The organism is Roseivivax sediminis, from assembly GCF_900112685.1.
GTDB classification, from domain to species: domain Bacteria; phylum Pseudomonadota; class Alphaproteobacteria; order Rhodobacterales; family Rhodobacteraceae; genus Roseivivax; species Roseivivax sediminis.
Genome location: NZ_FOMS01000008.1, coordinates 113,597 through 168,493 on the forward strand (window position 1 = coordinate 113,597; position 54,897 = coordinate 168,493).

A 54,897-nucleotide genomic window follows, 5' to 3' on the forward strand; every position below is an offset into this window, starting at 1 on the left:
TGCCCTGCTTCGACAGGATCTTCTGGAACTGCTTCTGGACCTCGGCATCCATCGTCGGCGTGATCGTGTCGAGATATTCGAGCACCGTGACCTCCGCCCCGAGGCGGGCATAGACCGACCCCATCTCGAGCCCGATGACCCCGGCGCCGATCACGATCATCTTCTTGGGGATCTTGGCCAGCTCCAGCGCGCCGGTGGAGGACACGATCGTTTTCTCGTCGATCTCCACGCCCTTCAGCTGCGCGACATCGGAGCCGGTGGCGACGATGATGTTCTTCGCCTCGTGCGTCTCGTCCCCGACCTTGACCTTGCCGGCCTCGGGGATGGAGCCCCAGCCCTTGAGCCAGTCGATCTTGTTCTTCTTGAACAGGTACTCGATGCCCTTGGTGTTGGTTTCGATGGTCTCGGTCTTGTACTGGAGCATCTGTTTCCAGTCGACCGTGGGCGCCTTGCCCTTGAGGCCCATCTTGGCGAAGTTGTGCTCTGCCTCGTGAAGCTGGTGGGTGGCGTGCAGCAGCGCCTTCGACGGGATGCAGCCGACGTTGAGACAGGTGCCGCCCAGCGTCTCGCGCCCCTCCACGCAGGCGGTCTTGAGCCCCAGTTGCGCGGCCCGGATCGCGGCGACGTAGCCGCCGGGGCCGGAGCCGATCACGATGACGTCGTAGCTGGCCATGGAAGTGGTCCTTTCCTTTCGAGGGAGGGGGAGGGGCGCTGCCCCTCTTGCGCCTGCGGCGCAATTCACCCCGGAGTATTTGAGGCCCAAAGAAGCATCAGAAGAGGGCGGCGAGAAGCAGGATCAGCGTCGCGAAGAAGCCGATGGCCCAGATCAGCGAGCGCCAGGGGCGCAATCCGAAGTAATAGGCCGGGACATAGGCGACCCGCGCGGCGAGATAGATCCAGGCGGCGAGCATGGTGATCGCGTTGGACTTGTCGGCATAGGTGACGACGAAGACCGCTATGGAGAAGAGGATGAGCCCTTCGAAATGGTTGCCGAGGGCGCGCTGCAGCCGGGCGGTGCCTTCGGAGAGGGGCCGCGAGGGCGGGCGGTCGCGCGCCGAGGTGGTATAGCCGGGGCCGAGCTCGAGGTTCGCGGGGATCGCGAAGATGAGGTACTGCACCACTTGCAGGAGCGCGGCGAGCGTGAGGGCGATCAGTTCGGGGGTCATGCGAGCTCCGGCATTGGGGTGCGGCGGGGCGGGGTCATGCGGCCTCCAGCGCGCGGGCGATGCGGGCCGCGCGCGCGTCGAAATCGAGGCCGCGCGCCGAGGGATGGATGGTTTCGACATGCTCCACGCCGGCGGCGCGCAGCGCGCGCGCGGCGTCGGTGCCGGCGGCGACGGGGCGGCGGCCCATCAATTCGTGCCCGGTGACCGCGTCGAACGAGGCGCGCGCGGCGGCGGCCGGCAGCGGGTGGGAGCGGCGCGGCGGCAAAAGGCAGAAGACCGGGGCGATATAGATATCGCTGCGGGTCAGACCGAGGAGCGCCAGCACGCGGTCGATGACCCGGTTGAACGGCGTCTGCGGCAGGTAGCCGGTGGCGGCGAGCGCGGTGCGGAAGCGCCGGGCCGAGGGCGCGTCGAGCCAATCCTTGGACATCAGCATCGGGCCGGAGAGGTTGCCCGACGTCATCTGGATCGGCGAGACGTAGTCGCCGTCGAAGCCGGCCTCCGCGAGCGTGGTGTAGCCGGGCAGCCGGAAGGCGCGCCGGCGGGCGACCGCCGCGGCGTAGAGCGCGCGCCGGTCCCGGCGCGCGCCTGTGGACCGCGGCGCCGTCGTCATGCGGCCTCTTCTTCGTAGTCGTAGTCGACGTCCGCGAAGCGGTCGACCGGGAAGGTGAAGAACAGCGTCATGTCGTCGTCGGCGTCGAAGCCGTGGCGCTGCCCGGCGGGGATGAAGACCGTGTCGCCCGTCTTGATCTCCATCTCGCGGTCCTCGATCGAGATCTTGCCTGTGCCCTCGATGACATGGATCGTCTCGGTCACGTCGTGGCGATGCTTCGATTCGGTGTGTCCGCCGTAGAGGTAGAACAGGCCCTGGGCGAGGCCGCAGGAGGGCCCGTGATCGGAGTCGATCACGAGGCGGTACTTGAGCCCGCCGCGCTGCGCCTCCTGCATCACCTTCACCTCGGGTGTCTCGTAGGGAATGTGGATCGGCTTGGTCATGTCTCGTGCCTCCTTGGCTGCGGCGCCATGGGCGCCCTTGTCTGCCAAACGAGATTGCCGGGGCTTTCGGTCCGTCCTGTGCGCCCCGGCGGCGGAGCTGCGCCGCCGGGACGCGGGGCCGATCAGAGATCCATCAGCATGCGGCGCGGATCCTCGAGCGCCTCCTTGACGCGCACGAGGAAGGTCACCGCGCCCTTGCCGTCGACGATGCGGTGATCGTAGCTGAGCGCGAGATACATCATCGGACGGGCCTTGATCTCTCCGTCCACGACCATGGGCCGCTGCTGGATCTTGTGCATGCCGAGGATGCCCGATTGCGGCGGGTTGAGGATCGGCGAGGACATCAGCGAGCCGTAGACGCCGCCGTTGGAGATGGTGAAGGTGCCGCCCTGCATCTCGGCCATCGACAGCTTGCCGTCGCGGGCGCGCTTGCCCTTCTCGCCGATCGCCGCCTCGATCTCCGCGAAGGACAGCGAGTCGACGTCGCGGATCACCGGCACCACGAGGCCGTTCGGCGTGCCCGTGGCGATGCCCATGTGCACGAAGTTCTTGTAGACGACATCGGTGCCGTCGATCTCCGCGTTGACCTCGGGGACTTCCTTGAGGGCAAAGCAGCACGCCTTGGTGAAGAAGGACATGAAGCCGAGGCGCACGCCGTGCTTCTTCTCGAAGAGGTCCTTGTACTCCGAGCGCAGGGCCATGACCTCGGTCATGTCGACCTCGTTGTAGGTCGTCAGCATGGCCGCGGTGTTCTGCGCGTCCTTGAGGCGCCGCGCGATGGTCTGGCGCAGGCGCGTCATCTTCACGCGCTCTTCGCGGGCCTCGTCCTCGGCGGCCACCGGGGCGCGGGGCGCCTTCTGCGGCGCGGATTCGCCCTGCGGCGGCGCCTTGGCGGCGGAGAGCGCCTTGGCGACGTCCTCCTTCATCACGCGGCCGTCGCGGCCCGATCCCTGCACCTGGTCGCGCGAGACACCCTTTTCGGCCATCGCCTTCTTCGCCGAAGGCGCATCCTCGATGTCCGAGCGGCCGGGGCCGCCGTCGCCCGCGGGGGGCGAGTCGTATTGCGTCGCGCCCGGCGCCTTGGCGGGGGTATCGCCGCCGTCCTTGGTGCCGGCCTCGGGCTCGGCCTTGTCGGAGGCGCCGGCGCCGGCGGAGCCGGTGGCGATCACGGCGAGCTTGGCGTCGGCCTGCACGGTGGTGCCTTCCTCGGCGACGATCTCCGACAGGGTGCCGGAGGCGGGGGCGGGCACCTCGACGGAGACCTTGTCGGTCTCCAGCTCGCAGAGGGTTTCGTCCTGCTCGACGCTGTCGCCCGATTTCTTGAACCAGGTCGCGACGGTCGCCTCGGAGACGGATTCGCCCAGCGTCGGGACCATCACGTCGACCTTGGTGCCGGTCTGGTCGCCCTGCGATCCGCCGGCATCGGCGACTTCCTTCTTGGGCGCCTCCTCGGTCTCTTTCGAGGCCTCCTCGGACTTGCCGCCGCCCTTCTGGCTGCCGCCCCCCTTCTTGTCGCCGCCGCCGGAATCGCCTTCGGAGATGTTGGCCAGAAGGGCGTCGACGCCCACGGTCTCGCCTTCCTCCGCGACGATGTCGGACAGGGTGCCGGCGGCGGGCGAGGGCACCTCGACCGTCACCTTGTCGGTCTCCAGCTCGCAGAGCATCTCGTCGACCGCGACGCTGTCGCCCGGTTTCTTGAACCAGGTCGCGACGGTCGCCTCGGTCACGGACTCGCCCAGGGTGGGCACGCGCACTTCGGTCATGGGGTCACTTTCCTTCGATCGTCAGCGCTTCGTCGACGAGCGCCGCTTGCTGTGCCTTGTGGGTGGAGGCCAGGCCCGTTGCGGGCGAGGCGGAGGTGGCGCGGCCGACATAGCGCGGCCGCGGATGCGCCGCCTCGATCCGGCCGAGCACCCATTCGATGTTGGGCTCGATGAACGACCAGGCGCCCTGGTTCTTGGGTTCTTCCTGGCACCAGATCACTTCGGCCTGCTTGAAGCGCTCGAGCTCCTTCACCGCGGAGACGGCCGGGAAGGGATAGAACTGCTCGATCCGCATCAGGTAGACGTCGTCGAGCCCGCGGCTGTCGCGCTCTTCCAGGAGATCGTAATAGACCTTGCCGGAGCACATCACGACGCGCCGGATCTCGTTGTCGGGCTTCAGCTTGTGCTCTGCCTCGGCATGTTCGGCATCGTCCCACAGCACGCGGTGGAACGAGGAGCCGTCGAGGAACATCTCCGCATCCGACACGCAGAGCTTGTGCCGCAGGAGCGACTTCGGCGTCATCAGCATCAGCGGCTTGCGGAACGACCGGTGCAACTGACGCCGCAGGATGTGGAAGTAGTTCGCCGGGGTCGAGCAGTTCGCGACGATCCAGTTGTCCTGCCCGCAGAGCTGCAACCAGCGTTCGAGCCGCGCCGAGGAATGCTCCGGCCCCTGCCCTTCGTAGCCGTGCGGCAGCAGGCAGACGAGGCCCGACATCCGCAGCCACTTGGATTCGCCCGAGGAGATGAACTGGTCGAACATGATCTGCGCGCCGTTGGCGAAGTCGCCGAACTGCGCCTCCCACACGGTCAGCGCGTTCGGTTCGGCCAGCGAATAGCCGTATTCGAAGCCGAGGACCGCGTATTCAGACAGCGCCGAGTCGATCGGATCGAACTTCGCCTGCCCGTCGCGGATGTGGTTGAGCGGGTAGTACCGTTCCTCCGTGTCCTGGTCGATCAGGGCCGAATGGCGCTGCGAGAAGGTGCCGCGCGTCGAATCCTGGCCCGACAGGCGCACCGGGTAGCCCTCGGTCAGGAGCGATCCGAAGGCGAGCGCCTCGGCCGTGGCCCAGTCGAAGCCCTTGCCGGTCTCGAACATCTGCTTGCGGTTCTCGAGGAGCCGCCCGACCGTGCGGTGCAGCGGGAAGCCGTCGGGCGCATTGCTGATCGCGCGGCCGACCTCCTCCATCGTGTCTTTCTTGATGGAGGTCTTGCCGCGCTGGTACTTGCCCTCTTTCTGCTTGTCGAGATGCGACCAGCGCCCATCGAGCCAGTCGGCCTTGTTGGGCTTGTAGTTCTTGCCGGCCTCGAATTCCTCGTTCAGGTGCGACTGAAACGCGGCCTTCATGTCCTCGATCTCGCCCTCGGGGATCAGGCCGTCCTTCACCAGACGCTCCGTGTACAGGGTCAGGGTCGTCTTGTGGCCCTTGATCTGCTTGTACATCAAGGGGTTGGTGAACATGGGCTCGTCGCCCTCGTTGTGGCCGAAGCGGCGGTAGCAGAACATGTCGATGACGACGTCCTTGCCGAACTTCTGCCGGAACTCGGTGGCGACCTTTGCGGCGTGGACGACCGCCTCGGGATCGTCGCCGTTGACGTGGAAAATCGGCGCCTCGACCACCAGCGCGTTATCCGTCGGATAGGGCGAGGAGCGCGAGAAATGCGGTGCGGTGGTGAAGCCGATCTGGTTGTTCACCACGAGGTGGATCGTCCCGCCGGTGCGGTGCCCGCGCAGGCCCGACAGCGCGAAGCACTCGGCCACGACACCCTGGCCGGCAAAGGCGGCGTCGCCGTGCAGGAGGATCGGCAGCACCTTTGTGCGGGTCTCGTCCTTGAGCTGGTCCTGCTTGGCGCGCACCTTGCCGAGCACGACCGGGTTCACCGCCTCGAGGTGGGAGGGATTCGCGGTCAGCGACAGGTGCACGTTGTTGCCGTCGAAGTCGCGGTCGTGGCTGGCACCGAGGTGGTACTTCACGTCGCCCGACCCGTCGACATCCTCGGGCTTGAAGCTGCCGCCCTGGAATTCGTTGAAGATCGCGCGATAGGGCTTGCCCATCACGTTTGCCAGCACCGACAGACGGCCGCGGTGCGGCATGCCGATGACGATGTCCGACACGCCGAGCGCGCCGCCGCGCTTGATGATCTGCTCCATCGCCGGGACCGCGCTTTCGCCGCCGTCGAGGCCGAAGCGCTTGGTGCCGGTGTACTTGACGTGCAGGAACTTCTCGAAGCCCTCGGCCTCTACCATCTTGTTGAGGATCGCCTTGCGGCCCTCGCGGGTGAACTTCACCTCCTTGCCGTAGCCCTCGATCCGCTCCTTCAGCCAGGCCGATTGCTCGGGGTCGGAGATATGCATGTACTGCAGCGCGAAGGTGCCGCAATAGGTGCGCTGCAGCACACCCACGATCTCGCGCAGCGACGCGATCTCGAGGCCCAGCACGTTGTCGATAAAGATCGGCCGGTCCATGTCGGCCTCGGTGAAGCCGTAGGAGCGGGGGTCGAGCTCGGGGTGTTCCTGCCCCTCGTTGCGCATCCCAAGGGGATCGAGCTGCGCGGCGAGGTGGCCGCGGATCCGGTGCGCGCGGATGATCATCAGCGCGCGGATCGAATCCAGAACAGCCCGCTGGACCTGGTCGTCGGTGATCTCGATCCCGTGCGCTGCGGCTTTTGCCTCGATCTTCTCGGCGGCGCCCTTGGCCTCTTTGGGCATCATCGGCATCGGCCAGTCGCCGGTGAGCGCCTGCGTCACCTCGTCGTCCGGCTGCTGCGGCCAGTCGCGGCGCGCCCAGGACGGGCCGCCCGCCTCTTTCTTGACCGAGATCTCGTCGTCGCCGAGCCCCTCGAAGAAGGCGCGCCACGCCTCGTCCACGGCGCCGGGATCGTTGGCGTAGCGGGCATACATCTGTTCGAGGTAATCCGCATTCGCCCCCTGCATGAAGGAAGAGGCGTGGAAGAGGTCGTTCGGAGATTGGTCGGTCATGTTCAGGTCCTCGCACTGAGGGACGAAAGGGAAGCGCGCATCAACTCGCGGCCTCCGCCGGGACGGGGCCCCATTGGTTCTCACGTGGCTCGCTGGGGCGGGAGAGCCAGTAGAAGACGACGAGCGGCGACAGCGCGAGCGCGAAGAGCCCGATGCCGGCGAGGGCCGTGAACACGATCCCCGTCGACGCCCGTTCGAGCGCCGGGCCGGCGAGGTCGAGGAAGGCGGTCAGCCCGATCATCACGATGAACGGGTAGAGCAGGTAGAGGCCACGCCGCCCCGTGTCGTGCATGCGCCGCCAACCGACGGCGAGGAACGGCACGATCAGCGCAAGGCTGAAGATGGTCGATATCGGCCCCGAGGCGCCGCGAAGGACGAGGCTGGCGGCACCGTCCCCGGTGCGGGTCGTCGCGACATTGGTGCCGAAGAGCGTCGCATCGACGACCCCGAGCAGCAGCCCGCCGACAAGGAAGAACAGCGCGAACCACCAATATTCCGCGCGCACCGCGCGGCCCGAGAAGGTCGCGTAGTTGGAAAGCGCGCGGGTTATGGCGGTCTTCGGGGTCATCTCGGCGGTGCGTCTCAGCCCTTTTCGATCGCTTCGAGAACCGCCTCGCCCAGCGTGGCGGGGCTGTCGGCGACGACGATGCCGGCGGATTTCATCGCTTCGATCTTGTCCTCGGCGCCGCCCTTGCCGCCGGCGACGATGGCGCCCGCGTGGCCCATGCGGCGGCCCGGAGGCGCCGTGCGGCCGGCGATGAAGCCCGCGGTCGGCTTCCAGCGGCCCTTCTTCTTCTCATCGGCAAGGAACTGCGCGGCGTCTTCCTCGGCAGACCCGCCGATCTCGCCGATCATGATGATCGCCTCGGTCTCGTCGTCGGCGAGGAACCATTCCAGGACATCGAGATGCTCCGTCCCCTTGATCGGATCGCCCCCGATGCCGACGCAGGTCGACTGGCCGAGACCGACATCGGTCGTCTGTTTCACGGCCTCGTAGGTAAGCGTGCCGGAGCGGGATACAACGCCGACCTTGCCGCGCTTGTGGATGTGGCCGGGCATGATGCCGATCTTGCAGGCATCCGGCGTGATCACGCCGGGGCAGTTCGGACCCACGAGCACCGACTTCGACCCCTCAAGCGCGCGCTTGACCTTCATCATGTCCTGCACCGGGATGCCCTCGGTGATGCAGACGATCAGCTCCATCTCCGCGTCGATCGCTTCCATGATCGAATCGGCCGCGAACGGCGGCGGCACGTAGATCACGCTCGCATTCGCCTCGGTCCTGGCCTTGGCTTCGTGCACGGAATTGAAGATCGGCAGGTCGAGATGGCTCTGCCCACCTTTCCCGGGGGTGACGCCGCCGACCATGTTGGTGCCGTAGGCGATGGCCTGCTCGGTGTGGAATGTCCCCTGGCTACCGGTCAGGCCCTGGCAGATGACCTTGGTATGCTTGTCGACAAGAATTGCCATTGAGTGTCGTCCTTTGTCCCTCGGGGGGGCGGGCCGCCGGGGCCCGCCCGTCAGTCATGTCAGTATCGGGCGTCGTCGTCCGTCAGCTCGTCGAGCATCCGCACCGCGATGGTGGCGGCGCCCATGAGCACGAGCGAGCGCCCGAGCGTCTTTGTCAGGTTGCGCGGCGTGAACCGCGCGATGCCGTCACGCGTCGCGCGTACAGCGTCGCTGCCCGACCGCACGTCGCGGAAGTGCTGGGGCTTTCGCGCAGGTTCCGGCAGGCGCAGCACACTGGGTTCGGTGCGGCGCAGCAGCAGCCCCGCCCCGATCAGGGCGGCGCCGGCGATCAGCGAGGTGTAGGCGGCCAGCCCCTCGGGCATCTCGGGCAGGTCGATGTCCGAGACGCTGGGCAGGGTGGTGTTGGAACGCGAGAAGAGCGGCATGGGATGATCCTTCGTCAAAAGGGCGACCGTCTGGCCGGGACGACACGCCCGGCGCCGGTCCTCTGGGACAGGGCGACACGATCCGGCTGTACCGGACCGCACGAGGACAGAACCCCCGCGGCCCCATTCTGGTTCATCACTCGCGCCATCCGTCGCGCTCCCGGCCTCAGCCCTTCACCGCCTGCACGATCTTCTGGGCGCCGTCCTTGAGGTCGTCGGCCGCGATCACGTTGAGGCCGCTTTCGTTGATCAGCTTCTTGCCCTGCTCGACGTTGGTGCCTTCGAGCCGGACCACCAGCGGAACGGTCAGGCCGACATCCTTCACCGCGGCGATCACGCCCTCGGCGATCACGTCACAGCGCATGATGCCGCCGAAGATGTTGACGAGGATCCCCTTCACGTTCTTGTCGGACGTGATGATCTTGAACGCCTCGGTCACCTTCTCCGTGGTCGCGCCGCCGCCGACGTCGAGGAAGTTTGCCGGCTCCGCACCGTAGAGCTTGATGATGTCCATGGTCGCCATCGCGAGGCCCGCGCCGTTGACCATGCAGCCGATCTCACCGTCGAGCGCGATATAGTTGAGGTCGTATTTCGACGCCTGCAGTTCCTTGGGGTCTTCCTCGGTCTCGTCGCGCAGTTCGGCGATGTCGGACTGGCGGTAGAGCGCGTTGGAATCGAAGCCGAGCTTGGCGTCGAGCACCTTCAGATCGCCCTTGTCGGAGACGATCAGCGGGTTGATCTCCAGCATCTCCATGTCGCGTTCGATGAAGGCATTGTAGAGAATGCCCATCAGCTTCACGCATTGCTTGACCTGCGCGCCCTCGAGGCCGAGCGCGAAGGCGATGCGGCGGCCGTGGAACGGCTGGTAGCCCGTCGCGGGATCGACGGCGAAGCTGAGGATCTTCTCGGGGGTGGATGCCGCGACCTCCTCGATGTCCATGCCGCCCTCGGTCGAGCAGACGAAGGACACGCGCGAGGTCACGCGGTCGACCAGCAGCGCGAGATAGAGTTCGCGCTCGATGCCCGAGCCGTCCTCGATGTAGATGCGATTGACCTGCTTGCCCGCCGGGCCGGTCTGGTGGGTCACCAGCGTCTTGCCGAGCATCCGCTTGGCTTCCTGCTCGGCTTCCTCCACCGACTTGGCGATGCGCACGCCGCCCTTCTCGCCGGCGTCGGCTTCCTTGAACGAGCCCTTGCCGCGCCCGCCTGCGTGGATCTGAGCCTTCACCACCCAGATCGGCCCGTCGAGCGCGCCGGCGGCGGTCTTGGCTTCCTCCGCGCGGGTCACGGCGCGACCGTCGGACACGGGGGCGCCATAGCTGCGCAGGAGCGCCTTCGCCTGATACTCGTGGATGTTCATAGAAAACCTGTCCCCGGAATTGCTTCGCTTTGCCTCAGATAGGCATGCGTAGCGGGGCAGGATAAAGGGTTTGTTGCCGAAAACGCCCCTTGCGCGCGAATTTCCCCGCTTTGTGGTCACAGGCTACAAACGTGTGATCACAAACCGTGCCGCCGGCATCCGGCACCGGAGGCCGCGGCGCGTGGGGTCAGAATCGCGCGGGCCGAAACGCGAAAGGCGCCCGACATCGCGGGCGCCTTCCAGACATGTCTGATGACACGCCGGGTTCAGGCGAGGGTTTCGTCGATGCCCTTGCAGGCTTCCACGAGGCCCTTCACCGCGTCGACCGAATGGTCGAACATGGCGGCTTCGTCCTTGGTCATCTTGATGTCGAGGATGCGCTCGATCCCGCCGGCGCCGATCACGGTAGGCACGCCCACGTAGAGGCCCTTGAGGTTCAGAACGCCGTCGCACCAGGCCGCGCAGGGCAGCACGCGCTTCTGGTCCTTCAGATACGCCTCGGCCATCTCGATGGCGGAGGTCGCGGGCGCGTAGAAGGCAGAGCCGGATTTCAGCAGGCCGACGATCTCCGCGCCGCCGTCGCGGGTGCGCTGGACGATGGCGTCGATCTTGTCCTTGGTGGTCCAGCCCATGTCGACGAGATCGGGCAGCGGCACGCCGGCGACGGTGGAATAGCGCACCAGCGGCACCATCGTGTCGCCATGGCCGCCGAGGACGAAGGCGCTCACGTCCTTCATCGACACGCCGAATTCGAGGCTGAGGAAGTGGCGGAAGCGGGCGCTGTCGAGCACGCCGGCCATGCCGCAGACCTTCTCGTGCGGCAGGCCCGAGAATTCGCGCAGCGCCCACACCATCGCGTCGAGCGGGTTGGTGATGCAGATCACGAAGGCGTTCGGCGCGTTGGCGGCGATACCCTCGCCCACGGCCTTCATCACCTTGAGGTTGATGCCCAGAAGGTCGTCGCGGCTCATCCCCGGCTTGCGCGGCACGCCGGCGGTGACGATGCAGACGTCGGCGCCGGCGATGTCGGCATAATCCGACGTGCCCTTGAGCGCGGCGTCGAAGCCTTCGGCCGGGCCGGATTCGGCGATGTCGAGCGCCTTGCCCTCGGGGATGCCCTCGGCGATGTCGAACAGCACGACGTCGCCCAGTTCCTTCATCGCGGCGAGATGGGCAAGCGTGCCGCCGATCTGCCCCGCACCGATCAGCGCGATCTTGGGTCTGGCCATGGCTAAGGTCTCCGGTTTCCCTTGAATTCCGTTTGGGTCGTTTTTCCGCATGGCTATGCCGAAGCGCGGGTCCGCGCAAGTGTGCCGCGATGCGGCGAAACCGGGCGCGGGTCTGGGCATTGCCGGCTGTTGGCGCTAAAGCGCCGCGGGCGAAGCGGTTGGCGCGGGGGTGACCTTGGACATTCTGAGCTGGAGCGTCTACGCGGTCGCCGTGCCGGCGGTGATCTTCGCCGGCATCTCCAAGGCCGGATTCGGATCGGGCGCGGCCTTTGCCAGCGCCGCGATTCTCGCCCTGGTGCTGGAGCCGGGATCGGCGCTGGGGATCATGCTGCCGATCCTGATGCTGATCGACGTGACCTCCCTGCCCGCCTACTGGCGCCGCTGGAGCTGGCGCGACGCGCGGCTTCTGATCCTCAGCGGGCTGCCCGGCGTGATCCTCGGCGCCCTGTTCTACGACTGGGCCGACCCGGACGCGATCCGCTTCCTGATCGGCGTCGTCGCGGTGGGCTTCGTCGTCTGGCAGGCCGCGCTCAAAGCGGGATGGATCACGCTCGGTCAGCGCCCGATGGGGCCGGTGGCCGGCAGCGCCGCGGGCGTCACGCTGGGCTTCACCAGTTTCGTCAGCCATGCCGGCGGGCCGGCGGCGGCGGTATACCTGCTGGGTCGCAAGCTCGACAAGACGACGTTCCAGGCGACGACGGTGCTGACGTTCTGGGCGATCAACCTGTCGAAATCCGGCATCTACGCCGGCATGGGCATCTTCACGCGCGACACCCTGCTTCTGGACCTCGCGCTCGCACCTTTCGCGGTGCTGGGCACCTGGATCGGCATTCGTGTGCACACCCTGGTGCCCGAACGGGTGTTCTTCGGAATCACGTACGCGCTTCTGACCGTCACCGGGGTGAAGCTGATTTGGGACGCGCTGGTCTGAACGGCGGTACACCCGAGCATACATTTCCGCCGCGGCGCGGCATTTTTCGCTTGAATTTTTCGCAAAGGAATGGCGTCTATCGCGCAACTTTGTGTCTCGCGCAGCAGGTATCCGCCATGCAGGTCCAGCCGTTCCGCTCCGTCCTCTACATTCCCGGCTCCAAGCCGCGGGCGATCGCCAAGGCGCGGTCGCTGCCCGTGGACGCGGTGATCCTCGATCTGGAGGACGCGGTGTCGCCCGACGAGAAAGAGGCAGCGCGGACCACGCTGGCGGAGGCGCTCGCCGAAGGCGGCTTCGGCCACCGCATGCGGATCGTGCGGATCAACGGGCTGGACACCGACTGGGGCCGCGCGGACGCCAAAGCGGTCGCCGCCATGGAGTGCGATGCGGTCCTGCTGCCCAAGGTCGAATCGCCGGGCCAGATCGACGCGCAGGCCGAGATCACCGGCGACCTGCCAGTCTGGGCGATGATGGAAACGCCGCTCGGGATGCTGCAGGCCGCATCCGTCGCGGCACACCCGAAGCTCGGCGGCATGGTCATGGGCACCAACGACCTGATCAAGGATCTCGGTGCCCGCGCGACGCTGGACCGCGTGTCGGTGATGACGGGGCTCGGGCTTTGCCTTCTCGCGGCGAAGGCGCACGGCGTGGTCATCGTCGACGGGGTCTACAACGCCTTCAAGGACATGGAGGGGCTGGAGGCCGAATGCGTGCAGGGCCGCGACATGGGATTTGACGGCAAGACGCTGATCCACCCCGCGCAGATCGACATCGCAAATGCCTGTTTCGGCCCCTCAAAGGCGGAGATCGAGTTGGCCCGCCGCCAGATCGAGGCGTTCGAGGCAGCAAAGCGCGAGGGCCAGGGCATCGCGGTGGTCGACGGCCGGATCGTGGAGAACCTTCACGTGGACACCGCACGCAAGGTTCTGGCACAAGCCGAGGCGATTGAGCAGATCGCAGCGGAGTAAGCCATGATCCTTCTCGTCCTCGGCATCGCCCTCTGGGTGGCGGCGCATCTTTTCAAGCGCGTGGCGCCCGAGCGGCGGGCAGCGATGGGCGACAAGGGCAAGGGCGCGGTCGCCGTCGCGCTTCTGGTCGCGCTGGTGCTGATCGTCCTCGGCTACCGCGGCGCACCCTTCATCAATGTGTGGACGCCGCCGGCCTTCATGGTCCACATCAACAACCTGCTGATGCTGGTCGCGGTCTTCGTCTACGGGATGAGCGCCACGACCGGCCGGCTGCGCGGCAAGATGCGCCACCCGCAGTTGACTGCCGTGAAGATCTGGGCGGTCGCACACCTTCTGGTGAACGGAGATCTCGCGTCGATCATCCTCTTCGGGTCCATGCTGGCCTGGGCAGTGGCCGAGGTCATCGTCATCAACCGCTCCGAGGCATGGGTGCGGCCCGAACCCGGCCCGGCGAAGAAGGACATCCTGCTCGTAGTCATCACGCTGGTGATGTTCGCGGTCATAACCGGCATCCACGCCTGGCTCGGCGTGTGGCCCTTCCCGAGGTGAGGCAATGAAGCTCTACCGGTTCCTGTCGGCCGACGACACGTCGGCGTTCTGCCACAAGGTCTCCGAGGCGCTGTCGAAGGGGTGGGAGCTTCACGGCGATCCCACCTACGCCTTCGACGCGGCGAACGGCGTGATGCGCTGCGGCCAGGCGGTCACGAAGGAGGTCGAGGGCACCTATTCGCCCGATCTCAAGCTGGGAGAGCAATGATGCCGGGCGGCGGGGCCAAGACCGATTCCGGCCGGTTCTTCGAGGATTACCGCGTCGGTGAAGTGTTGCGTCACGCGGTGCCGCGCACGGTCGGCGGCGGAGAGCGGGCGCTTTACCACGCGCTCTACCCGGCGCGACACGCGATCCATTCCTCGGACGCCTTCGCGCAGGCCTGCGGACTGCCCGCCTCGCCGCTCGACGATCTCATCGGCTTCCACGTGGTGTTCGGCAAGACGGTGCCGGACGTGTCGCTGAACGCGCGCGCCAATCTGGGCTATGCCGAGGGGCGCTGGCTGCGGCCGGTCTGGCCGGGGGACACGCTGCGCTCCGAAAGCGAGGTGATCGGGCTCAAGCAGAACTCGAACGGCAGGACGGGTGTGGTCTGGGTTCGCACGCGCGGGCTCAATCAGCACGGCGAGACGGTGATCGAGTATGTCCGCTGGGTCATGGTCAAGAAGCGCGACGCCGAGGCGCCGGCGCCCGAAACGGTGGTGCCGGACCTGAAAACGGCGCTTGAGGCGGGCGACCTGGCGGTGCCCGAGGGGCTCGATTTCTCGAACTACGACACGGATCTGGCGGGGGAGCCGCATCGCCTGGGCGACTACGCGCCGGGCGAGGTGATCGACCACGTGGACGGCGTGACGATCGAGGAAGCCGAGCACATGATGGCCACCCGGCTGTGGCAGAACACGTCCAAGACCCATTTCGACGGCACCGCGCGCGAGGACGGCAAGCGGCTGATCTACGGCGGGCACGTGATCTCCATGGCGCGGGCGCTGTCCTTCAACGGGCTGGCGAACGCGCAGATGATCGTCGGGCTGAACGGCGGCGCGCACGCCAATCCATGCTTCGCCGGGGAGACTTTGCGCGCCTGGTCCGAGGTGCTGGACGTGGCCGAGACGGGCGCGCCGGGCGTCGGTGCGATCCGCCTGCGGCTGGTGGCGACGACGGATGGCAGCGTCGGGACGCTGAAGGACGCGGCCGGGAAATACCTGCCGGGGGTGTTGCTGGACCTCGACTACTGGGCGCTGATGCCGGTGTGAGCGGGGGGCAGATTGCCCTCCCTACAAACAGCCGCCTGACATCGCCGAGGGATGAGCCCGCGAGGGCCGGCCCGGAATCAAGCCGGAGGCGCCGAGCCAGCGCCCGCCCGTGGTGCGGCGCCTTCTGGCTGATGGTTGTGCCGTACGCACGGCAGGATACGCCTACACAGGTGCAGCCTTATGCTGCATCCGCAGAATCAAGAGCGGCGACGACGCGCCGCCATTGTGATCACAGCCGTCTCAAGCGTGATCACGACACCCTGAAAACCTGCGGATTGCGCCAAAAAACCGCCCTCCGCATGGGCCTCGTCTCGTGACACGCGGATGAAAAGCGTTACACCCGGGGGCAAGGGAAGCGAAAGGACGCAACCGATGGCAGACGTGAACCGCGGCAACCGGCCGCTCTCGCCCCACCTCCAGGTCTATCGCCCGCAACTGACGTCGATCACCTCGATCCTCACACGGATCACCGGCAACGCACTTCTTCTGTCGATGCTTATGATCGTGTGCTGGCTCATCGGCGCGGCCAGCGGCCCCGACGCCTTCGCCGCCGTCGACGGCATCGTGACGAGTTGGCTGGGCATATTGATCTTCGCGCTCTCGATCTGGGCGCTGTGGTATCACTTCCTCGCCGGGATCCGGCACCTGATCTGGGACAGCGGCGTGGGCCTCGACGTGCCGACGGCGGAAAAGCTGGGCTGGGCCTGCGTGATCGGCTCGGGCGTCCTCTGGGTCGTCACCCTGATCGCCCTGGCGCTGTTCTGAGAGGAGCCCCGACATGAGCTACATGACCGACCGCAAGCGCGCCGACCGCTGGGGCAGCGCCAAGTCCGGCACCCAGCATTTCTGGCGCGTGAAGGTGCAATCCGTCGCGCTGCTGGTGCTGATCCCGCTCTTCCTCATCGCGGTCGCGCCGATCATCGGCGCCGACTACGCCGCCGTCACCGACCATTTCGCCCGGCCGCTTCCCGCGCTCATCGCGGCGCTGACCATCACCGTCAGCTTCCTGCACTTCGCCGACGGCTTCCAGGTGCTGGTCGAGGACTACGTTCACGGGATCTGGGAAAAGGTCCTGATCATCGGCATGACCTGCCTGTGCTGGGGTGCCTCGGCCGTCGCGATCTTCGCCATCGCGCGCATGGCCCTCTGAAATCCGGAGCAACGACCAAATGGCAGCATACAACTACGAGACGCACAACTACGACGTCGTGGTGGTGGGCGCCGGGGGCTCGGGCCTTCGCGCGACGCTGGGCATGGCCGAACAGGGGCTCAAGACCGCCTGCGTGACCAAGGTGTTCCCGACCCGGTCGCACACCGTGGCGGCGCAGGGCGGCATCGCCGCATCCCTGTCGAACATGGGCCCCGACCACTGGCAGTGGCACATGTACGACACCGTGAAGGGCTCCGACTGGCTCGGCGATACCGACGCGATGGAATACCTCGCGCGGAACGCGCCGGCGGCGGTCTACGAGCTGGAACATTACGGCGTGCCGTTCTCGCGCACCGAGGAAGGCAAGATCTACCAGCGCCCCTTCGGCGGCCACACGACCGAGTTCGGCGAAGGCCCCCCGGTGCAGCGCACCTGCGCGGCGGCCGACCGCACCGGCCACGCCATCCTGCACACGCTCTATGGCCAGTCGCTCAAGCACAACGCCGAGTTCCACATCGAGTATTTCGCCATCGACCTGCTGATGGACGAGGACGGCACCTGCACCGGCGTCGTCTGCTGGAAGCTCGACGACGGCACGATCCACGTCTTCAACTCCAAGATGGTGGTGCTGGCGACGGGCGGATACGGCCGGGCCTACTTCTCCGCGACCTCGGCGCATACCTGCACCGGCGACGGCGGCGGCATGGTTGCGCGTGCCGGCCTGCCGCTTCAGGACATGGAGTTCGTGCAGTTCCACCCGACCGGGATCTACGGCGCCGGCTGCCTGATCACCGAGGGCGCGCGCGGCGAGGGCGGGTACCTCACGAACTCCGAGGGCGAGCGGTTCATGGAGCGCTACGCGCCCACCTACAAGGACCTCGCGCCGCGCGATTACGTCTCGCGCTCCATGACCATGGAGATCCGCGAGGGGCGCGGGGTGGGGCCGAACGGTGACCACATCCACCTCAACCTGTCGCACCTGCCGAAGGAGGCGCTGCACCTGCGCCTGCCCGGCATCTCGGAAAGTGCGAAGATCTTCGCCGGTGTCGACGTCACGAAAGAGCCGATCCCGGTCCTGCCGACGGTGCACTACAACATGGGCGGCATCCCGACGAACTATTGGGGCGAAGTGCTCGACCCGCGCGAGGGCGATCCGAACAAGGTCGTGCCCGGCCTCATGGCCGTGGGCGAGGCCGGCTGCGCGTCGGTCCACGGCGCCAACCGCCTCGGCTCCAACTCGCTGATCGACCTGGTGGTGTTCGGCCGCGCCGCGGCGATCCGCGCGGGCAAGACGGTGGACCGCGACGCCACGACCCGCACGGTGAACACCGCGCAGGTGGACAAGGCGCTCGACCGCTTCGACGGCATGCGTCATGCCAAGGGCACCGTGCCCACCGCCGAGCTGCGGCTGGAGATGCAGCGCACAATGCAGGAGGACGCCGCCGTCTTCCGCACCGCCGAGACGATGGCCCAGGGCGTGGAGAAGATGACCGCCATCGCCGGCAAGATGGACGACATCTCCGTGACCGACCGTTCGATGGTCTGGAACTCCGACCTGATGGAGACGCTGGAGCTCAGCAACCTGATGCCCAACGCGCTGGCCACGATCATCTCTGCCGAGGCACGCAAGGAAAGCCGCGGCGCCCATGCGCACGAGGATTTCGGAGACCGCGACGATGAGAACTGGCGCGTGCACACCATCGCCCGGGCCGAGGGCAACCGCGTGAACTCCATCCGCATGACGCTGAGCTACCGGCCCATCGTCACCGACCCGCTGACCGACGAGGCGCAGGGCGGGATCGAGCTCAAGCGCATCGCCCCCAAGGCGCGGACGTTCTGATGCGGTTCTGTGCAACCCTCCTGATCCTGGCGACCGTCGCGGCCTGCGCGCCGCAGACGCGGGATCAGGTCGCGCGGAACGCCGCGCGCTCGACCGTCAATCGCGTGGTGCTCGACCGCTACCCGAACCTGCCGCTGGAGGCCGCGATCGACTGCGTTATCGACAATGCCAGCGCCAACCAGATCTATTCGCTGGGGGCGGACACGCTCACCGGGCCGACGGCGTCGTCGGTGCAGATCGTGGCCGAGGTCGTGCAGCGGCCCGAGACGGTGCGCTGCCTCGCCACGCAATATGCCCGCGACGCGGGCGCGCTCTGATGGGCCCGGCGCATATCGACGCAGCGCGTTGCGCCGCGCCGGCGCATCCATATCTGACCGGTAGCCGAAGGGCTGCCGGCCCTTCTCTCAACGGGAGGCTGACATGGTCCAACTGACCCTGCCCAAGAATTCTCAGATGCGCACCGGCAAGACCTGGCCGAAGCCCGAGGGCGCGACCAACGTGCGCAAGTTCCAGATCTACCGCTGGTCGCCGGACGACGACGAGAACCCCCGCGTCGACACCTACTTCGTCGACATGGACACCTGCGGGCCGATGATCCTTGACGCTCTCATCAAGATCAAGAACGAGATCGACCCGACCCTGACCTTCCGCCGGTCCTGCCGCGAGGGGATCTGCGGATCCTGCGCGATGAACATCGACGGGATCAATACGCTCGCCTGCATCTACGGCATGGACGAGGTGAAGGGCGACGTGAAGATCTACCCGCTGCCGCACATGCCGGTGGTCAAGGACCTGATCCCGGACCTCACCCATTTCTACGCCCAGCACGCCTCGATCCATCCGTACCTGGAGACGTCGACGCCCGCCCCGGCGAAGGAATGGCGGCAATCCATCGAGGATCGCGAGAAACTCGACGGTCTTTACGAATGCGTGATGTGCGCCTGCTGCTCCACCGCCTGCCCGTCCTACTGGTGGAACGGCGACCGGTACCTCGGGCCCGCCGCGCTATTGCACGCTTACCGCTGGATCATCGACAGCCGCGACGAGGCGACGGGCGAGCGGCTGGACGATCTGGAGGATCCGTTCAAGCTTTATCGCTGCCACACGATCATGAACTGCGCGAAGACCTGCCCGAAGGGCCTGAACCCCGCCAAGGCCATCGCGCAGATCAAGAAGACCATGGTCGAGCGCTCGATCTGATCCCGCGCCGACCGCCGCGCGAGACGCCGCCCGGAGCCCTCCGCGCGGCGTCTTACATTCGGCATGCAGCAACGTCATCGCGCTTATGCACACGGTCCGGGGTGACAATGCCGCGCCGCAGCATCATATGGTCGGTCAGGGAGGGGCCAAGCCAACCGAGCTAGAGGCACCCAGATGACCGATCAAATCCGCACCGCCGCACCGACCCGTGCCGAACAGGCTCTCGCCGTCCTGGCCGAGCAACTGGCGTACTGGACCCCCGTCGCCATGCCCGCCCCGAAGGAAGAGGCACCGGGCGACGCGCTGGCCTATTACCGCGCAGCCTGAGCCTGCGCTTGCGCGCCACCTGTCCTGCCCTAGCTGAAAGCCCGGGCGGGGCAGACCGCCGGAAGGAGGGATCATGGTCGTCATCGTCGGGCTCATCGTCGCCTTCGTGCTGATCGCGATCTTCTCCAACCGGGCGACCCGCGCCTGCCGCTGGCGCGAATACCGCCACAGTGACACGGAAGCCACATGGAGCTGCGTTTTCTGCGGCGCCAAGACCACCGGAAAACCGGGTGAAACGCCGAAATCGTGTTTCAGGAACAACGCCTGAAGCGGTAACGGAAAAATCGAAAATCGTGCGAAAATCACACTTGAAGAGAATCGGGTGATCCCCGATATGCGCTCTACCGCAGACGCCAACGCACGCGCCTCTGTCCCATGGGTCCGCCCCACGGTTACGTAGCGACGGTAACGTCTCTGACAGCACTGGTCGGTCCAGGAATGGACCGGGTCCTATTGGAGATGGAACATGAACGCATACGTCACCGAGTTCTCGGCAACCGAAGTCATGCCCGCAACCCGCGGCGTCTCCGACCGGGTCGAGAGCTTCATCCGCAATACCTCTTTCGAACGTCCGACCCTGGTGATCGACACCGAGGCCGTCGCGCGCCAGTACCGCGCGCTGAAGGACGGCCTGGGCCGCGCCACGATCCACTACGCGGTGAAGGCCAACCCCGACCGCGCCGTGATCGAGACGCTGGTCCGTGAAGGCTCGAACTTCGACGCCGCCTCGCGCGGGGAGATCGAGCTTTGCCTCGCCATGGGCGCCCGGCCCGAGCAGATCTCCTTCGGCAACACGATCAAGCGGGCCTCGGACATCGCCTTCGCGCACCAGGCCGGCATCGCCACCTTCGCCGTCGACGCCGAAGAGGAGATGGACAAGATCGCCGCGCATGCGCCCGGCGCGAAGGTCTATGTCCGCCTCATCGTCGGCTCGACCGAGGCCGACTGGCCGCTGTCGCGCAAGTTCGGCTGCGCCATGGACAAGGCTGTGCCGCTGCTCGATCTCGCCGTGGCGAAGGGGCTGACGCCGGTCGGCCTGTCCTTCCACGTCGGATCGCAGACCAAGCGCGCGCTCGGCTGGGGCGAGACGCTCGACCAGGTGGCCTCCGTCTGGCACGCCGCGAAGGCGGCCGGGCACGATCTGACCACGCTCAACATCGGCGGCGGCTTCCCGGCCTTCTACACCGAGGAAATCGACGCGCCGAACGCCTATGCAGCCGCCGTCATGCGCCAGATCGAGGCGCGCTTCGGTGACGTGCCGCACATCATGGCAGAGCCCGGCCGCGGCCTCGTCGCCGAGGCCGGCGCCATCGCCGCCGAGGTGCTGCTGGTGTCCAAGAAGTCCGAGAACGACCTGCACCGCTGGGTCTATCTCGACATCGGCCGCTTCTCGGGTCTCGCGGAGACCGAGGGCGAGGCGATCCGCTACCGCTTCGTGACCACGCGCGATCACGAGCCCCACGGTCCTTGCGTCCTGGCCGGTCCGTCCTGCGACTCGGCCGACGTCCTGTACGAAAAGCGCCCGGTCGAGCTGCCGCTCGGTCTGAAAGCCGGGGATAAGATCATCATCCGCAGCTGCGGCGCCTACACGTCGACCTATTCCTCGGTCGGCTTCAATGGCTTCCCGCCGCTCGACGTCGTCGCGATCTGAAGCGCGCGTCACCTGTTATCTGTGAAGGCCGGGCCCTGTCCCGGCCTTTTCTTTTTGTCTAGGACCGGGGGGGGGGCAGGTTGCCCGCCCGACCGGGCGCCGCAAGGCGGGCCCCGTCGGGCAAGAACCGCATGGGACAGAAAGGCAGTGCGATGCAGACAGGATCAAAGAGCGGTGCGCCGAAGGATGCGGAGGCCCGGCGCGCGGTGCGGCCAGTGATCTGCTACCCGCCCGAAACGCTGCCCCGGGTGCCGATGGACGCCTACAAGGTGGCGCTGGCAGGTGCGGAGGTGACGGGCACGGCCCGGGTGCCGCCGCGGCAGGCGCGGTGCTTCCGCGTTCCGGCCGGGACATTCTTTCGCATCCGCTCACTTGAGGGGCCGCAGGTCGGAGACCTGAATCTCTGGGCCGCCTCGGACCTGTCGGAACGCTTCTATTCGGGCAAGACCCGCGCGCTGCACGGCACGCATGTCTCCACGGGCGACCGGCTGTGGTCGGCTTTTCCTTATATGCGGCCGATGGCGACGGTCGTGGCGGACGACCTCGACTGGTACGGGATCGACGGGGACGGCGGGTCTGTGCATGACGTGATCGGCACGCGCTGCGATCCCTACACCGCGCATCTGCTGTCGCGGACGCAATACCACCATTGCTGCCATTCCAACCTCACCCGCGCGTTGGCCGAAGAACTGGAGCTGCCGCTGGCGGAGGCGGAACGGCACGTGCATGACGTTCTGAACGTCTTCATGTGCACCGGCTTCACCCGCGACACCGGACAGTATTTCATGAAGGCCAGCCCGGTGCGGCCGGGCGACGCGATCACCTTCCTCGCGGAAATCGATCTTCTGGGCGCGCTCAGCGCTTGTCCCGGCGGCGATTGCGGATCGGCACATTCGAGCGACGCGGCGCGCTGTTTTCCCCTGGAGGTGGAAATCCTGCGGCCGGAAAACGGCGCCCCCGCAGGATGGGAGGCGCCGGCGGCGAGCGGCTACGACCGTTCGCACGGGCTCTAGGCAAAGGCAGCGGCGAGCGCGATTTCGACCATGTCGGCAAAGCCGCGTTCGCGGTCGGCGGAGGACAGTGCCTCACCGGTCATCAACTGGTCGCTGACTGTCAGGACCGCGAGCGCCCTGACCCCATGACGCGCGGCGAGCGTATAAAGTTCGGCCGCTTCCATTTCCACGCCGAGAATGCCGTGGCGGGTCATGATTTCCGAAAGATCGGGCCGTTCGTCATAGAACACGTCCGAGGAATAAATCCCGCCGACGTGATAGGTCGCGCCCCTGGCTTCGGCCGCATCGGCCGCACCGCGCAGCAGTTGCCAATTCGCCGCAGGAGCGAAATCGATCTCGCGCAAGATCCCCCGCGACGGCGTCGAGAGGGTGCTGGCCGCCATTGCGAGAATGATATCCCGCAACGCGACCTTGTCCTGCATCGCGCCGCAGGAGCCGACGCGAATGAGCGTCTTCGCCCCGTAATCCCGGATCAGCTCGTTGGCGTAGATCGACAATGAAGGCATGCCCATGCCGGAGCCGTGAACGGTCACCGCGTGACCGTTCCAGGTACCGGTATATCCCAGCATGCCGCGCACCTCGTTGACGAGGCGCGGTGCGGTGAGGAAGGTTTCGGCGATCCATTTCGCGCGATAAGGATCCCCGGGCAGAAGCACGGTCTCCGCGATTTCGCCCGCGGCGGCGCCGATATGGATCGTCATCCGTTCAGATCTTCAGATCGTCCAACGTCTTTCCGCTATCGAGCGCCGAAAGCACCCAGTTGGGCTTCCGGCCACGGCCCGTCCAGGTTTGCGAAGGATCGTCTGGATTCTTGTATTTCGGCAAGCCCTTGGAACCCTTTCCGGCTTCGGCCACGAGATCGTCGAGAGAAAAGCCGTATTCCTTCGCGGCGGTTTCGGCGGCGCGTTTCGCCTCCGCCTTGCGGCGTTGGTCGATCGTCTTCAAGGCGCGGTCCACATCCGTTTTCAGTCGCTTGAGCTCGTCCTTGGAGAGGTCTTCGAGGTTCATATTCATGGAGTGTCTCTTTCTTTCTGCCCGCTGGAAGCTCTATTACACGCTCCACTGTTTAACTGAAGTTAATTCTGTGGCAGCGGATTTGGAATAGCAATGGCAAAAAGAAAATGCCGCCCAGTCGGGCGGCATTTCTTGGAGCCGGGATCTGACGCTACTCAGCGGCAACGGCTTTGGGATCAACCAGGGCGACGATATCTCGCATGATGGAATTCAACTCAAAATCCTTTGGCGTATAGGTTTTGGCAACGCCCATCGCGGTCAATTTCCGAGCGTCTTCGTCGGGAATAATGCCGCCAACGATCACGGGAATATGACCGAGGTTCTCCTGACGTAAACGCTCCAGAGTCTCTTCAACCAGTGGCAGATGGCTGCCCGACAGGATCGACAATCCGATCACGTGCGGATCGGATTCGGATGCCGCCGCAACGATCTGGGCCGGCGTCAGGCGAATGCCCTCGTAGTCGATCTGCATGCCGCAATCGCGGGCTCGAAAGGCGATCTGCTCGGCCCCGTTGGAATGACCGTCGAGTCCCGGTTTGCCGACAAGGAAGGTCAGACGGCGGCCGAGCCGGCCGGACACCGCATCCACCGCCTCGCGAATATCGTCGAGACCCTCTGTGCGGTTGGAGACCGCTTTCGATACTCCCGTGGGCCCCCGGTATTCGCCGTGCGCCGCGCGCATCTCGGCGGCCCATTCGCCCGTCGTCACGCCGGCCTTGGCCGCCTCGATCGACGCAGGCATGACGTTGCGGCCCTCGCGCGCGGCGGCGCGCAGATCGGCAAGCGCGCGCTTCACGGCTTCATCGTCGCGCGCCTCGCGCCAGGCGGTAAGCCGTGCGATCTGGTCCTGCTCCACCGCGGGGTCGACGGTCATGATACCGCCATCCTCGCCGAGGAGCGGCGAGCGCTCCGTGTCCGTCCAGCGGTTGACGCCGACCACCACCGTCTCGCCCCGCTCCACTTTCGCGACGCGGTCGGCGTTGCTCTCGACGAGGCGGGACTTCATGTAATCGATCGCCTCGATCGCGCCGCCCATGGCGTCGAGCGTCGCCAGTTCCGCCCTTGCGCCGTCGCGCAGTTCGGCCACCTTGCGCTCCACAGCCGGGTTGTCGTCGAACAGATCGTCGAATTCCAGAAGGTCGGTCTCGTAGGCCATGATCTGCTGCATCCGCATGGACCATTGCTGGTCCCACGGACGCGGCAGGCCGAGCGCCTCGTTCCAGGCCGGCAATTGCACGGCGCGGGCGCGGGCCTTTTTCGACAGCGTCACGGCGAGCATCTCGATCAGGATGCGGTAGACGTTGTTTTCGGGTTGCTGTTCGGTCAGGCCCAGCGAATTGACCTGCACGCCGTAACGGAAGCGGCGGTACTTGGGATCGGTCACGCCGTAGCGCGACTCCAGTATTTCGTCCCAGAGATCGACGAAGGCGCGCATCTTGCACATCTCGGTCACGAACCGGATGCCGGCATTCACGAAGAAGGAAATGCGCCCACAGAGCATCGGGAAATCGGACGCAGGAACCCGTGGCTTCAATTCGTCGAGGACTGCGGTCGCGGTGGCGAGCGCGAAGGCAAGCTCCTGCTCGGGCGTCGCGCCGGCCTCTTGCAGGTGATAGGAACACACGTTCATCGGGTTCCATTTCGGCACGTGCTTGTAGCAATACTCGGCGACGTCCCCGATCATCTTCAGCGACGGTTTCGGCGGACAGATATAGGTGCCGCGGCTGAGGTATTCCTTGATCAGGTCGTTCTGCACGGTGCCGGTAAGCCTGGAGACATCCGCCCCCTGCCGCTCGGCCACCGCGATATAGAGCGCGAGCAGCCACGGCGCCGTGGCGTTGATCGTCATTGAGGTGTTCATCTGCTCAAGCGGAATTGCGTCGAACAGCGTCTCCATGTCACCGAGATGGCATATCGGCACGCCGACCTTTCCCACCTCGCCCTTCGACAGTTCGTGATCGCTGTCGTAGCCGGTCTGCGTCGGCAGATCGAACGCGACCGACAGACCGGTCTGGCCCTTGGCGAGGTTGCCGCGGTAAAGCGCGTTGGAAGCTGCGGCCGTCGAGTGACCCGCGTAGGTCCGGATGAGCCAGGGTGTGTCGCGAGGCGGCAGGGAAGGCGTGTCTGGCATGGCGGGCGTCACCTGAGCTGAAGATGCGTGGGTAATAAAGTTTCGCTTCGGACCGATTAATAGAAATATTGTGGCAATGTCAATTCGCCGCGCTGCGGCGAAACCGGAGCCGTGGCCCGACCGCCGAACCCGGCGGCACGGGCCGGAGCGAGGGGCGCCTGCCCCTCGCGCTCCCCGGGAGTATTTCAGGCCCAAAGAAGCAGGACGCGCCGGGCCGGGGCCCGGGTCCGGCGGCCAAGCGTCGACGTGGCGCAGGCATGCGGCTTGCCAGCGCCGCGGCGGGCTGCGACTTTGCCGCGATGACCGCTACCGTGACGCTTCCCGTCTGGCTTTTCGTCCTGATCCTGGCTTTCGCCGCGGTGACCTTCGCCTCGCATTTCCTGTTTCCGTCGGTGCGCTGGTTCCTGCGCCGGCGGCTGGAACGGGCGGTGGCGCGGCTCAATACGCGACTTGAGCGGCCGATCCAGCCGTTCAAGCTTGCCCGGCGCTACGACCTGATCCAGCGGCTGTGCTACGATCCGGAGGTGACGCGCGCCATCGTCGACCATGCGCGCGAGACCGGCGTGCGCGAGGACGTGGCCTTCGAGGAGGCCCGGCGCTACGCGCGCGAGATCGTTCCGTCCTTTTCCGCCGCGGCCTATTTCGGCGTCGCGATCCGGGCGGCGCGGGCGCTGTCGAACGCGCTGTACCGCGTGCGGATGGTGCGGCACGACACCGAGGCACTGTCGGCCATCGACCGGAACGCCACGGTGGTCTTCGTCATGAACCACCGCTCCAACATGGATTACGTGCTGGTCACCTATCTTGCCGCGGACCGCTCTGCGCTGAGCTACGCGGTCGGCGAATGGGCGCAGGTCTGGCCGCTGTCGCGGCTGATCCGCGCGATGGGGGCGTATTTCATCCGCCGGAAATCGCGCAACACGCTCTATCGGCGGGTGCTGCAGCGCTACGTGCAGTTGTCGACGGCCGGGGGCGTCACGCAGGCGATCTTTCCCGAGGGCGGACTCAGCCTCGACGGGGCGCTGGCCGCTCCGAAGGTCGGGCTGACCAAGTACATCACCGAGGGCGCCGACCTCTCGGCGCACGACGTGGTCTTCGTGCCGGTGGCGCTGAACTACGACCGCGTGCTCGAGGATCGCATCCTCGTCGCCGCGGGGCGCGCGGGCGGGCGCCGCTTCGAGGCGCGGATCGGGGTCGTCGCGGGCTTCGCCCTCAGGCAGGTGTGGCTTTGGCTGACGGGGCGCTACCGGCGCTTCGGCTATGCCGCTGTCAGCTTCGGCGATCCGGTGTCGCTGCGCGCGGCGCCAGAGCTGGCCCAGGCGCCGGAGGAGCTGGCGCAAACGCTGATCGACCGGATCGGCGCGGTCACGCCGGTTCTGCCCGTCCCATTGGTTGCGCATGTGCTGCTTCACGGCGGGCCGATGCGGCGTCCCGCGCTGCAAGACGCCTTCTCCGACGCGGCGCAGGGACTGAACCGGGGGCAGATGCACCTGCCGCGCGGCGACCGTGACTATGCCGTGGAGGTCGGGCTGCGGACGCTTCTGAAGCGCGGCATCGCCGCGGACACGCCCGAGGGTTACCGGATCACCGGGGAGGGCCGTGACCTCGCCGCCTTCTACGCCAATTCGATCCGCCACCTGATGCCGGAGCCCGAGGCGGATACGCAAGTTTCTGCAACTGCTCGGTCATAAAGTTTCAAACCCTACCTCCTTGGTGTTGAATTATTGCGCGATGGGCGGTATCTCCGTGAAAACGGGGTGACGATTCTGCGGCGCGGCAAGATGCACGGTCGGGGCCCCGACGGCACGTTCAGGAAGGAGGCCGCGATGGCTCTGGATACGCAAACCGACATCGCCCAGTACGATGCGCCCGAAAAGGACCTCTACGAGATCGGCGAGATGCCCCCGATGGGCTACGTGCCGAAGCAGATGTACTGCTGGTGCATCCGGCGCGAACGGCACGGCGACCCCGACAAGAGCTTCCAGCAGGAAGTCGTCGATGTCCCCAGGCTCGACAGCTACGAGGTGCTGGTGCTGGTGATGGCCGCGGGCGTGAACTACAACGGCGTCTGGGCCGGCAAGGGCGTGCCGATCTCGCCGTTCGACGTGCACGGGGCGGAATTCCACATCGCCGGATCGGACGCGAGCGGGATCGTCTGGGCGGTCGGCGACAAGGTGAAGCGCTGGAAGGTCGGCGACGAGGTCGTCATCCACTGCAACCAGGACGACGGCGACGACGAGGAATGCAACGGCGGCGACCCGATGCTGTCGCCCTCGCAGCGGATCTGGGGCTACGAGACGCCGGACGGCTCCTTCGCGCAGTTCACCAACGTGCAGGCGCAGCAGCTCATGCCGCGGCCCAAGCACCTGACCTGGGAAGAGGCGGCCTGCTACACGCTGACGCTCGCCACCGCCTACCGGATGCTGTTCGGACACCATCCGCACGAGCTCAAGCCCGGCCAGAACGTGCTGGTCTGGGGCGCCTCAGGCGGGCTCGGCTCCTACGCGATCCAGCTTGCGAACACGGCGGGGGCGAACGCCATCGGCGTGATCTCGGACGAGGACAAGCGCGATTTCGTCATGTCGCTGGGCGCCAAGGGCGTCATCAACCGGCGCGATTTCAAGTGCTGGGGGCAGCTTCCGACGGTTAACACGCCGGAATACAACGAGTGGCTCAAGGAAGCGCGCAAGTTCGGCAAGGCGATCTGGGAGATCACCGGCAAGGGCGTGAACGTCGACATGGTGTTCGAACATCCCGGCGAGGCGACCTTCCCGGTCTCCACCCTGGTGGTGAAGAAGGGCGGCATGGTGGTGATCTGCGCCGGCACGACCGGCTACAACACCACCTTCGACGTGCGCTACATGTGGATGCACCAGAAGCGCCTGCAAGGGTCGCACTTCGCCCACCTCAAGCAGGCGGCGGCGGCGAACCAGCTGATGGTGGAACGCCGGCTCGATCCATGCATGTCCGAGGTGTTTCCGTGGAACGAGATCCCGCACGCGCACATGAAGATGATGCGCAACGAACACAAGCCGGGAAACATGTCGGTGCTGGTCCAGTCGCCCAAGACCGGCCTGCGCACACTCGAGGACGCGCTCGAGGCGAAGACGTAAACGCGCTCGCAGCGACACGATGCCGGACGGGCCCGCGGCGCTGCCGCGGGCCCGTCGCGTTTCGGTGCCTGCCTTCGTGCGCGCAACGCTTCGAAGGGCTTGGCCGCGCTGACCCTCGCAGGAAATGGGGAGGGAACTTTCGTGAATACCGGCGGTGACCCGGCTCCGCTAAGATTGTTGTTAAGGAGCCGTTAACCATTTGGAGGTGACATCATGAAACACGACTGGATCATTAACGTGCTTTCGGACCTGGGCACCTTCTCGCGCCAGAACGGCCTTCATGCGCTCGCGTCGCAACTGGAAGATGCCAAGTTCGTCGCCCACGCCGAAATCGCGTCGCGTACAGGGGACCCGTGCGGTGGGGTACATTTCGTCGGTCGCGTCGATCGAGAGGATTCTGAACGGTTTGGAGTCGGCTGACGCGCACGACGACCTGCAAGCCTTTTCCGAAAGGCTCTGCACCGATCTGGGTATCAGCCACGTCGTCTACCACTGGGTCAGCGGCAGCGGCGATCAATACGGCTGCGGCACCTATCCCGCCTCCTGGGTCGCGCGGTACGTCGAAAAGGGGTACCTGCGCGTCGATCCGGTGGTGCAGGGCTGCTACCAGCGGTTCCACCCGGTGAACTGGAAACAGCTCGACTGGTCGAGCCGGGCCGCACGGGCCTTCCTTGCCGACGCGGTGGCGCACGGGGTCGGCAACCAGGGGTTCTCCATCCCGATCCGGGGGCCGAACGGGCAATTCGCGCTCTTCACGATCAACCATAGCTGCGACGACAATCACTGGGAGATGTTCACGACCGAAAGCCGGCGCGACCTGATCCTCTTGGCGCATTTCTTCAACGACAAGGCGCTGCAATTGCAGCCCGGGCGCAAGCCCCGCGACGCGACGCCCCTGTCCCCGCGCGAGGTCGACGCGCTCACCTTCCTCGCGGTCGGCTACAACCGTGCGCAGGTGGCCGACGCGCTGTCGATCTCGGAGCATACGCTGCGCGTCTATATCGAAAGCGCCCGCCACAAGCTGGGGGCGATGAACACGACCCACGCTGTCGCGAAGGCGTTGCAGCGCGGGATCATTGTCGTCTGACGCCGCACGCTGCGGTTAACGCTTCGCTAAGGTGTGTTCACGCTCCGTCGTCGACCACCCACGCCCCGCTCGGGCGGGATTAACCCGCCCCCCACACGCTGCCTCCATCACATTCGGAAGGGAGCGCAGCATGATCCGTTACATTTACGGCCAGGACCTTCACACCCGCCCTGCCCTGCGCGACGCGATGTTCCGCGACCGCGCCGCGCAGTTCGTCGGCCGCCTCGGCTGGGACCTGCCGCTGACGGCGGAGGGGCTGGAGATCGACCAGTACGACGCGCTGAACCCGCTCTATGTCATCTGGGAGACGCCGAAGGGCGGGCATGGCGGGTCCATGCGGCTCCTGCCGACGACCGGGCGGACGATGGTCATCGACCATTTCCTGCACCTGACGGACGGCGTGCGCATCGAAAGCCCGCTGATCTGGGAATGCACGCGCTTCTGCCTCTCCGAAGGGGCGCATCCTGGCGTAGCGGCCGGGTTGATGCTGGCAGGCGGCGAGGTCATGCGCGGCTTCGGCGTCGAGCATTTCGTCGGAGTCTTCGACGCGCGCATGGTGCGGATCTATCGCCGCATCGGCGCCTCGCCGGAGGTTCTGGGAACCTCCGGCAGCGGCCGCGCCCAGGTCTCCGTCGGCCTGTGGGACTTCACCGTCGAGGCGCAGGCGCGCGTCGCGGCGAGCGCGGGCATCGCGCCCGAAACCTCGCGCCGCTGGTTCGAGACCGCCTTCGGCACCGCCCCGCAAAGCTGCGTCGCGGCGGCCTGATCGCCGCGCTCTCTGGCGCCGCCTCTGCACGAGGGATAGGGTCGGCGCCATGACCCTGCCCCAGCTTACCTTTTCCGACGATCAGGCCGAGGCCTACGACCGCGTGGCCGAGATGCTGCGCAATGCCGGCATCGACCTGAAGGCCGGCACCGCCCTGCCGGCGAAGGGCGCGGCGCCCAAGCGCCTCGCGCTCATGGGCAAGGCCGGGTCGGGCAAGACGCTGCTGCTGGCCGAGCTCTGCAAGGCGCTGGACGCGGCGGGGGTGGAGCTTGTGTCCGGCGATTTCGAAAGCCGGCGGCGGCGCGAGAAACGCACCGTCGCGGTGCTGGCGCCGACCAACAAGGCGGCGAGCGTGCTGCGCAACCGCGGCGTGCCGGCGACGACGATCCACCGCATCATCTATACGCCGGTCTACGACCCCGAATACGAACGCATCGCCGAATGGCTGATGGGCAACGTCGAGAAGCCCGAGATCGAGGACCTGACCGAGGACGCGCTCGACCGCGCCTTCGCCTCCTACCAGTCGCACAAGTCGGTGCCGGCGGCGCTGGCGGCCGCGGGCCTGCGCGGGTCGGACTTCATCACCGGCTGGAAGCGGCGGGAAGAGCCGCTCGACGTCGGCTTCGTCGATGAGGCCTCGATGCTTGACGACCGCCAGTTCGAGGATCTGCAGGAGATCTTTCCCAACCTCGTCCTGTTCGGCGATCCCGCGCAGCTCGCCCCGGTGAACCAGTCGGGAAAGATGATCTTCGACGAGTTTGCCGACGATCAGAAGCTGGAGCTGAGCCGCATCCACCGGCAGGAGGCCGACAACCCGATCCTCGATCTGGCGCATGCGCTGTCGGACCCGCAGCTGTCCTTCGAGGATTTCGAGCGGATGGTGGAGGACAAGGCCCGCCACGACGACCGCGTCGTCTGGGCGAGCCGGGTCGAGGTCGACCTGATGGCCCGCTCGCCGGTGCTGGTCTGGCGCAACGTCACGCGCATCCGGCTGATAAACGCCTTCCGCGCCGTCCACGAAGCGCCCGAAACCGAACTTCTGGCCGGCGAGCCGCTGATCTGCGACGGGATCGAGTTGCCGGTGAAGCACCGCAAGAAGCGGCTGGACCTTGAAGCGCGCGGGCTCATCAAGGGCGCCCAGGTGATCTACCTCGGCCCCGGCAAGCGGCCGGGCTTTTCCCGTCTGCACGTCGTCGGGGCAGAGGATCCGCGGATGTCCGCGGCCTCCATCGTGAAGATCGAGAAACCGGACGAGGAAGAGCCCTTCATTCCCTTCGCCGCGCGCATGGGCGCGACCTTCCTGCACGGCGCGGCGGTGACGATCCACAAGGCGCAGGGCTCGCAATGGGAGAACGTGCAGGTCTTCGCCCCCGACCTTTACGCCGCGGCGCGGATGGGGCGGGTGGAAGCCGGCCAGCCGCTGTGGAAGCGGCTCGCCTATGTGGCGATCACGCGGGCGTCCTCGCGGCTTCACTGGGTGGTGCGCAACCGGCTGTCGAAACCCTCCGCCCCGCTGTCGGTGGAGGATCTGCCATCGAAGACGGCGCCGCTCGCGCTGGAGATGGAGGCAGAGGGCGAAGCCTGAGCCACGCCCGCCGCCCGGGTTTCAGTGGCCGAGGATCTGGCTCAGGAACAGCTGCGTGCGCGGGTTCTTGGGGTTGTTGAAGAACTCTTCCGGCTCGTTCTGTTCGACGATCTGGCCTTGGTCCATGAAGATCACCCGGTTCGCCACCTGCCGGGCAAAGCCCATCTCGTGCGTGACGCAGATCATCGTCATGCCTTCCTCGGCGAGCTCGACCATGGTGTCGAGCACCTCCTTGATCATCTCGGGATCGAGCGCCGAGGTCGGCTCGTCGAAGAGCATGATGCGCGGGCGCATGCACAGCGACCGGGCGATGGCGACGCGCTGCTGCTGACCGCCCGAGAGCTGGCCGGGATACTTGTCGGCCTGTTCGGGGATCTTCACCTTCTCGAGGAAGTGCATCGCCGTCTTCTCGGCCTCGTGCTTGGGGATCTTGCGGACCCAGATCGGCGCCAGCGTGCAGTTCTCCAGGATCGTCAGGTGCGGGAACAGGTTGAAGTGCTGGAACACCATCCCGACCTCGGACCGGATCGTGTCGATGTTCTTGATGTCCGAGGACAGCACCGTTCCGTCGACCTCGATCCGCCCGCGCTGGTGTTCCTCCAGCGCATTGATGCAGCGGATCAGCGTGGACTTGCCCGACCCCGACGGCCCGGCGATGACGATCCGCTCGCCGCGATGCACCGTCAGGTCGATGTCGCGCAGAACGTGGAACGTGCCGTACCACTTGTTCATGTTGGTGATCTGGATCGCGACCTCGTCGGAGACCTCGAGTTTCGCCGGGCTCGGCGTTTCGACTGCGGTGTCAGCCATGTCTTGAACTCCTTACCGGCGGTCCGTGTTGAGCTGGCGCTCGAGCCACTGGGAATATTGCGAAATGCCGTAGCAGGTGACGAAGAACAGAAGCGCGGCAAAGCCCAGAAGCTCCCAGTAGACGCCGTTCCATTCGGTCGAGGCGAGGATCGGCCCCCTTATCATGCCCACGAGGTCGAACATCGAGATCACCGACACCAGCGTGGTGTCCTTGAAGAGGCCCACCGCCACGTTGACGATGCCCGGAATGGAGATCTTCAGCGCCTGCGGCAGGATGATCAGCCGCATCGCCTGCGCGTAGTCGAGCCCGAGACTGTCGGCCGCCTCGTACTGGCCCTTGGGCAGCGCCGCTAGGCCGCCGCGGATGACCTCCGCGATATAGGCCGAGGCGAACATGGTGATCATGATGATCACCCGCAGGATCAGATCGAAATTCGACCCCGGCGGCAGGAAATAGGCCAGCACCACGTTCGCCACGAACAGCAGCGTGATCAGCGGCACGCCCCGGATGAACTCGATGAAGACCACGCAGATCCACTTGATGATCGGCATGTCCGATTGTCGCCCCAGCGCCAGCGCGATGCCGAACGGGATCGACAACGACACGCAGACCGTACCGAGGATCAGGTTCAGCATGAAGCCGCCGAGATTGCGGCTCTCCACCCGCTCCATCATCAGGATGCCGGTGAAGTTGAGCGCCCCGGTAATCCACCAGAACACCAGGGCCGCGGCGATGCCTCCGAAGAAGCCCATGGCGAAGCTTTGCGTCACCAGCCGCGCATAGACGAGGTAGCCGATCACGAATCCCAACCCCGCGCAGACCGGCGTCAGCAGCGAGCCGCCCCAGATCAGCCAGTAGGCGAGGAACGGGTAGATCGCCGTGAAGATCAGCATCTGCCGCGGGAAGGTCTTGTAGAACAGCACCGGTGCGATGGCGACGAACAGCAGCAGGAACGCGCTCATCGGTCGCCAGTAGAGCTCCGACGGGTACTGGAAACCGAACAGAAGCTGGTTCCAGCGCTCCGCCAGCACCGCGAAGCAGCCACCGGTGGCCCCGTCCAGGATCTCCCGGCAGGCCGACAGCGACGGCGCGTCCCAGATCCCGTTGAGGATCCATGGCGCCACGCCCGACAGCAGCCTCCACAGCACCCAAAGCGCGGCAAGCGTCAGGATCGCGTTGGGGATCGTGGAAAAGAGATTCGACCGGACCCACTTCACCGCGCCAGCCTCGGTTACAGGGGGCGGCTGTTGGTCGATAAGCGTATCGCGGACCCAGCCGACGGATTGTGCGTGAACGTCGCTCATGTCACCGCTCCTTCAGCCGCACGGCGTTGTTGTAGACGTTCATCAGGCCCGAGATCGTCAGGCTGATCGCGAGATAGAACAGCATCAGCAAGAGGATCGTCTCGATTGCCCGGCCCGTCTGGTTGAGCGTGATGCCACCCAGCGTGCCGGTGAGGTCCATATACCCCACCGCGATGGCGAGAGAGGAGTTCTTGGTGATGTTGAGGTAATGCGAGATCAGCGGCGGAACGATCACCCGCAACGCCTGCGGCAGCACCACCAGGTTCATGATCCGCCGCGGCCTCAAACCCAGCGCGGCGGCCGCCTCGGTCTGGCCGCGGCTCACCGACAGGATGCCGGCGCGCACGTTTTCGGCGATGAAGGCGCCGGTATAGATCGCCAGCGCGAACCACAGCGCGATGAGAGAGCCCAGAAGCGTGACGCCGCCCGAGAAGTTGAAGCCCCCCAGCTCGGGGATATCGAGCGTGATCGGCCGGCCCAGCACGAAGAACACCAGGATCGCGGGCACAAAGACGATGGCCAGCGTCGGCCAGGTCGTTGGCAGCAGCACGCCTTCGTCAAAGAGCTTCTTTCTGGCATGGCGGCGATAGAGGATCGACGCCACGATGGAGGCGAGAAACACGCCCAGCACGACCCAGCCCAGCGGCTCGAATACCGGTGCGGGCACGTAGACGCCCCGGTTGGTGAAGGCGATCATGCCGAAGACCATGGAGGCGTCGGGATCGTCGCCCCGGAACGCGCTTGGGCTCGGGGCGACGGCGGTCATGATCGTGAAGATGATGATGATCCAGATCAGCACCGGCACATTGCGGAACATTTCCACGTAACCGGCCATGAGCTTGGAGACGAGCCAGTTGTTCGACAGCCGCAGCACACCCGCCACGACGCCGATGATCGTCGCCGTGATACAGGCGAGGATCGACACCAGGAGCGTGTTCAGGAGCCCCACGATGGAGGCGCGCAGATGGCTCGACTGGCTGGTATAGGCGATCATCGTCTGGTTGATGTCGTAACCGGACGGATCGCCAAGGAAATCGTAGCTGATGCTCAGCCCCGCCGCCCGCAGGTTCGCCATCAGGTTCGACCCCAGATAGGCGAAGAGCGCTGCGACACAGACAAGTGCGATGAACTGGAAAGTGTACGAACGATAGCGCGTGTCGTTCAACAGCATGGATAGCCGGAACGACTCCCCTTGCGGGTCGCTGAGTGTCGTCATCGATGTGATCCCTGTGGTGGCGCCTGCTGGTGTCGCGCCGGCGGGTTGATCCCGTCCTGACGCATCGAAGGCGCGTTCTTGTCACCAGACCCGCCGCATCCGGCGACGGAGAAAAAGAGGCGCGGGGAAGTGCCCCCGCGCCTCTTCCAAGTGTCTTAGCGGAACGGCGGCGCGTACATCAGGCCGCCATCGGTCCATTGCGCGTTCAGACCGCGGGCCAGGCCGATCGGGGTCGACTCGCCGATGTTCTTGGCGAAGATCTCGCCGTAATTGCCGTTGGCCTTGATTGCCCGGTACGCCCAGTCGGCGTCGAGGCCGAGCATCTCGCCGAGATTGCCCTCGGTGCCGAGGATGCGGTTGATCTCCGGGCTCTCGGTTCCGGCCTTCATCTCGTCGATATTGGCCGAGGTGATGCCAAGCTCTTCGGCCGCGATCAGCGCGTTCAGGGTCCAGCGCACCACGTCGCCCCATTCGTTGTCGCCGTGGCGCACGAGCGGGCCGAGCGGCTCCTTGGAGATGATCTCGGGCAGGATGACGTGATCGCCCGGCGTCTCGAAGGCGGCGCGCGTCGCGGCGAGGCCGGAGGCGTCGGTGGTGTAGACGTCACAGGCGCCGGCAATGTACTGCTGCTGCGCCTCGGCGTTGGTCTCGATCGGGACCGGCTCGTAGTCCATGTTGTTCTTGCGGAAGTAGTCCGCGAGGTTGAGCTCGGTGGTGGTGCCGGTCTGGATGCAGACCGTCGCGCCGCTGAGCTCCCGGGCGGAGCTGACGCCCAGCTCCTTTGGGATCATGAAGCCCTGGCCGTCGTAGTAGTTGATGCCGGCGAACTCGAACTTGAGGTCGACGTCGCGGGTGAAGGTCCAGGTGGTGTTCCGCGCCAGCATGTCGATCTCCCCCGAAGAGAGCGCGGTGAAACGGGTCTTGCCGGTCGTGGGCACGAATTCGACGGATTGCGGATCCTCGAGGACCGCCGCGGCGACAGCGCGGCACACCGCGACGTCGAAGCCCGACCAGTCCCCGTTGGCGTCCGGCGCGGCAAAGCCGACGAGTCCCGTGGTCACGCCGCAATTGAGCGTGCCCCGGTCCTGCACATCGGACAGCGTCTGCGCCCCGGCGGCGCCAGCGGCCATCGCGGCCAGGGTCATCGTGCCGAGGATGACAGATGTTTTCATAAGAACCTCTTCCTGTTTATGCGCCGCCCTTTGGTGTGGCGGTTCGCGCGTCCCGAAACGGGGGCCGGTCCGAAAGTCGAAGGCCCCCTCCCAGTGCGCCCGAGTGTGGGCGCATTCCTTCGAAGGCGTCAAGGCAAAGCGCCCCGGTTCTGCCTGCGTTTTCCGCATCTGCCGCAACGGCGGGCAGGTCCGCGCAGGGCTATTCGGCGCGCGCCAGCGCCAGGAATCTCACCGCATCGAGGAACGCCCCGCGCTTCTTCGCCGCGACATCCGCGGCCTCCTCGTCGGCGCCCCAAAGCTCTTCCTGCCAGGTCTCGTCGATGCGGGACGCGGCCCAGAGCGCCTCGGGATCGTGCGCGCCGCGCTCCGCCGCCAGCCCGATCACCAGCGACCCGCTGAGCGACACGAGATCGTGAAACGCCGTCAGATCGAAGGCGTCCAGGGCGTGGACTTCCCGGCGCAGCCGCGCCAGCGCCTCGGGATCCTGCGCTTCGTGCATGATCCCGGTCCGTGGCGACAGCCGCGCACCGAACGTATCGCCAGCCCAGTCGAGCAGCGGATCCCACGCCGCCGCCTGCCGCGACACGAGCTCCGCCGGCGCCTCCGCGCGGTAGCAAAGAAGATCGCTGTCGCCGTAATCGGCCAGCATGTCCGCCACCTCGGCGTGCTGCACGCGCACCCGGTCGATCGCGGCGTTCGCGCCGCGCGTGACCGGCATCGACATCGGGTCGATCCGCTCGCCCTGCGCCCGCCATTCGGCGGCCACCGCCTCGGCCATGGCCCGGCTCGGCACCACCAGCGGCGCCTTGGACGGCGTCTTCACCGCACGCCCGTCCAGCTCCACCGAATGCCCGGCGCCCTGCGCCACCGCCTCCGCAGCCGTCCAGAACCGTTTCGCTGCCCACTCGCTCATGTCAGCCTCTCCCGCGGGCCCGGCGCCATCCGCGCCCGCCCCCTGGTTTCATCTGCCCGAAAATATCCCCGCCGGAGGCTCCTCCGGCACCGCCTGGCGCCTCCGCCGGGCCGAACGCGCCCCCGGTCACGCCGCCGCCCAGACGGCGCCAAGCGCTTCCGGCAGCGCGCCGATCTCGTCGATCACGACATCGGCAGCCCCCAGCCGCGCCGCCGCGTGATACCCCCAACTCACTCCGATGGCACGGAGGCCCGAGGCCCGCGCCATCTCCATGTCGAAGGAGGTGTCGCCGACCATCGCCGCCCGGCCCGCCGCGACACCTGTCTCGGACAGGGCCGCCTGCAGCATCGCCGGATGCGGCTTCGACGGATGATCGTCCGCGCATTGCAGCGTCACGAACAGCTCGCGCAGGCCGTGCCCGTCCAGCAGCTTGTCGAGCCCGCGCCGCGACTTGCCCGTCGCCACGCCCAGAAGCGTCCAGGGTTCGGCATGAAGCCTCTCCAGCATCGCCCGCACGCCGGGATAAAGCGGCGAGGACTGCGCAACCCCGCCCGCGCGGCGCAGGTCGACATAGGCATCCTTGTAGGCCTCCACCATCGCGGACCGTTCCGCCGGCGCCGCCTCGGGCACCAGCGCGGCGAAGGCGTCCGGCAGCGACAGCCCGACGATGCCGAGGACCTCCGACCGCGTCGGCACCGGGCGGCCGGCGGCGCCGAATGCCTGCCCCATCGCCGCCAGAATGTCGCCCTGGCTGTCGACCAGAGTGCCGTCCACGTCGAAGACGATGAGGCGCAGCTCGCTCATTCTACGTCCTCGAACGGATCGGTTGGCACGTCGCCGGGCGCCCAGCCCACTGTCTCCCAAGTCCGCGCCATGTGGTCCGGCAGCGGCGCGGTCACGGTGATCCGCGCGCCGGTGACCGGATGGGTGATCGACAGCGTCCGCGCATGCAGGTGCAGTTTGCGGCTGATCTCGCCTCCCAGCTGCGCGCCCCAGCCGTCGCCGAGGTTCTCCTGCCCCGAACCGCCGTACTTGCCGTCGCCCACGATCGGATGGCCAAGCTCGGCCATGTGCGCGCGCAGCTGGTGGGTGCGGCCCGTCACCGGCACCATCGCCACCCAGGCCGCGCGCTTGGCGAGGCTTGTGAGCACCGCGTAATCGGTCGTCGCGTTCTTCGCGCCCTCGGTGCGCGGCACCTCGTCGGGATGCAGGCACAGCATCTTCTCGCCCTCGCCGCCCTTGCCGTGGCCCGGCGCCTTCACGAGGCCGTAGCGGATCGTGCCCATGTTCGGCTGCGGCACGCCTGCGACCGCCGCCCAGTAGATCTTGCGCGTCTCGCGTGCCCGGAACGCCTCTGCCAGATCCTTGGCCACCGCCCGCGTCCGCGCCAGCAGCAGCACCCCCGACGTGTCCTTGTCGAGCCGGTGGACAAGCCGCGGCCGTTCGTCCAACCCGAACATCAGCGCCTCGGACATCCCGTCGACATGGCGCGTCTGCTTCGATCCGCCCTGCGTCGGCAGGCCGGGCGGCTTGTTGAGCGCGATGATGTGCTCGTCGCGGAACAGCACCGCGGCGCGGATCATCTCCGCGTCCCTGTCGGTCACGGTCGGCTTGGGGCGCGAGGCGACCTCGCCCGGCTCGGGGATCGGCGGGATGCGCACCTGCATTCCGGTCTCGAGACGGTGAGAGCCCTTCACCCGGCCGCCGTCGACCCGCAGCTCGCCCTTGCGGCACATCTTCTCGATCCGGCCCTGCGCGAGGTGCGGGAACAATCGCTTGAGCCAGCGGTCGAGCCGCTGGTCGCCCTCGCCCGGCCCCACGGTCACGGTCTGAACGCCGCTCATGTCAAGCTCCGCGCACAAAGAAGGCCCGCGGCCAGCGCCGCGAGCGAAAGGGCCACGGAGCCTGCGACGTAGGCGGCGGCCGCCCCGGCCGCGCCGCGTTCGTAAAGCGTCACCGCGTCGAGAGAGAAGGCCGAGAACGTGGTGAACCCGCCGAGCAGCCCGGTCATCAGCAGCGGCGCGGCGCGGTTGGCGCCGAAATGCCCCAGCGCCACCACCAGAACGCCCATGGCGAAGGAGCCGGCAACGTTGACGATAACCGTGCCCCAGGGAAAGCCGGGCCCCAGCGCGCGCATCGCCGCGGCGCCGGTGAGATAGCGCGCCACGGCGCCCATGGCGCCGCCCGCGGCGACCTGGAGAAGGGTGAAGCTCATGGCATGCGCATGTCGGCCCGCGCTGCGCGAGAGTCAAGCGCGGGCGCCCTTGCCAGACGCCCCGCCGCGGGTGCAAGACTCCTGTCGACAGGCCGGCGCGCGCCCGGCCCGCCCCCCTGCGCAAGGAGCCCCGCGATGGACGGCACGCTTTCGGCCAACGACCTCAGCCACATCGTCACCGCCGACAAGGCGCATGTCTGGCACCACCTCAGCCAGCACAAGCCGTGGGAGACGTCGGACCCCAACATCCTCATCGAGGGCAAGGGCATGCGCGTCTGGAACCAGGCGGGCAAAGAGCATCTCGACGCGGTGTCGGGCGCGGTCTGGACGGTGAACGTGGGCTACGGGCGCGAGCGCATCGCGAAAGCGGTCTACGACCAGATCCTCAAGATGAACTACTTCGCCGGCGCCTCGGGCACCGTTCCCGGCGCGCTCTTCGCCGAGAAGCTGATCGGAAAGATGCCGGGGATGAGCCGGGTCTATTACTGCAACTCGGGGAGCGAGGCGAACGAGAAGGCGTTCAAGATGGTCCGCCAGATCGCGCACAAGCGGTATGGCGGCAAGAAGCACAAGATCCTCTTCCGCGACCGCGACTACCACGGCACCACCATCGGATGCCTCTCGGCCGGCGGGCAGGACGAGCGCAACGAACAATACGGCCCCTTCGCGCCGGGTTTCGTGCGGGTGCCGCACTGCCTCGAATACCGCCGGCACGAACAGGACGGCGCGCCCGAGGACAATTACGGCGAATGGGCCGCCGACCAGATCGAGAAGGTGATCCTCGCCGAGGGGCCGGACACCGTGGGCGCGCTCTGCCTCGAGCCGGTGACCGCCGGCGGCGGCGTCATCGCCCCGCCCGAGGGCTACTGGCCGCGCGTGCAGGAGATCTGCCGCAAGTACGACATCCTTCTGCACATCGACGAGGTCGTCTGCGGGGTCGGCCGCACCGGCACCTGGTTCGGCTACCAGCATTACGGGGTGGAGCCCGACATGGTCACGATGGCCAAGGGCGTGGCGTCTGGCTACGCGGCCATCGCGTGCCTCGTGACGACCGAAGGCGTGTTCGACCTCTTCAAATCGGACGAGACCGATCCGATGGATTATTTCCGCGACATCTCCACCTTCGGCGGCTGCACCGCGGGTCCGGCAGCGGCGATCGAGAACATGGCGATCATCGAGGATGAGAACCTCTTGCAGAACACCACCGACATGGGCGCCTACATGCTGGACCGCCTGGGCGAGCTGAAGGAGCGGCACGCCATCGTCGGCGACGTGCGCGGCAAGGGCCTGTTCCTCGGGGCGGAGCTGGTGACGGACCGTGACACCAAGGACCCCGTCGAGGAGGCGCGCGTGAAGGCTGTGGTCGGCGACTGCATGGCGCAGGGCGTGATCATCGGCGCGACCAACCGGTCTGTGCCGGGCCGCAACAACACGCTCTGCTTCTCACCGGCGCTGATCGCCACGAAGGACGACATCGACGAGATCGTGTCGGCAGTGGACGGCGCGCTCGGCCGCGTTTTCGGCTGAAGGCCGCCGCGGGCGTCAGGCGCTGCGCCTTGGCACCGAGCCGCGCATCGACGGGCCGTGGATCGGCGATCCCGACCGCCGAGCGGCAGCGCTTTTTGGCTGCCAGCTCGGCAAGACCTCTGAGCATTGCGCGAAGCGTCACCAAATCGCCGGTCCGGGGGCGGCCCGGCGATGCGCGGCGGCCTGACGGCCTTGATCCCGCGCGGGCAATGATCACGCCGCGTGAAGAGGCGCCCCCCCTCGCGGGGAGGCGCTATCGCCATTAGAGGATCGTTATTCGCCCGGTGCAGGCGCCGCTGTCGGCGCCGCCCGCGGCTGGTCGTAGGAGGACACAGCGTTCTCCTCCTCGTGCAGGTCCGAGGGCTTCGGCCGCGGCCCGACGGTGATGTAGTCGATATCCTCGGCCAGAAGCCCCATGATCAGCGACGGGATCATCAGGAACACCAGGCAGAACACCGGCAGACCGACCACCGTGATCACCTGCTGCAGCGCAGTCAGACCCGCCTGCCCAGCCAGCACGATCAGCAGGATCGCGATTGTGCCCTCCGCGATCCCCCAGAACAGCCGTTGCTGCACCGGGCCGGCCTCCGCCTCGCCGGTGCAGAGCATGTCGACCACCAGCGACGCGGAGTCCGATGAGGTGGCGAAGAAGATCGCCACGACGATCACCGCAAAGCCCTGCAGGAAGGTCGCGAATGGGAAATTGTCGAGGAAGGCGAACATCGCCAGCGGGATCGAGTCCGACACCGCCTGGCTGAGTTGCCCGGCGGCATCTCCGAGCTGCTCGCGCGCCTCGGGGCCGATCCCGTCGAAGCCCATCGCCTGCCAGCCGAAGATCGCGAACCACACCAGCGTGAAGAACGATGGCGCCAGGAGCACACCCATCACGAACTCGCGGATCGTCCGCCCGTAGGAGATCCGCGCGACGAACAGCCCCATGAACGGCGACCAGGTCACGGTCCACGCCCAGTAGAAGACCGTCCAAGATCCCTGCCAGCCCCATCCGTCCGTCGACGGGTCGCGGTCGGCCATCATGTCGTTCCAGAACGCCAGCCGTGGCAGATTCGACAGGTAGAGCCCCGCCGTTTCCACGATCCCGCGCAGCAGGAACAGGGTCGACCCCGCGATCAGAACGAAGATCATCAGCGCCACCGCCATGCCGATATTGAGGTTCGACAGGAACCGCACCCCGCTGTCGAGCCCGGCGACGATGGACATCACGGCCACCGCAGTCAGCACGGCGATGATGACGATCTGCACGAAGGGCCCGTCACCGGTGCCCATCAGTTCGTTCAGGCCCGCGGCGACCTGGCTCGACCCCAGGCCGAGCGACACCGCGACGCCGAAGAGCGTGCCGAGGATGGCAACCACGTCAATGGTCTTGCCGACCGGGCCGTGAATTCCTTCCTTCAACAGCGGATAGAAGACGGAACTGACCCGCACCGGCAGCTTGTAGCGGTAGATGAAATAGGCAAAGGCCAGCCCCGGCAGCGTGAAGATCGTCCAGGTGTGCAGCCCCAGGTGGTAAAGCGCGATGGAAATGGCGTCCTGCGCCGCCTCGACCGAATGCGGCTCGACCCCCGGGAAGGGGGGCGTTGCGAAATGGCTCATCGGTTCGGCCACGCCCCAGAACATCAGCACCGTGCCGATGCCGCCGGCAAAGAGCATCGTGAACCACGAGATGTTGCCGTAGTCGGGTATCGCATCGCGCCCGCCGAGGCGCACATGGCCATAGCGGCTCATCGACACCCAGATCAGAAAGCCCAGCCAGACGTTCACGCCGAGAATGAAGAACCAGCCGAGATGCGCGACGATCCAGGCCCGCGCCGCCGCGAAGCCGTCTCCGATCGGCCCTGGAAACAGCACGAGGAGGAAGGCGAAAACCACCATGAAGGCAGCCGCCGAGAAGAAAATGACGGGGTCGGTCTTCAGTCCGAACCGGCGGGCGAGTTCTTCCATTGTCCCTCTCCTTTGGCAAAAAACGACAGCACAAGAAAAAGGGATACTTGGAAAACTGAGTGTCGCTGCGTCAAGTCGGCAAAACCCCGCCAACAGGCCCCGGTTCCCGGTCAATAGAAAAGATTCCGCCAGGAGACGGCGCCCGCGCGCCCGGCGCACAATACCGTGGCGGCCCGGCCTGATCGCGCGTCGGAAACGAAAAAGGCCGCCCGAGGGGGCGGCCCGATATAGCTTGACGCGAGGTGCGCCTCAGCCGTTCACGCTGTCCTTGAGCGCCTTGGCCACGGTCACCTTGACCTGCTTGTCGGCTTCTTTCTTGAACTGCTCGCCGGTGGCGGGGTTGCGCACCATGCGCTCGGGGCGTTCGCGGCAATAGATCTTGCCCACGCCCGGGAGCGTCACCGCGCCGCCATCTGCGACTTCCTTGGTGATGATGTCCGTCAGCGCGTCGAGAGCGGCCCCGGCCGTCTTCTTGTCACTGCCCATTTCATCGGCCAGTGCAGCCACGAGCTGCGTCTTCGTCATTGCCTTCGCCATTTTTCCTGGTCTCCTTGCCGCCACATCTCTTGGGCTAGATCGCGCCGAATAAACTCATTCCTGAGGGAAAACACAAGATATTGAGGAATACCAGCGAGGAGTGAAGCGGAATGTCGCGAGGCTTCGCTTCAAAGGAACGCTGTTTCATAGAAACTACGCAATTTCCGGCTGTGGATACGCTCAAGCGGCATCTCGCGCAACTCTTCCATCGCCTTGATCCCGATCAGCAGGTGCCGCGCGACTTGCGTGCGGTAGAAATCCGTCGCCATGCCCGGCAGCTTCAGCTCTCCGTGCAGGGGCTTGTCCGAGACGCACAGCAGCGTGCCGTAGGGCACGCGGAACCGGAACCCGTTCGCCGCTATGGTGGCGCTTTCCATGTCGAGCGCGATGGCCCGCGACTGCGACAACCGCTGCACCGGGCCGGACATGTCCCTCAATTCCCAGTTGCGGTTGTCGACGCTGGCCACCGTGCCGGTGCGCATCACGCGCTTGAGATCGTAGCCCGACAGCTCCGTCACGTCCGCCACCGCGTTCTCGAGCGCGACCTGGATCTCGGCCAGCGCCGGGATCGGCACCCAGACGGGCAGATCGTCGTCGAGCACGCGATCCTCGCGCAAGTAGGCATGCGCCAGCACGAAATCGCCGAGGCTCTGCGAATTGCGCAGGCCGGCGCAATGTCCGACCATCATCCAGGCATGCGGGCGCAGCACCGCGATGTGGTCGGTCGCCGTCTTCGCATTCGACGGTCCGACGCCGATATTGACCAGCGTGATGCCGGCGTTGTTCGGTCGCTTGAGGTGGTAGGTCGGCATCTGCGGCATCTTCAGGACCGGCGCGAGTTCGTCCTCCGGGCCGGTGATCTCCACATTCCCGGTCGACACGAAGCTGGTGTAGCCGCTGTCGGGGTCTGCGAGCATCTGGCGCGCGAAGGCCTCGAACTCGCTGACGTAGAACTGGTAGTTGGTGAACAGGACGTGGTTCTGGAAATGCTCCGCGTCGGTCGCGGTGTAATGCGCGAGGCGCGCCAGCGAATAGTCGACGCGCTGCGCGGTGAACGGCGCGAGGGGTTCGGTGCCGTCCGGCGCCGGCTGGAAGGTGCCGTTGACGATATCGTCGTTGGTCGAGGTCAGGTCCGGCACGTCGAAGCAGTCGCGCAGCGGAAAGGCGGCGGCGCCTTCCTGCGGCACCGTGATCTCGGACCGGGCGGCGACCGCGAAGTGGATCGGGATCGGCGTCTCCGAGGGGCCGACCTGCACCTTCACCCCGTGGGTCCGAACCAGCAGTTCCAGTTGTTGCCGCAGGTAATGGGCGAAGAGATCGGGCCGCGTGATCGTCGTGGCATAGCTGCCCGGCGCGGCGACATGGCCGAAGCTGAGGCGACTGTCCATCTTGGAATGGCTGGTCGTGGTGATCCGCACCTCGGGGTAGAACGCACGGTAGCGCACGCCGGGGTGGCCGTGCCGCATCGCGGACTCGAACGCCTCGGTCAGGAAGGTGACGGCCGTGCGGTAAAGCGTCGTCAGGTACGTGACCGCTTCGGCCGGATCGTCGAAGAGCCGCGGCCCCTCGCTTTCGGGCGCCTGCACCTTCAGTTCGGTTGGAATGTCCTGCATCGCGGCCCCCGGCATGTTTGCGGGCAAGATGGCAGGGGGGCCGCCCCGCTTCAAGCCGCCCCGGACTGCATCGAACCGCCGGAACCGGGCGCCCCGCACGGGAAAAGTGCGGCGCGGGGTGCCACCGTCCGGCCCCGGTTCCGGCGCGGCCACGAAGCTGACGGCGAACCGCGCCGCGAGCCTTCGGCCGTGGTCAGGACAAGGCCCCGCCCGGCGAAGGCCGTCCCTCTCAGCTCCGGACCTTGGTCTCGTAGGCGTCCGAGATCTCGCGCGCGAGCGCACCGACCTCGAAGTTGTAGTCGCCGATCTGCCCGACCGGCGTCACCTCGGCGGCGGTGCCGGTCAGCCAGCACTGCTCGAAGCCCTCGAGCTCCTCGGGCATGATGTGGCGCTCGTGGATCTTCACCTGGCGCTCTTCCAGCATCCCCATGACCGTCTGCCGCGTCAGGCCGTTGAGGAAGCAGTCCGGCTTCGGCGTGTGCACCTCGCCGTCCTTGACGAAGAAGATGTTGGCCCCCGTCGCCTCGGCGACGTAGCCGCGATAGTCGAACATCATCGCGTCCGAACATCCCTTCGCCTCGGCGGCGTGCTTGGACATGGTGCAGATCATGTAAAGGCCGGCGGCCTTGGCATGGCTCGGTGCGGTCTCGGGGCTCGGCCGTTTCCACTTGGCGATGTCGAGCTTGGCGCCGCGTGTCTTGGCGTCGCCGTAATAGCTGCCCCATTCCCACGCCGCGATGGCGAGCCGCACCGGGTTGCGCTTGGAGGCGACGCCCATGTCCTCGCCCACGCCGCGCCAGGCGACGGCGCGGACATAGGCATCGGTCAGGCCGTTCACGGCCAGGACTTTCGCCTTCGCCGCCTCGATCTCCTCGACGCTGTAGGGGATCTCGAAATCGAGTTCTCCGGCGGAATAATGCAGCCGCTCCGAATGTTCGCGCGACAGGAAGATCTTGCCGTTATACGCGCGCTCGCCCTCGAAGACGGAGCTGGCGTAATGCATCGCGTGGGTCAGCACGTGCACGTTCGCGCCGCGCCAGTCCACCATCTGCCCGTCCATCCAGATCGTGCCGTCCCGATCGTCATACGCTCCCGCCATTGCGCGCACTCCCAGCCTAGGTTTTCCGTTTGTTGCGCCAAATACGTCCGCTCCGGACACAAAATGTCGCAAAATCTGCGAGTCGCTACCAGTTGAACCTTGGAATGTCAACAAGACTGACCTAGACTGCCCGCAAACCCAGCAGAACGTGAACAGGAAAGGCCAACCATGGCAGAGCCGGAGCGGATGACGGCGCAGGGCGGCGAGGCGCTGCTCTTTCTCACCGACGAGCAGCTTCGCCAGGGGATCGAGGCGATGTTCTTCGCCTATCGCGGCTTCACCGCCGATCCCGACCGGATTCTCGAGACGCTGTCCTACGGCCGGGCGCATCACCGCGCGATCCACTTCATCAACTGCGTGCCGGGCACGACGGTGAACAACCTGCTGTCGATCCTCGGCGTGACCAAGCAGTCGCTGAACCGGGTGCTGCGCACGCTGATCGCCGACGGGCTGGTGGAAAGCCGGGTGGGCCGCAGCGACAAGCGCGAACGCCACCTCTACCTGACCGAGCGGGGCCAGGGCCTTGAGCGACAGCTCTCGGACGCCCAGCGCGCGCGGATGCGGCAGGCCTACCGGCAGGCCGGGCCGGACGCGGTGGCCGGGTTCCGCACGGTGCTCGAGGCTATGATGGATTCCGAGCAGCAGCGACAGTATCGTGCGCTGCGGACCGGACGCTAGGCTCGGAGGGGAGAGACGGAATGAGCGATCCCGATGCGCATCTGCTGATCGTGGACGACGACGAGCGGATTCGCGGTCTGCTGCAGAAATTCCTGATGCGCAGCGGCTTTCTGGTCAGCACTGCACGCGATGCGGCGCATGCGCGGCGGGTGCTGTCGGGGCTCGACTTCGACCTCATCGTGCTCGACGTGATGATGCCGGGCGAAGACGGCGTTGCGCTGACCCGCTCGATCCGCGAAACGCGCACCACGCCGATCCTGCTGCTGACCGCGAAGTCAGAGACAGACGATCGCATCGCGGGGCTGGAGGCCGGCGCGGACGACTACCTCTCCAAGCCGTTCGAGCCCAAGGAACTGCTGCTGCGGATCAACGCGATCCTGCGGCGGATGCCTGATGTGCCCGCGGGCGAGACGGCGCCGAAGCTGCTGACGCTGGGGCCGATCCGATACGACATCGAGCGCGGCGAGATGTGGCGCGGCGAGGAGCCGATCCGCCTGACGGCGACGGAAAGCCACCTGATGCGGATCTTCGCGGCCAAGCCGGGCGAGGCGCTGTCCCGCACCAGGCTGGTGGAGGATCTCGGCCGCGACCGCAGCCAGAGCCAGGAGCGCGCGGTGGACGTTCAGATCACCCGGCTGCGCCGCAAGATCGAGGACGACCCCAAGCAGCCGCGCTACCTGCAGACGGTGCGGGGCGCCGGTTACATGCTGTCGCCCGACTGATGCGGGCGAGGACGCCCGCAAGGGCGGATCGAGCCTTGCTCCTCAAGCCCTTTTCGGGCTTTCCTCGCAGCCATGACAGCTCTCATCACCCATGCCGACGGGCTGACCCACGTCACCCCCGACGGCCACCCCGAACGTGTCGCCCGGCTCGAGCACCTCTTGCACGCGCTGGAGCCTCTGGACCTCACCCGCGTCTCCGCCCCTCTGGCGAGCGAGGACGACCTCCTGCGCTGCCACCCGCAGGATTACATCGACCGCATCCGCACCAACACGCCCGCCAAGGGCGCGGTGCCGCTCGATTCCGACACCTGGCTCTCCCCGGGCTCCTGGAACGCCGCGCTGCGCTGCGTCGGCGGCGCGATTCGCGGCGTCGACATGGTTCTCGCGGGGGAAGTGCCCAACGTGTTCTGCGCCACGCGTCCGCCCGGCCACCACACCGAGACCGCGACGCCGATGGGCTTCTGCATCTTCGGTACGGCGGCCATCGCCGCGAAACACGCGCTCGACCAGCACGGCCTGTCGCGCGTCGCAATCGTCGATTTCGACGTCCACCACGGCAACGGCACGCAGGACCTGCTGTGGACCGAGGACCGCGCGCTCTTCGTCTCCTCGCACCAGTCGCCGCTCTGGCCCGGCAGCGGGGCCCCCTCCGAACGCGGCGCGCACGACAACGTTCTGAACGTCCCGCTCTCGCCCGGCTCGGACGGCGCCGTGATGCGGCGGGAGTACGAGTCGAAGGTCTTTCCGCGCCTGCGCGACTTCGCGCCCGAGCTCCTGATCATCTCCGCCGGCTTCGATTCGCATGCCGACGACCCGCTCGCCAACCTCGAATGGGAGGCGGAGGATTTCCGCTGGCTCACCAGGGAGCTCTGTGCGATCGCCCGCGACTGCTGCGATGGCCGGCTGGTCTCCACTCTGGAGGGCGGTTACGATCTCGCCGCGCTGAGCGAGTCCGGTCGCGCGCATGTCGAGGAATTGATGGAGGCAGGGACATGACCGACAGCCCGGTCACCGAAGAGGCCGGCCCCCCGGTCGAGGAGATGAGCTTCGAGACCGCGATGGCCGAGCTCGAGCGCGTGGTCGCGCAGCTCGAACGCGGCGACGTGGCGCTCGACGATTCGATCCGCCTCTACGAGCGCGGCGCGGCGCTGAAAAAGCGCTGCGAGGCCAAGCTCAAAGATGCCGAGGAAAAGGTCGCCGCGATCACCCTCGACGCCGAGGGCACGCCCACGGGCACGAAGCCGGTCGACGCCGGCTGATGCCGTTCGAGGAGGACCTCGCCGCGGCGCAGGCGCGGATCGAGGCCGGATTCGACGACCTCTTCGCGCACACGCCGGGCCTGCCGCTGCACGACGCGATGCGCTACGCGCTGCGCGGCGGCAAGCGGCTGCGCGGTTTCCTGGTGCTGGAGGGCGCGCGCCTGCACGGTGCGCCGGACGCGCTGAACGCCGCGCTCGCGATCGAGGCGGTGCATGCCTATTCGCTCGTCCACGACGACCTGCCGGCGATGGACGACGACGACACCCGCCGCGGTCAGCCGACGCTGCACCGCAAGTGGGACGAGGCGACCGCGATCCTTGCCGGAGACGCGCTGCAGACGATGGGCTTCGAGCTCTGCCTCGCACCGGGCTGCCATCCCGACCCGGCGGTGCGCGCCGACCTCGCCTTCGCGCTCGCCAAGGCGGCCGGCGCCGAAGGCATGGTGCTCGGCCAGGCGCTCGACATCGAGGCGGAAGCCGGCGGCGCGACCGATCTGGAGGCGATCACGCGCCTCCAGGCCGGCAAGACCGGCGCACTGATCTCCTGGGCGGCGGAGGCCGGCCCGCGCCTCGCCGGGGCCGACCCCGCGCCGATGCGCGGCTATGCCGCCGCGCTCGGCCTCGCCTTCCAGATCGCCGACGATCTTCTGGACGTCGAAGGCGACGCGGATGCGCTCGGCAAAGCGGTCGGCAAGGACGCGGCCGCCGGCAAGGCGACCTTCGTGTCGCTCCTGGGGGTGGACGGCGCCCGCGCCCGCGCGTCAGAGCTCATCGACACCGCCTGCGACGCGCTATCTGCCTACGGAAAGGGCGCTGCCAGCTTGATAGACGCCGCCCGCTTCGTTATCTCGCGGCAGACCTGACGGCCCCTCCCGCATCGTCCGCCAGTCCGCGCACATCAAGGAGGCGCGCAGCCCATGTCCGACCGTCCTCTCACCCCGCTTCTCGACCGCGTCGCTTCGCCGGCCGACCTCAAGGCCTTCTCCGACATGGAGCTGCGTCAGGTTGCCGACGAATTGCGCGCCGAGACCATTTCCGCGGTGTCCGAAACCGGCGGTCATCTTGGCGCGGGGCTCGGCGTGATCGAGCTGACCGTCGCGCTGCACAGCGTCTTCGACGCGCCGCGCGACAAGATCGTCTGGGACGTCTCGCACCAGACCTACCCGCACAAGATCCTCACAGGGCGCCGCGACCGCATCCGTACCCTGCGCCAGGCCGGGGGCCTCTCGGGCTTCACCAAACGCAGCGAGTCGCCCTACGACCCGTTCGGCGCGGCGCATTCCTCGACCTCGATCTCGGCCGCGCTCGGCTTCGCCACCGCCCGCGATCTCGGCGGCGATTGCGACACCGGGCATGGCGACGCCATCGCGGTGATCGGCGACGGCGCGATGTCGGCGGGCATGGCCTACGAGGCGATGAACAATGCCGGCCACATGGGCAAGCGGCTGATCGTCATCCTCAACGACAACGAGATGTCCATCGCGCCGCCGACCGGGGCGATGTCGACCTACCTCTCGCGCCTTTACACCGAGGCGCCGTTCCACACCCTGAAGGACGCCGCCAAGGGCGCCGTGTCCTTCCTGCCCGAGCCCTTCCGCGAGGGCGCCAAGCGCGCCAAGGACATGATCAAGGGCATGGCGATGGGCGGCACGCTCTTCGAGGAGCTCGGCTTTACCTATCTCGGCCCCATCGACGGGCACGACATGACCCAGCTTCTGCCGGTGCTGCGCGCGGTGAAGGCCCGCGCCCACGGGCCGGTGCTGATCCATGCGCTGACCCGCAAGGGCAAGGGCTACCAACCGGCGGAGGAGCGCCCCGATCGCGGCCACGCCACCGCGAAGTTCGACATCCGTTCCGGCGAGCAGAAGAAGACGCCGCCGAACGCCCCGGCCTATACCAAGGTCTTCGCCGGTGCGCTGATCACGGAGGCCGAGGCCGACCACCGGATCTGCGCGGTGACCGCGGCGATGCCCGACGGCACCGGGCTCGACAAGTTCGGCGAGCGGTTCCCCTCGCGCACCTTCGACGTGGGCATCGCCGAACAGCACGCCGTGACCTTCTGCGCCGGGCTCGCGGCGGGGGGCATGAAGCCTTTCGCGGCGCTCTATTCGACCTTCCTGCAGCGCGGCTACGACCAGGTCGTGCACGACGTCGCGATCCAGCGCCTGCCGGTGCGCTTCGCCATTGACCGCGCGGGGCTCGTGGGCGCCGACGGCGCCACCCATGCGGGCAGCTACGACGTCGCCTACCTGGCCAACCTGCCGGGCTTCACCGTGATGGCCGCCGCCGACGAGGCGGAGCTGGTGCACATGGTCGCCACCGCCGCCGCGCACGACGAGGGCCCCATCGCCTTCCGGTACCCGCGTGGCGAGGGCACCGGCGTGGAGATGCCCGAGCGCGGCACGCCGCTTGAGATCGGCCGCGGCCGGATGATCCGCGAAGGGTCCGGCGTCGCGCTTCTGTCCTTCGGCACACGCCTTCAGGAGGTGACGGAGGCCGCCGATGCGCTGGAAGCGCGCGGCATCCGCCCGACCGTCGCCGATGCGCGTTTCGCCAAGCCGCTCGACCGAGACCTGATCCTGCGCCTCGCGCGGAACCACGAGGCGCTGATCACCGTGGAGGAAGGCGCCGTCGGCGGCTTCGGCAGCCATGTCGCGCAGCTTCTGGCCGAGGAAGGCGTCTTCGATTCCGGGTTGAAGTTCCGCTCCATGGTGCTGCCCGACATCTTCATCGACCAGGCCTCCCCGCGCGACATGTACGCGGTGGCGAAGCTCAACGCCGAGGATATCGAGGCGAAGGTGCTGAGCGTCATGGGCGTCGCGCAGATGGACCGCCGGGCCTGATCGGAGAGTGCGGGCGCAAGGGCCGCCATTGATCCGAGCGTCGGTGGCGGCGCCCCTCGCGCTCCACGGGATATTTTCGGGCAGATGACGTCAGGGGCGCGGCACGATGGCCGCGCCCCCCGTATTCGGGGCAGCTCCCTCAGAAGCGGTAGCCGATGGAGGCCGTCGCCGTGCGCCCCTCGTAGCGATAGCAATAGCCGGCGCTGCAGGTCTGGCCGTCCTCGTCGAAGAGGTTCTTGACGTTGACCTGAAGTGCCAGTCCGTCCTGCCCGATGGCGCCGAAATCGTAGCTCATCGCGAGGTCGGCAAAGAGGTAGTCGTCGTTCTCGAAGCTATTCTCGTCGTCGCCCCAGCTTTCGCCGACATAGCGCAGGCCGCCGCCGAAGCCCCAGCCCTCGAAGGTGCCGCCCTCGGGCTCCCAGAACGCCCAGACCGACGCGGTGTGCTCGGGCGAGGCCGACAGCGTGTTGCCTTCCGTGCCTTCGGCGCCCTCCTCGATCTCCATGTCGAGATAGGTGTAGCTGCCCATCAGCCGCAGCCCCGACCCCAGGTTGGCGCTGCCCTCGAGTTCCAGCCCGCGCGAGCGCAGATCGTAGGGCACCTGGATCTGGTTGAGCCCGCCGAAGGCGTCGGTCTCCTCCGCGGTGAGGGTCTGGTAGATCGTGCCGTTCTCCTGGCGGATGTCGAACAGCGCCGCGGAAAGCTGCACGTCCCGCGTGGGATGCCGGTACTTGACGCCGATTTCCTTCTGCAACGCCGTCGTCGGGTCCGCGGCGCGGCCGCTGGCCGGATCGCCCGGATCGAAGACCAGCCCGGTATTCGGCACGAAGGCGCTGGAGAGGCTGGCATAGGGCGTCACGCCGTTGGCAAAGGCATAGGACACGCCCAGCCGGCCCGACCATTCCTCGTCCGTCCGCTCGTCGGTGGAGCGGCTGGAATCCTCGGTCTCGATCTCGACCCAGTCGTGACGCGCGCTGAGGAACACGCTGAGGTTCCCGGCGGTGATCTGGTCGTGCACGTAGACGCCGGTCTGCCGCACGTCCTGCCCCGCGTTGTATGGCGCATCCAGGTCGTCAGTGGCCGAGGCCGACACGTAGCCCGTGGGCGCAAGGTACGAATCGTAGGCGCTTTCGGTGTAGTCCACGCCGACCACGGCCTCGTGGCTCAGCCCGCCGGTGGTGAATTCGAATTCCGCGGTGGTGTCGGTGGCGAGGTTGTACTGATCCTCGAGGTAATGCCCCCAGTACCGCGCGAGATCGCTCCCGGTGTCGTAGAAGCCGGAATACTCCATCTCCACGTCGACCTCGGAATAGCGCAGCTTGTGGCGCAGGGTGATCGCGTCGGTCAGCTCGTGCTCGACCTCGTAGCCCAGGCGCCACTGCTCCTGGTCGAAGTCGTTGTAATCGGGATCGCCGTTATAGATCTCCGACGCCTCGCCGTAGCTCGGGTTGTAGTAGCTGGCGGTGCCGCCCACCGTGCTGTCGGAGTATTCGCCCAGCAGCGTCACGGTGGTGCGCTCGCCCAGCTCGAAGGTCAGCGCCGGGGCGATCAGCGTCTTGTCGTCCTGGTAGCCGTCGAGCGGCGTGTCCGCATCGCGCAGGATACCGGTCAGGCGATACAGCACGCGGGCATCGTCGTCCGCCGCGCCGGTCACGTCGAAGGCCAGCTCGGCCCGGTCGTCGGTGCCGCCGGTCAGCTTGATCTCGCGGAACGGATCGGCCTTGGGCCGCTTGGAGACGAGGTTCACCAGCCCGCCCGGGCCGGACACGCCGTAAAGCGACGAGGCCGGCCCCTTGAGAAGCGCCGCGCCTTCCAGCGTGTAGGGATCGTTGCGGTACCATGCCGAGGGGCCGTTCACCTGCCGCAACCCGTCACGGAAGAAGCCGCTGTTATAGGCCGGGAAGCCGCGCAGGTAGAATGCGTCGTAACGGGTGTCGAAGGCAAAGTCGCCCACGCCCGCCCCGGCCGAGTAGCTGAGCGACTCGAGCAGCGTGCGCGGCTGCTGGTCCTCCAGCTGGTCCTGCGTGACCACGCCGATGGATTGCGGGATCCGGCTGATATCGGTGTCGAGCTTGGTGGCCTGGCGGCCCGACTCGGCGACGTAGCCGTTCTGCAGCAGCGTGTCGTCGCTTTCGGCCTCGAAGACGACAGACCCCAGATCGACGGCGCCGCTGTCCTGCGCGCGGGCGGCCGGGGCGATGGCAATCGTGGCAAGCCCCGCCATGAGGGCCATTCGAGAGACGTGCATCCTGGAACTCCTGATCGGCCCGTGGCTACCGTCTCTCGCTTCGGGCAATTCCGACGGTATATGTCAGGTTAGTCAGGAGAGCTTAAGGCGCGGGGGCGGGCCGAGCCGTCGCCTGTCGCAAGAGAGCAACAGGGGAAGACGCCGCCCATCACGCCCCTACCACATGCGCTCTGCGGCGTAGGCGGGATAATCCGCGTCGTAGGCCCGGGCGTCGAAATCGCCGCTGGCGGCCTCCTTGACGAAATCTCCGGCGCTGGGAACGAGGTGCGCGTCGTCGCGGTCCCAGAGTCCGGCGCGCATCACCGCCTTGGCGCACTGGAAGTAGACCTCCGCGACGCCGGTGACGATGACCGTCGTGGGCTGCGCGTCGCCCTTGGCGAAACGGGCGCGCGCCTCCGCGTCATCGGTGAGATAGGCGGTGCCGTTCACCCGCACGACGTTGGTTGAGCCCGGCACCATGAACATCAGCGACAGCCGCCCGTCGGCGACGATGTTGCGCAGCGTGTCGAGCCGGTTGTTGCCGCGCCAGTCGGGCATCAGGATGGTGCGCTCGTCCGCGACCTCGGCCACCGGGCCGTCGTCGCCGCGTGGCGAGCCGTCGGTGCCACCGGGGCCGACGCTGGTCAGCACGCAGAAGCGCGACGCCTCGATCCAGCGGCGGTAGAGCGGCGTGATGTGCGGCATCACCTTGGTGAGGGACCGCGACGCGGCAGGGCCGTAAAGCGCTTCGAGCCCATCAATCGTGTCGATTTTCCGCATCGCGGGCCTCCTTCAGCAGGCGGTTGCTGGCATCCTCGATCTCGGTCGCGAGGCGGG

At 67.0% G+C, this 54,897-nt stretch carries 56 protein-coding genes (2 of these 56 only partly in view); 27 read left to right on the forward strand and 29 right to left on the reverse strand.

Translation table 11 applies throughout. The features are described 5' to 3' along the window. The 11 genes from lpdA to mdh all read right to left on the reverse strand — a co-directional run. On the reverse strand, positions 1 to 673 hold the 5' portion of the coding sequence (lpdA, locus tag F3H57_RS13560) for a dihydrolipoyl dehydrogenase (RefSeq protein ID WP_149756456.1). Its footprint begins 716 nt before the window's first position; 673 of the gene's 1,389 nt are visible here — the first part of the coding sequence; it begins with the start codon at positions 671 to 673; its stop codon lies off the left edge, out of view. A 97-nt stretch (positions 674 to 770) separates the two neighbouring features. Beyond that, a complete protein-coding gene (locus tag F3H57_RS13565) occupies positions 771 to 1,166 on the reverse strand; it encodes an MAPEG family protein (RefSeq protein WP_149756457.1) in 396 nt (131 codons plus the stop codon). A gap of 34 nt (positions 1,167 to 1,200) precedes the next feature. Continuing rightward, the gene (locus tag F3H57_RS13570; protein ID WP_149756458.1) at positions 1,201 to 1,779 is read right to left on the reverse strand and encodes a hypothetical protein; all 579 of its coding nucleotides are present in this window, start codon (positions 1,777 to 1,779) and stop codon (positions 1,201 to 1,203) included. Continuing rightward, on the reverse strand, positions 1,776 to 2,162 hold the full coding sequence (locus F3H57_RS13575; RefSeq protein WP_149756459.1) for a cupin domain-containing protein: 387 nt from the start codon (positions 2,160 to 2,162) through the stop codon (positions 1,776 to 1,778). Before F3H57_RS13575 ends, F3H57_RS13570 begins: the two co-directional genes overlap by 4 nt. A gap of 122 nt (positions 2,163 to 2,284) precedes the next feature. Further along, a complete protein-coding gene (gene odhB / locus F3H57_RS13580) occupies positions 2,285 to 3,925 on the reverse strand; it encodes a 2-oxoglutarate dehydrogenase complex dihydrolipoyllysine-residue succinyltransferase (RefSeq protein ID WP_149756460.1) in 1,641 nt (546 codons plus the stop codon). A 4-nt stretch (positions 3,926 to 3,929) separates the two neighbouring features. Continuing rightward, positions 3,930 to 6,905 carry a 2-oxoglutarate dehydrogenase E1 component gene (locus tag F3H57_RS13585; protein WP_149756461.1) on the reverse strand — a complete coding sequence of 992 codons (2,976 nt, stop codon included), beginning with the start codon at positions 6,903 to 6,905 and terminating at the stop codon, positions 3,930 to 3,932. 40 nt (positions 6,906 to 6,945) lie between these two features. Next, a complete protein-coding gene (locus F3H57_RS13590) occupies positions 6,946 to 7,473 on the reverse strand; it encodes a DUF805 domain-containing protein (protein WP_149756462.1) in 528 nt (175 codons plus the stop codon). Between the two features lie 14 nt (positions 7,474 to 7,487). Then, the gene (gene sucD / locus F3H57_RS13595) at positions 7,488 to 8,375 is read right to left on the reverse strand and encodes a succinate--CoA ligase subunit alpha (protein WP_149756463.1); all 888 of its coding nucleotides are present in this window, start codon (positions 8,373 to 8,375) and stop codon (positions 7,488 to 7,490) included. A gap of 59 nt (positions 8,376 to 8,434) precedes the next feature. Beyond that, positions 8,435 to 8,800 (reverse strand): hypothetical protein, encoded by a 366-nt coding sequence (locus tag F3H57_RS13600; RefSeq protein ID WP_223163077.1) that lies wholly within the window; start codon positions 8,798 to 8,800, stop codon positions 8,435 to 8,437. 166 nt (positions 8,801 to 8,966) lie between these two features. Then, positions 8,967 to 10,160 carry an ADP-forming succinate--CoA ligase subunit beta gene (gene sucC, locus F3H57_RS13605; protein ID WP_149756464.1) on the reverse strand — a complete coding sequence of 398 codons (1,194 nt, stop codon included), beginning with the start codon at positions 10,158 to 10,160 and terminating at the stop codon, positions 8,967 to 8,969. Positions 10,161 to 10,426: 266 nt separating this feature from the next. Next, on the reverse strand, positions 10,427 to 11,389 hold the full coding sequence (mdh, locus tag F3H57_RS13610; RefSeq protein ID WP_149756465.1) for a malate dehydrogenase: 963 nt from the start codon (positions 11,387 to 11,389) through the stop codon (positions 10,427 to 10,429). 175 nt (positions 11,390 to 11,564) lie between these two features. Between mdh and F3H57_RS13615 the strand changes: the two genes are divergently transcribed. The 14 genes from F3H57_RS13615 (at position 11,565) to F3H57_RS13675 (ending at position 22,269) form a co-directional block, all read left to right on the forward strand. Then, complete coding sequence (locus tag F3H57_RS13615) at positions 11,565 to 12,320, forward strand: sulfite exporter TauE/SafE family protein (RefSeq protein ID WP_149756466.1); 756 nt, start codon at positions 11,565 to 11,567, stop codon at positions 12,318 to 12,320. Positions 12,321 to 12,436: 116 nt separating this feature from the next. Then, positions 12,437 to 13,288 (forward strand): HpcH/HpaI aldolase/citrate lyase family protein, encoded by an 852-nt coding sequence (locus F3H57_RS13620; protein WP_149756467.1) that lies wholly within the window; start codon positions 12,437 to 12,439, stop codon positions 13,286 to 13,288. A gap of 3 nt (positions 13,289 to 13,291) precedes the next feature. Continuing rightward, positions 13,292 to 13,837, forward strand: a complete 546-nt coding sequence (locus tag F3H57_RS13625; protein WP_149756468.1) for an NnrU family protein — start codon at positions 13,292 to 13,294, stop codon at positions 13,835 to 13,837. A gap of 4 nt (positions 13,838 to 13,841) precedes the next feature. Continuing rightward, on the forward strand, positions 13,842 to 14,045 hold the full coding sequence (locus F3H57_RS13630; protein WP_149756469.1) for a DUF1737 domain-containing protein: 204 nt from the start codon (positions 13,842 to 13,844) through the stop codon (positions 14,043 to 14,045). Further along, entirely contained in the window at positions 14,042 to 15,088 is a 1,047-nt protein-coding gene (locus F3H57_RS13635) for a MaoC family dehydratase (protein WP_223163078.1), read from the forward strand. Before F3H57_RS13630 ends, F3H57_RS13635 begins: the two co-directional genes overlap by 4 nt. A 372-nt stretch (positions 15,089 to 15,460) precedes the next feature. Continuing rightward, complete coding sequence (gene sdhC, locus F3H57_RS13640; RefSeq protein WP_149756470.1) at positions 15,461 to 15,853, forward strand: succinate dehydrogenase, cytochrome b556 subunit; 393 nt, start codon at positions 15,461 to 15,463, stop codon at positions 15,851 to 15,853. A 13-nt stretch (positions 15,854 to 15,866) separates the two neighbouring features. Continuing rightward, positions 15,867 to 16,238: a succinate dehydrogenase, hydrophobic membrane anchor protein gene (gene sdhD, locus F3H57_RS13645; RefSeq protein WP_149756471.1), complete on the forward strand. Its 372-nt coding sequence runs from the start codon at positions 15,867 to 15,869 to the stop codon at positions 16,236 to 16,238. 19 nt (positions 16,239 to 16,257) lie between these two features. Next, the gene (sdhA, locus tag F3H57_RS13650; RefSeq protein WP_149756472.1) at positions 16,258 to 18,078 is read left to right on the forward strand and encodes a succinate dehydrogenase flavoprotein subunit; all 1,821 of its coding nucleotides are present in this window, start codon (positions 16,258 to 16,260) and stop codon (positions 18,076 to 18,078) included. Beyond that, positions 18,078 to 18,395, forward strand: coding sequence for a hypothetical protein (locus tag F3H57_RS13655; protein WP_149756473.1), 318 nt, complete (start codon positions 18,078 to 18,080; stop codon positions 18,393 to 18,395). The genes sdhA and F3H57_RS13655 overlap by 1 nt, the downstream gene beginning before the upstream one ends. A gap of 103 nt (positions 18,396 to 18,498) precedes the next feature. Then, positions 18,499 to 19,278, forward strand: a complete 780-nt coding sequence (locus tag F3H57_RS13660; RefSeq protein WP_149756474.1) for a succinate dehydrogenase iron-sulfur subunit — start codon at positions 18,499 to 18,501, stop codon at positions 19,276 to 19,278. Positions 19,279 to 19,452: 174 nt separating this feature from the next. Then, positions 19,453 to 19,605 carry a hypothetical protein gene (locus F3H57_RS22265; protein WP_188129688.1) on the forward strand — a complete coding sequence of 51 codons (153 nt, stop codon included), beginning with the start codon at positions 19,453 to 19,455 and terminating at the stop codon, positions 19,603 to 19,605. Positions 19,606 to 19,678: 73 nt separating this feature from the next. After that, the gene (locus F3H57_RS13665; RefSeq protein ID WP_149756475.1) at positions 19,679 to 19,873 is read left to right on the forward strand and encodes a hypothetical protein; all 195 of its coding nucleotides are present in this window, start codon (positions 19,679 to 19,681) and stop codon (positions 19,871 to 19,873) included. A 198-nt stretch (positions 19,874 to 20,071) separates the two neighbouring features. Beyond that, positions 20,072 to 21,256: a type III PLP-dependent enzyme gene (locus tag F3H57_RS13670; RefSeq protein WP_149756476.1), complete on the forward strand. Its 1,185-nt coding sequence runs from the start codon at positions 20,072 to 20,074 to the stop codon at positions 21,254 to 21,256. A 152-nt stretch (positions 21,257 to 21,408) separates the two neighbouring features. Next, positions 21,409 to 22,269, forward strand: coding sequence for an urea carboxylase-associated family protein (locus F3H57_RS13675; protein WP_149756477.1), 861 nt, complete (start codon positions 21,409 to 21,411; stop codon positions 22,267 to 22,269). Here the strand turns inward: F3H57_RS13675 and deoD are convergent. From deoD to F3H57_RS13690, 3 genes are all read right to left on the reverse strand, one after another. Further along, positions 22,266 to 22,970 (reverse strand): purine-nucleoside phosphorylase, encoded by a 705-nt coding sequence (gene deoD, locus F3H57_RS13680; RefSeq protein WP_149756478.1) that lies wholly within the window; start codon positions 22,968 to 22,970, stop codon positions 22,266 to 22,268. The genes F3H57_RS13675 and deoD overlap by 4 nt on opposite strands. Positions 22,971 to 22,974: 4 nt before the next feature. After that, positions 22,975 to 23,283, reverse strand: coding sequence for an H-NS histone family protein (locus F3H57_RS13685; RefSeq protein ID WP_149756479.1), 309 nt, complete (start codon positions 23,281 to 23,283; stop codon positions 22,975 to 22,977). Between the two features lie 151 nt (positions 23,284 to 23,434). Continuing rightward, the gene (locus F3H57_RS13690; protein WP_149756480.1) at positions 23,435 to 25,414 is read right to left on the reverse strand and encodes a protein meaA; all 1,980 of its coding nucleotides are present in this window, start codon (positions 25,412 to 25,414) and stop codon (positions 23,435 to 23,437) included. A 299-nt stretch (positions 25,415 to 25,713) separates the two neighbouring features. On the opposite strand from F3H57_RS13690, the gene F3H57_RS13695 reads away from it, so the two are divergent. From F3H57_RS13695 to F3H57_RS13715, 6 genes are all read left to right on the forward strand, one after another. Further along, on the forward strand, positions 25,714 to 27,105 hold the full coding sequence (locus tag F3H57_RS13695) for a 1-acyl-sn-glycerol-3-phosphate acyltransferase (RefSeq protein ID WP_149756584.1): 1,392 nt from the start codon (positions 25,714 to 25,716) through the stop codon (positions 27,103 to 27,105). Between the two features lie 135 nt (positions 27,106 to 27,240). Continuing rightward, positions 27,241 to 28,527, forward strand: a complete 1,287-nt coding sequence (gene ccrA, locus F3H57_RS13700; RefSeq protein WP_149756481.1) for a crotonyl-CoA carboxylase/reductase — start codon at positions 27,241 to 27,243, stop codon at positions 28,525 to 28,527. A 213-nt stretch (positions 28,528 to 28,740) separates the two neighbouring features. Next, positions 28,741 to 28,947, forward strand: coding sequence for a hypothetical protein (locus F3H57_RS22555; RefSeq protein WP_223163079.1), 207 nt, complete (start codon positions 28,741 to 28,743; stop codon positions 28,945 to 28,947). Then, positions 28,934 to 29,614, forward strand: coding sequence for a helix-turn-helix transcriptional regulator (locus tag F3H57_RS13705; protein WP_223163080.1), 681 nt, complete (start codon positions 28,934 to 28,936; stop codon positions 29,612 to 29,614). Before F3H57_RS22555 ends, F3H57_RS13705 begins: the two co-directional genes overlap by 14 nt. A 130-nt stretch (positions 29,615 to 29,744) precedes the next feature. Then, positions 29,745 to 30,380, forward strand: a complete 636-nt coding sequence (locus tag F3H57_RS13710; protein ID WP_149756483.1) for an acyl-homoserine-lactone synthase — start codon at positions 29,745 to 29,747, stop codon at positions 30,378 to 30,380. 49 nt (positions 30,381 to 30,429) lie between these two features. Further along, positions 30,430 to 31,965 (forward strand): ATP-dependent DNA helicase, encoded by a 1,536-nt coding sequence (locus F3H57_RS13715; protein WP_149756484.1) that lies wholly within the window; start codon positions 30,430 to 30,432, stop codon positions 31,963 to 31,965. Positions 31,966 to 31,986: 21 nt separating this feature from the next. Here the strand turns inward: F3H57_RS13715 and F3H57_RS13720 are convergent, their stop codons facing one another. The 8 genes from F3H57_RS13720 to crcB form a co-directional block, all read right to left on the reverse strand. Continuing rightward, positions 31,987 to 32,775 (reverse strand): amino acid ABC transporter ATP-binding protein, encoded by a 789-nt coding sequence (locus tag F3H57_RS13720; RefSeq protein ID WP_149756485.1) that lies wholly within the window; start codon positions 32,773 to 32,775, stop codon positions 31,987 to 31,989. A gap of 12 nt (positions 32,776 to 32,787) precedes the next feature. After that, the gene (locus F3H57_RS13725; protein ID WP_149756486.1) at positions 32,788 to 34,080 is read right to left on the reverse strand and encodes an amino acid ABC transporter permease; all 1,293 of its coding nucleotides are present in this window, start codon (positions 34,078 to 34,080) and stop codon (positions 32,788 to 32,790) included. A 1-nt stretch (position 34,081) separates the two neighbouring features. Beyond that, positions 34,082 to 35,296 carry an amino acid ABC transporter permease gene (locus F3H57_RS13730; RefSeq protein ID WP_149756487.1) on the reverse strand — a complete coding sequence of 405 codons (1,215 nt, stop codon included), beginning with the start codon at positions 35,294 to 35,296 and terminating at the stop codon, positions 34,082 to 34,084. A gap of 155 nt (positions 35,297 to 35,451) precedes the next feature. Beyond that, positions 35,452 to 36,468, reverse strand: a complete 1,017-nt coding sequence (locus F3H57_RS13735) for an amino acid ABC transporter substrate-binding protein (protein WP_149756488.1) — start codon at positions 36,466 to 36,468, stop codon at positions 35,452 to 35,454. A gap of 199 nt (positions 36,469 to 36,667) precedes the next feature. Continuing rightward, positions 36,668 to 37,381: an ATP12 family chaperone protein gene (locus F3H57_RS13740; protein WP_149756489.1), complete on the reverse strand. Its 714-nt coding sequence runs from the start codon at positions 37,379 to 37,381 to the stop codon at positions 36,668 to 36,670. Between the two features lie 126 nt (positions 37,382 to 37,507). Next, a complete protein-coding gene (locus tag F3H57_RS13745) occupies positions 37,508 to 38,185 on the reverse strand; it encodes an HAD-IA family hydrolase (protein ID WP_149756490.1) in 678 nt (225 codons plus the stop codon). Beyond that, complete coding sequence (locus F3H57_RS13750; RefSeq protein ID WP_149756491.1) at positions 38,182 to 39,225, reverse strand: RluA family pseudouridine synthase; 1,044 nt, start codon at positions 39,223 to 39,225, stop codon at positions 38,182 to 38,184. The genes F3H57_RS13745 and F3H57_RS13750 overlap by 4 nt, the downstream gene beginning before the upstream one ends. Beyond that, complete coding sequence (crcB, locus tag F3H57_RS13755) at positions 39,222 to 39,596, reverse strand: fluoride efflux transporter CrcB (RefSeq protein ID WP_149756492.1); 375 nt, start codon at positions 39,594 to 39,596, stop codon at positions 39,222 to 39,224. Before crcB ends, F3H57_RS13750 begins: the two co-directional genes overlap by 4 nt. A gap of 135 nt (positions 39,597 to 39,731) precedes the next feature. Here crcB and F3H57_RS13760 point away from each other — a divergent pair, with 135 nt between their 5' ends. Beyond that, on the forward strand, positions 39,732 to 41,123 hold the full coding sequence (locus tag F3H57_RS13760) for an aminotransferase family protein (RefSeq protein WP_149756493.1): 1,392 nt from the start codon (positions 39,732 to 39,734) through the stop codon (positions 41,121 to 41,123). 273 nt (positions 41,124 to 41,396) lie between these two features. Here F3H57_RS13760 and F3H57_RS13765 read toward each other — a convergent pair whose 3' ends face one another. From F3H57_RS13765 to F3H57_RS13780, 4 genes are all read right to left on the reverse strand, one after another. Next, on the reverse strand, positions 41,397 to 43,082 hold the full coding sequence (locus tag F3H57_RS13765) for a BCCT family transporter (RefSeq protein ID WP_149756494.1): 1,686 nt from the start codon (positions 43,080 to 43,082) through the stop codon (positions 41,397 to 41,399). A 249-nt stretch (positions 43,083 to 43,331) separates the two neighbouring features. Beyond that, positions 43,332 to 43,619 carry an HU family DNA-binding protein gene (locus F3H57_RS13770; protein ID WP_149756495.1) on the reverse strand — a complete coding sequence of 96 codons (288 nt, stop codon included), beginning with the start codon at positions 43,617 to 43,619 and terminating at the stop codon, positions 43,332 to 43,334. A 128-nt stretch (positions 43,620 to 43,747) separates the two neighbouring features. Then, positions 43,748 to 45,232 (reverse strand): AMP nucleosidase, encoded by a 1,485-nt coding sequence (locus F3H57_RS13775; protein ID WP_149756496.1) that lies wholly within the window; start codon positions 45,230 to 45,232, stop codon positions 43,748 to 43,750. A gap of 229 nt (positions 45,233 to 45,461) precedes the next feature. Next, the gene (locus F3H57_RS13780; protein ID WP_149756497.1) at positions 45,462 to 46,331 is read right to left on the reverse strand and encodes a branched-chain amino acid aminotransferase; all 870 of its coding nucleotides are present in this window, start codon (positions 46,329 to 46,331) and stop codon (positions 45,462 to 45,464) included. Positions 46,332 to 46,499: 168 nt separating this feature from the next. Between F3H57_RS13780 and F3H57_RS13785 the strand changes: the two genes are divergently transcribed. From F3H57_RS13785 to dxs, 6 genes are all read left to right on the forward strand, one after another. After that, positions 46,500 to 47,009 carry a MarR family winged helix-turn-helix transcriptional regulator gene (locus F3H57_RS13785; protein ID WP_223163081.1) on the forward strand — a complete coding sequence of 170 codons (510 nt, stop codon included), beginning with the start codon at positions 46,500 to 46,502 and terminating at the stop codon, positions 47,007 to 47,009. Positions 47,010 to 47,029: 20 nt separating this feature from the next. Further along, on the forward strand, positions 47,030 to 47,731 hold the full coding sequence (locus tag F3H57_RS13790) for a response regulator (RefSeq protein WP_149756498.1): 702 nt from the start codon (positions 47,030 to 47,032) through the stop codon (positions 47,729 to 47,731). Positions 47,732 to 47,803: 72 nt separating this feature from the next. Continuing rightward, positions 47,804 to 48,727, forward strand: coding sequence for a histone deacetylase family protein (locus tag F3H57_RS13795; RefSeq protein WP_149756499.1), 924 nt, complete (start codon positions 47,804 to 47,806; stop codon positions 48,725 to 48,727). Continuing rightward, entirely contained in the window at positions 48,724 to 48,990 is a 267-nt protein-coding gene (locus F3H57_RS13800) for an exodeoxyribonuclease VII small subunit (protein WP_149756500.1), read from the forward strand. The genes F3H57_RS13795 and F3H57_RS13800 overlap by 4 nt, the downstream gene beginning before the upstream one ends. Further along, on the forward strand, positions 48,990 to 49,853 hold the full coding sequence (locus F3H57_RS13805; RefSeq protein WP_149756501.1) for a polyprenyl synthetase family protein: 864 nt from the start codon (positions 48,990 to 48,992) through the stop codon (positions 49,851 to 49,853). The genes F3H57_RS13800 and F3H57_RS13805 overlap by 1 nt, the downstream gene beginning before the upstream one ends. A 54-nt stretch (positions 49,854 to 49,907) precedes the next feature. Continuing rightward, positions 49,908 to 51,833, forward strand: coding sequence for a 1-deoxy-D-xylulose-5-phosphate synthase (gene dxs, locus F3H57_RS13810; RefSeq protein ID WP_149756502.1), 1,926 nt, complete (start codon positions 49,908 to 49,910; stop codon positions 51,831 to 51,833). A gap of 139 nt (positions 51,834 to 51,972) precedes the next feature. Here dxs and F3H57_RS13815 read toward each other — a convergent pair whose 3' ends face one another. The 3 genes from F3H57_RS13815 to F3H57_RS13825 form a co-directional block, all read right to left on the reverse strand. After that, positions 51,973 to 54,081, reverse strand: coding sequence for a TonB-dependent siderophore receptor (locus tag F3H57_RS13815; RefSeq protein ID WP_149756503.1), 2,109 nt, complete (start codon positions 54,079 to 54,081; stop codon positions 51,973 to 51,975). Between the two features lie 156 nt (positions 54,082 to 54,237). Further along, complete coding sequence (locus F3H57_RS13820) at positions 54,238 to 54,840, reverse strand: pyridoxamine 5'-phosphate oxidase family protein (RefSeq protein WP_149756504.1); 603 nt, start codon at positions 54,838 to 54,840, stop codon at positions 54,238 to 54,240. Then, positions 54,818 to 54,897, reverse strand: the 3' end of a protein-coding gene (locus F3H57_RS13825; RefSeq protein WP_149756505.1) for a lysophospholipid acyltransferase family protein. 661 nt of this gene lie beyond the right edge of the window; 80 of the gene's 741 nt are visible here — the last part of the coding sequence; its start codon lies off the right edge, out of view; it ends in the stop codon at positions 54,818 to 54,820. Before F3H57_RS13825 ends, F3H57_RS13820 begins: the two co-directional genes overlap by 23 nt.

What these genes read in the sequence shown, in the direction of transcription:
- F3H57_RS13575 (WP_149756459.1), bottom strand. Translation starts at nt 2,162, where the DNA reads ATGACCAAGCCGATCCACATTCCCTACGAGACACCCGAGGTGAAGGTG.
- F3H57_RS13805 (WP_149756501.1), top strand. Translation starts at nt 48,990, where the DNA reads ATGCCGTTCGAGGAGGACCTCGCCGCGGCGCAGGCGCGGATCGAGGCC.
- F3H57_RS13665 (WP_149756475.1), top strand. Translation starts at nt 19,679, where the DNA reads ATGGTCGTCATCGTCGGGCTCATCGTCGCCTTCGTGCTGATCGCGATC.
- F3H57_RS22555 (WP_223163079.1), top strand. Translation starts at nt 28,741, where the DNA reads ATGAAACACGACTGGATCATTAACGTGCTTTCGGACCTGGGCACCTTC.
- F3H57_RS13775 (WP_149756496.1), bottom strand. Translation starts at nt 45,232, where the DNA reads ATGCAGGACATTCCAACCGAACTGAAGGTGCAGGCGCCCGAAAGCGAG.
- F3H57_RS13815 (WP_149756503.1), bottom strand. Translation starts at nt 54,081, where the DNA reads ATGCACGTCTCTCGAATGGCCCTCATGGCGGGGCTTGCCACGATTGCC.
- F3H57_RS13725 (WP_149756486.1), bottom strand. Translation starts at nt 34,080, where the DNA reads ATGAGCGACGTTCACGCACAATCCGTCGGCTGGGTCCGCGATACGCTT.
- deoD (WP_149756478.1), bottom strand. Translation starts at nt 22,970, where the DNA reads ATGACGATCCATATCGGCGCCGCCGCGGGCGAAATCGCGGAGACCGTG.
- F3H57_RS13780 (WP_149756497.1), bottom strand. Translation starts at nt 46,331, where the DNA reads ATGGCGGGAGCGTATGACGATCGGGACGGCACGATCTGGATGGACGGG.
- F3H57_RS13620 (WP_149756467.1), top strand. Translation starts at nt 12,437, where the DNA reads ATGCAGGTCCAGCCGTTCCGCTCCGTCCTCTACATTCCCGGCTCCAAG.
- F3H57_RS13715 (WP_149756484.1), top strand. Translation starts at nt 30,430, where the DNA reads ATGACCCTGCCCCAGCTTACCTTTTCCGACGATCAGGCCGAGGCCTAC.
- F3H57_RS13695 (WP_149756584.1), top strand. Translation starts at nt 25,714, where the DNA reads ATGACCGCTACCGTGACGCTTCCCGTCTGGCTTTTCGTCCTGATCCTG.
- sucC (WP_149756464.1), bottom strand. Translation starts at nt 10,160, where the DNA reads ATGAACATCCACGAGTATCAGGCGAAGGCGCTCCTGCGCAGCTATGGC.
- F3H57_RS13795 (WP_149756499.1), top strand. Translation starts at nt 47,804, where the DNA reads ATGACAGCTCTCATCACCCATGCCGACGGGCTGACCCACGTCACCCCC.
- F3H57_RS13745 (WP_149756490.1), bottom strand. Translation starts at nt 38,185, where the DNA reads ATGAGCGAGCTGCGCCTCATCGTCTTCGACGTGGACGGCACTCTGGTC.
- odhB (WP_149756460.1), bottom strand. Translation starts at nt 3,925, where the DNA reads ATGACCGAAGTGCGCGTGCCCACCCTGGGCGAGTCCGTGACCGAGGCG.
- crcB (WP_149756492.1), bottom strand. Translation starts at nt 39,596, where the DNA reads ATGAGCTTCACCCTTCTCCAGGTCGCCGCGGGCGGCGCCATGGGCGCC.
- F3H57_RS13735 (WP_149756488.1), bottom strand. Translation starts at nt 36,468, where the DNA reads ATGAAAACATCTGTCATCCTCGGCACGATGACCCTGGCCGCGATGGCC.
- F3H57_RS13635 (WP_223163078.1), top strand. Translation starts at nt 14,042, where the DNA reads ATGATGCCGGGCGGCGGGGCCAAGACCGATTCCGGCCGGTTCTTCGAG.
- ccrA (WP_149756481.1), top strand. Translation starts at nt 27,241, where the DNA reads ATGGCTCTGGATACGCAAACCGACATCGCCCAGTACGATGCGCCCGAA.
- F3H57_RS13570 (WP_149756458.1), bottom strand. Translation starts at nt 1,779, where the DNA reads ATGACGACGGCGCCGCGGTCCACAGGCGCGCGCCGGGACCGGCGCGCG.
- F3H57_RS13625 (WP_149756468.1), top strand. Translation starts at nt 13,292, where the DNA reads ATGATCCTTCTCGTCCTCGGCATCGCCCTCTGGGTGGCGGCGCATCTT.
- F3H57_RS22265 (WP_188129688.1), top strand. Translation starts at nt 19,453, where the DNA reads ATGACCGATCAAATCCGCACCGCCGCACCGACCCGTGCCGAACAGGCT.
- F3H57_RS13740 (WP_149756489.1), bottom strand. Translation starts at nt 37,381, where the DNA reads ATGAGCGAGTGGGCAGCGAAACGGTTCTGGACGGCTGCGGAGGCGGTG.
- F3H57_RS13720 (WP_149756485.1), bottom strand. Translation starts at nt 32,775, where the DNA reads ATGGCTGACACCGCAGTCGAAACGCCGAGCCCGGCGAAACTCGAGGTC.
- F3H57_RS13600 (WP_223163077.1), bottom strand. Translation starts at nt 8,800, where the DNA reads ATGCCGCTCTTCTCGCGTTCCAACACCACCCTGCCCAGCGTCTCGGAC.
- F3H57_RS13675 (WP_149756477.1), top strand. Translation starts at nt 21,409, where the DNA reads ATGCAGACAGGATCAAAGAGCGGTGCGCCGAAGGATGCGGAGGCCCGG.
- F3H57_RS13670 (WP_149756476.1), top strand. Translation starts at nt 20,072, where the DNA reads ATGAACGCATACGTCACCGAGTTCTCGGCAACCGAAGTCATGCCCGCA.
- F3H57_RS13655 (WP_149756473.1), top strand. Translation starts at nt 18,078, where the DNA reads ATGCGGTTCTGTGCAACCCTCCTGATCCTGGCGACCGTCGCGGCCTGC.
- F3H57_RS13765 (WP_149756494.1), bottom strand. Translation starts at nt 43,082, where the DNA reads ATGGAAGAACTCGCCCGCCGGTTCGGACTGAAGACCGACCCCGTCATT.
- F3H57_RS13690 (WP_149756480.1), bottom strand. Translation starts at nt 25,414, where the DNA reads ATGCCAGACACGCCTTCCCTGCCGCCTCGCGACACACCCTGGCTCATC.
- dxs (WP_149756502.1), top strand. Translation starts at nt 49,908, where the DNA reads ATGTCCGACCGTCCTCTCACCCCGCTTCTCGACCGCGTCGCTTCGCCG.
- F3H57_RS13820 (WP_149756504.1), bottom strand. Translation starts at nt 54,840, where the DNA reads ATGCGGAAAATCGACACGATTGATGGGCTCGAAGCGCTTTACGGCCCT.
- mdh (WP_149756465.1), bottom strand. Translation starts at nt 11,389, where the DNA reads ATGGCCAGACCCAAGATCGCGCTGATCGGTGCGGGGCAGATCGGCGGC.
- F3H57_RS13585 (WP_149756461.1), bottom strand. Translation starts at nt 6,905, where the DNA reads ATGACCGACCAATCTCCGAACGACCTCTTCCACGCCTCTTCCTTCATG.
- F3H57_RS13565 (WP_149756457.1), bottom strand. Translation starts at nt 1,166, where the DNA reads ATGACCCCCGAACTGATCGCCCTCACGCTCGCCGCGCTCCTGCAAGTG.
- F3H57_RS13770 (WP_149756495.1), bottom strand. Translation starts at nt 43,619, where the DNA reads ATGGCGAAGGCAATGACGAAGACGCAGCTCGTGGCTGCACTGGCCGAT.
- F3H57_RS13785 (WP_223163081.1), top strand. Translation starts at nt 46,500, where the DNA reads ATGGCAGAGCCGGAGCGGATGACGGCGCAGGGCGGCGAGGCGCTGCTC.
- sdhC (WP_149756470.1), top strand. Translation starts at nt 15,461, where the DNA reads ATGGCAGACGTGAACCGCGGCAACCGGCCGCTCTCGCCCCACCTCCAG.
- F3H57_RS13790 (WP_149756498.1), top strand. Translation starts at nt 47,030, where the DNA reads ATGAGCGATCCCGATGCGCATCTGCTGATCGTGGACGACGACGAGCGG.
- F3H57_RS13710 (WP_149756483.1), top strand. Translation starts at nt 29,745, where the DNA reads ATGATCCGTTACATTTACGGCCAGGACCTTCACACCCGCCCTGCCCTG.
- F3H57_RS13685 (WP_149756479.1), bottom strand. Translation starts at nt 23,283, where the DNA reads ATGAATATGAACCTCGAAGACCTCTCCAAGGACGAGCTCAAGCGACTG.
- F3H57_RS13630 (WP_149756469.1), top strand. Translation starts at nt 13,842, where the DNA reads ATGAAGCTCTACCGGTTCCTGTCGGCCGACGACACGTCGGCGTTCTGC.
- F3H57_RS13730 (WP_149756487.1), bottom strand. Translation starts at nt 35,296, where the DNA reads ATGACGACACTCAGCGACCCGCAAGGGGAGTCGTTCCGGCTATCCATG.
- sdhD (WP_149756471.1), top strand. Translation starts at nt 15,867, where the DNA reads ATGAGCTACATGACCGACCGCAAGCGCGCCGACCGCTGGGGCAGCGCC.
- sucD (WP_149756463.1), bottom strand. Translation starts at nt 8,375, where the DNA reads ATGGCAATTCTTGTCGACAAGCATACCAAGGTCATCTGCCAGGGCCTG.
- F3H57_RS13590 (WP_149756462.1), bottom strand. Translation starts at nt 7,473, where the DNA reads ATGACCCCGAAGACCGCCATAACCCGCGCGCTTTCCAACTACGCGACC.
- F3H57_RS13760 (WP_149756493.1), top strand. Translation starts at nt 39,732, where the DNA reads ATGGACGGCACGCTTTCGGCCAACGACCTCAGCCACATCGTCACCGCC.
- sdhA (WP_149756472.1), top strand. Translation starts at nt 16,258, where the DNA reads ATGGCAGCATACAACTACGAGACGCACAACTACGACGTCGTGGTGGTG.
- F3H57_RS13800 (WP_149756500.1), top strand. Translation starts at nt 48,724, where the DNA reads ATGACCGACAGCCCGGTCACCGAAGAGGCCGGCCCCCCGGTCGAGGAG.
- F3H57_RS13660 (WP_149756474.1), top strand. Translation starts at nt 18,499, where the DNA reads ATGGTCCAACTGACCCTGCCCAAGAATTCTCAGATGCGCACCGGCAAG.
- F3H57_RS13750 (WP_149756491.1), bottom strand. Translation starts at nt 39,225, where the DNA reads ATGAGCGGCGTTCAGACCGTGACCGTGGGGCCGGGCGAGGGCGACCAG.